General features: G+C 33.3%; 49 protein-coding genes (1 of these 49 running past the window's edge). 28 read left to right on the forward strand and 21 right to left on the reverse strand.

The window, feature by feature from the left end:
* Positions 1 to 337: 337 nt before the first annotated feature.
* Complete coding sequence (locus tag BM319_RS21450; protein ID WP_286143868.1) at positions 338 to 1,315, reverse strand: O-antigen ligase family protein; 978 nt, start codon at positions 1,313 to 1,315, stop codon at positions 338 to 340.
* Positions 1,316 to 2,053: 738 nt separating this feature from the next.
* On the opposite strand from BM319_RS21450, the gene murQ reads away from it, so the two are divergent.
* Positions 2,054 to 2,944 carry an N-acetylmuramic acid 6-phosphate etherase gene (gene murQ, locus BM319_RS21455; protein WP_091024622.1) on the forward strand — a complete coding sequence of 297 codons (891 nt, stop codon included), beginning with the start codon at positions 2,054 to 2,056 and terminating at the stop codon, positions 2,942 to 2,944.
* 21 nt (positions 2,945 to 2,965) lie between these two features.
* Positions 2,966 to 4,378: a PTS transporter subunit EIIC gene (locus BM319_RS21460; RefSeq protein ID WP_091024624.1), complete on the forward strand. Its 1,413-nt coding sequence runs from the start codon at positions 2,966 to 2,968 to the stop codon at positions 4,376 to 4,378.
* Between the two features lie 57 nt (positions 4,379 to 4,435).
* On the opposite strand, the gene BM319_RS21465 is transcribed toward BM319_RS21460, so the two are convergent.
* Entirely contained in the window at positions 4,436 to 5,347 is a 912-nt protein-coding gene (locus tag BM319_RS21465) for a Gfo/Idh/MocA family protein (RefSeq protein WP_025568618.1), read from the reverse strand.
* A gap of 463 nt (positions 5,348 to 5,810) precedes the next feature.
* Between BM319_RS21465 and BM319_RS21470 the strand changes: the two genes are divergently transcribed.
* The 12 genes from BM319_RS21470 to BM319_RS21525 all read left to right on the forward strand — a co-directional run bounded on the left by BM319_RS21470 (position 5,811) and on the right by BM319_RS21525 (position 20,899).
* Positions 5,811 to 7,493: a long-chain fatty acid--CoA ligase gene (locus BM319_RS21470; protein WP_091024626.1), complete on the forward strand. Its 1,683-nt coding sequence runs from the start codon at positions 5,811 to 5,813 to the stop codon at positions 7,491 to 7,493.
* 386 nt (positions 7,494 to 7,879) lie between these two features.
* Complete coding sequence (locus tag BM319_RS21475; RefSeq protein WP_286143869.1) at positions 7,880 to 9,499, forward strand: cache domain-containing sensor histidine kinase; 1,620 nt, start codon at positions 7,880 to 7,882, stop codon at positions 9,497 to 9,499.
* Between the two features lies 1 nt (position 9,500).
* Entirely contained in the window at positions 9,501 to 10,295 is a 795-nt protein-coding gene (locus BM319_RS21480) for a response regulator transcription factor (protein WP_025568614.1), read from the forward strand.
* 93 nt (positions 10,296 to 10,388) lie between these two features.
* Entirely contained in the window at positions 10,389 to 11,696 is a 1,308-nt protein-coding gene (locus BM319_RS21485; RefSeq protein WP_069033669.1) for an extracellular solute-binding protein, read from the forward strand.
* Between the two features lie 85 nt (positions 11,697 to 11,781).
* Positions 11,782 to 12,657, forward strand: a complete 876-nt coding sequence (locus tag BM319_RS21490) for a carbohydrate ABC transporter permease (RefSeq protein ID WP_091024628.1) — start codon at positions 11,782 to 11,784, stop codon at positions 12,655 to 12,657.
* A gap of 51 nt (positions 12,658 to 12,708) precedes the next feature.
* On the forward strand, positions 12,709 to 13,575 hold the full coding sequence (locus BM319_RS21495) for a carbohydrate ABC transporter permease (protein WP_091024682.1): 867 nt from the start codon (positions 12,709 to 12,711) through the stop codon (positions 13,573 to 13,575).
* Between the two features lie 46 nt (positions 13,576 to 13,621).
* Entirely contained in the window at positions 13,622 to 14,257 is a 636-nt protein-coding gene (locus tag BM319_RS21500) for a YesL family protein (protein ID WP_069033671.1), read from the forward strand.
* Positions 14,258 to 14,289: 32 nt separating this feature from the next.
* Entirely contained in the window at positions 14,290 to 15,261 is a 972-nt protein-coding gene (locus BM319_RS21505) for an aldose 1-epimerase (protein WP_069033672.1), read from the forward strand.
* Between the two features lie 33 nt (positions 15,262 to 15,294).
* Positions 15,295 to 16,629, forward strand: coding sequence for a xylose isomerase (gene xylA, locus BM319_RS21510; RefSeq protein ID WP_069033673.1), 1,335 nt, complete (start codon positions 15,295 to 15,297; stop codon positions 16,627 to 16,629).
* Positions 16,630 to 16,725: 96 nt separating this feature from the next.
* Positions 16,726 to 18,225: a xylulokinase gene (xylB, locus tag BM319_RS21515; protein WP_091024630.1), complete on the forward strand. Its 1,500-nt coding sequence runs from the start codon at positions 16,726 to 16,728 to the stop codon at positions 18,223 to 18,225.
* A 40-nt stretch (positions 18,226 to 18,265) separates the two neighbouring features.
* Positions 18,266 to 19,249, forward strand: coding sequence for an aldo/keto reductase (locus BM319_RS21520; protein ID WP_091024633.1), 984 nt, complete (start codon positions 18,266 to 18,268; stop codon positions 19,247 to 19,249).
* 45 nt (positions 19,250 to 19,294) lie between these two features.
* The gene (locus BM319_RS21525; protein WP_091024635.1) at positions 19,295 to 20,899 is read left to right on the forward strand and encodes a glycoside hydrolase family 43 protein; all 1,605 of its coding nucleotides are present in this window, start codon (positions 19,295 to 19,297) and stop codon (positions 20,897 to 20,899) included.
* Between the two features lie 52 nt (positions 20,900 to 20,951).
* Here the strand turns inward: BM319_RS21525 and BM319_RS21530 are convergent, their stop codons facing one another.
* Positions 20,952 to 22,487 carry a DHA2 family efflux MFS transporter permease subunit gene (locus BM319_RS21530; RefSeq protein WP_069033677.1) on the reverse strand — a complete coding sequence of 512 codons (1,536 nt, stop codon included), beginning with the start codon at positions 22,485 to 22,487 and terminating at the stop codon, positions 20,952 to 20,954.
* 211 nt (positions 22,488 to 22,698) lie between these two features.
* Between BM319_RS21530 and BM319_RS21535 the strand changes: the two genes are divergently transcribed.
* From BM319_RS21535 to BM319_RS21545, 3 genes are all read left to right on the forward strand, one after another.
* A complete protein-coding gene (locus BM319_RS21535; protein ID WP_091024637.1) occupies positions 22,699 to 23,589 on the forward strand; it encodes a TetR/AcrR family transcriptional regulator in 891 nt (296 codons plus the stop codon).
* Between the two features lie 282 nt (positions 23,590 to 23,871).
* On the forward strand, positions 23,872 to 25,950 hold the full coding sequence (locus BM319_RS21540; RefSeq protein ID WP_069033679.1) for a carbon starvation CstA family protein: 2,079 nt from the start codon (positions 23,872 to 23,874) through the stop codon (positions 25,948 to 25,950).
* On the forward strand, positions 25,940 to 26,143 hold the full coding sequence (locus BM319_RS21545) for a YbdD/YjiX family protein (RefSeq protein WP_069033680.1): 204 nt from the start codon (positions 25,940 to 25,942) through the stop codon (positions 26,141 to 26,143). The genes BM319_RS21540 and BM319_RS21545 overlap by 11 nt, the downstream gene beginning before the upstream one ends.
* Positions 26,144 to 26,209: 66 nt before the next feature.
* Here BM319_RS21545 and BM319_RS21550 read toward each other — a convergent pair whose 3' ends face one another.
* The 9 genes from BM319_RS21550 to queC form a co-directional block, all read right to left on the reverse strand.
* Positions 26,210 to 26,881 carry a YdeI/OmpD-associated family protein gene (locus tag BM319_RS21550; RefSeq protein ID WP_091024640.1) on the reverse strand — a complete coding sequence of 224 codons (672 nt, stop codon included), beginning with the start codon at positions 26,879 to 26,881 and terminating at the stop codon, positions 26,210 to 26,212.
* Positions 26,882 to 26,992: 111 nt separating this feature from the next.
* Positions 26,993 to 28,936 carry an FtsX-like permease family protein gene (locus BM319_RS21555; RefSeq protein WP_091024641.1) on the reverse strand — a complete coding sequence of 648 codons (1,944 nt, stop codon included), beginning with the start codon at positions 28,934 to 28,936 and terminating at the stop codon, positions 26,993 to 26,995.
* Positions 28,926 to 29,687 carry an ABC transporter ATP-binding protein gene (locus BM319_RS21560; RefSeq protein WP_025568323.1) on the reverse strand — a complete coding sequence of 254 codons (762 nt, stop codon included), beginning with the start codon at positions 29,685 to 29,687 and terminating at the stop codon, positions 28,926 to 28,928. The genes BM319_RS21555 and BM319_RS21560 overlap by 11 nt, the downstream gene beginning before the upstream one ends.
* Before the next feature lie 104 nt (positions 29,688 to 29,791).
* Entirely contained in the window at positions 29,792 to 30,796 is a 1,005-nt protein-coding gene (locus BM319_RS21565) for a sensor histidine kinase (protein ID WP_091024643.1), read from the reverse strand.
* Positions 30,796 to 31,482, reverse strand: coding sequence for a response regulator transcription factor (locus BM319_RS21570; RefSeq protein WP_025568325.1), 687 nt, complete (start codon positions 31,480 to 31,482; stop codon positions 30,796 to 30,798). Before BM319_RS21570 ends, BM319_RS21565 begins: the two co-directional genes overlap by 1 nt.
* Positions 31,483 to 31,613: 131 nt before the next feature.
* Positions 31,614 to 32,111, reverse strand: coding sequence for a preQ(1) synthase (gene queF, locus BM319_RS21575; RefSeq protein WP_025568326.1), 498 nt, complete (start codon positions 32,109 to 32,111; stop codon positions 31,614 to 31,616).
* A 5-nt stretch (positions 32,112 to 32,116) separates the two neighbouring features.
* Positions 32,117 to 32,833, reverse strand: a complete 717-nt coding sequence (queE, locus tag BM319_RS21580) for a 7-carboxy-7-deazaguanine synthase QueE (RefSeq protein ID WP_091024645.1) — start codon at positions 32,831 to 32,833, stop codon at positions 32,117 to 32,119.
* Positions 32,826 to 33,302, reverse strand: coding sequence for a 6-carboxytetrahydropterin synthase QueD (gene queD, locus BM319_RS21585; protein ID WP_025568328.1), 477 nt, complete (start codon positions 33,300 to 33,302; stop codon positions 32,826 to 32,828). The genes queE and queD overlap by 8 nt, the downstream gene beginning before the upstream one ends.
* Complete coding sequence (gene queC / locus BM319_RS21590) at positions 33,295 to 34,032, reverse strand: 7-cyano-7-deazaguanine synthase QueC (RefSeq protein WP_353615549.1); 738 nt, start codon at positions 34,030 to 34,032, stop codon at positions 33,295 to 33,297. The genes queD and queC overlap by 8 nt, the downstream gene beginning before the upstream one ends.
* A 289-nt stretch (positions 34,033 to 34,321) precedes the next feature.
* Here queC and pgaC point away from each other — a divergent pair, with 289 nt between their 5' ends.
* From pgaC to BM319_RS21610, 4 genes are all read left to right on the forward strand, one after another.
* On the forward strand, positions 34,322 to 35,557 hold the full coding sequence (gene pgaC / locus BM319_RS21595; protein WP_091024647.1) for a poly-beta-1,6-N-acetyl-D-glucosamine synthase: 1,236 nt from the start codon (positions 34,322 to 34,324) through the stop codon (positions 35,555 to 35,557).
* Positions 35,518 to 35,982 (forward strand): hypothetical protein, encoded by a 465-nt coding sequence (locus BM319_RS21600; protein ID WP_091024649.1) that lies wholly within the window; start codon positions 35,518 to 35,520, stop codon positions 35,980 to 35,982. The genes pgaC and BM319_RS21600 overlap by 40 nt, the downstream gene beginning before the upstream one ends.
* A gap of 1,121 nt (positions 35,983 to 37,103) precedes the next feature.
* The gene (locus BM319_RS21605; protein ID WP_025568332.1) at positions 37,104 to 38,333 is read left to right on the forward strand and encodes a ParM/StbA family protein; all 1,230 of its coding nucleotides are present in this window, start codon (positions 37,104 to 37,106) and stop codon (positions 38,331 to 38,333) included.
* A 9-nt stretch (positions 38,334 to 38,342) separates the two neighbouring features.
* Positions 38,343 to 38,945 carry a hypothetical protein gene (locus BM319_RS21610; RefSeq protein ID WP_069033686.1) on the forward strand — a complete coding sequence of 201 codons (603 nt, stop codon included), beginning with the start codon at positions 38,343 to 38,345 and terminating at the stop codon, positions 38,943 to 38,945.
* A 49-nt stretch (positions 38,946 to 38,994) separates the two neighbouring features.
* On the opposite strand, the gene BM319_RS21615 is transcribed toward BM319_RS21610, so the two are convergent.
* The 3 genes from BM319_RS21615 to BM319_RS21625 all read right to left on the reverse strand — a co-directional run bounded on the left by BM319_RS21615 (position 38,995) and on the right by BM319_RS21625 (position 41,485).
* A complete protein-coding gene (locus BM319_RS21615) occupies positions 38,995 to 39,408 on the reverse strand; it encodes a CBS domain-containing protein (RefSeq protein ID WP_025568334.1) in 414 nt (137 codons plus the stop codon).
* A gap of 200 nt (positions 39,409 to 39,608) precedes the next feature.
* The gene (locus BM319_RS21620) at positions 39,609 to 40,517 is read right to left on the reverse strand and encodes an EamA family transporter (RefSeq protein ID WP_025568335.1); all 909 of its coding nucleotides are present in this window, start codon (positions 40,515 to 40,517) and stop codon (positions 39,609 to 39,611) included.
* A 149-nt stretch (positions 40,518 to 40,666) separates the two neighbouring features.
* Entirely contained in the window at positions 40,667 to 41,485 is an 819-nt protein-coding gene (locus tag BM319_RS21625) for a purine-nucleoside phosphorylase (protein WP_025568336.1), read from the reverse strand.
* A gap of 242 nt (positions 41,486 to 41,727) precedes the next feature.
* Between BM319_RS21625 and BM319_RS21630 the strand changes: the two genes are divergently transcribed.
* The 4 genes from BM319_RS21630 (at position 41,728) to treR (ending at position 47,147) form a co-directional block, all read left to right on the forward strand.
* Positions 41,728 to 42,942 carry an ROK family transcriptional regulator gene (locus BM319_RS21630; RefSeq protein ID WP_069033687.1) on the forward strand — a complete coding sequence of 405 codons (1,215 nt, stop codon included), beginning with the start codon at positions 41,728 to 41,730 and terminating at the stop codon, positions 42,940 to 42,942.
* A 291-nt stretch (positions 42,943 to 43,233) separates the two neighbouring features.
* A complete protein-coding gene (treP, locus tag BM319_RS21635) occupies positions 43,234 to 44,652 on the forward strand; it encodes a PTS system trehalose-specific EIIBC component (RefSeq protein WP_091024651.1) in 1,419 nt (472 codons plus the stop codon).
* A 69-nt stretch (positions 44,653 to 44,721) separates the two neighbouring features.
* The gene (gene treC / locus BM319_RS21640) at positions 44,722 to 46,398 is read left to right on the forward strand and encodes an alpha,alpha-phosphotrehalase (protein WP_091024652.1); all 1,677 of its coding nucleotides are present in this window, start codon (positions 44,722 to 44,724) and stop codon (positions 46,396 to 46,398) included.
* Between the two features lie 23 nt (positions 46,399 to 46,421).
* Positions 46,422 to 47,147, forward strand: a complete 726-nt coding sequence (treR, locus tag BM319_RS21645; RefSeq protein WP_091024654.1) for a trehalose operon repressor — start codon at positions 46,422 to 46,424, stop codon at positions 47,145 to 47,147.
* A gap of 225 nt (positions 47,148 to 47,372) precedes the next feature.
* Here treR and BM319_RS21650 read toward each other — a convergent pair whose 3' ends face one another.
* Positions 47,373 to 48,242, reverse strand: a complete 870-nt coding sequence (locus BM319_RS21650) for an acyltransferase (protein WP_091024656.1) — start codon at positions 48,240 to 48,242, stop codon at positions 47,373 to 47,375.
* Between the two features lie 407 nt (positions 48,243 to 48,649).
* Between BM319_RS21650 and BM319_RS21655 the strand changes: the two genes are divergently transcribed.
* Positions 48,650 to 49,846, forward strand: a complete 1,197-nt coding sequence (locus BM319_RS21655) for a class I SAM-dependent rRNA methyltransferase (protein WP_091024658.1) — start codon at positions 48,650 to 48,652, stop codon at positions 49,844 to 49,846.
* 36 nt (positions 49,847 to 49,882) lie between these two features.
* On the opposite strand, the gene pepT is transcribed toward BM319_RS21655, so the two are convergent.
* From pepT to BM319_RS25170, 3 genes are all read right to left on the reverse strand, one after another.
* Positions 49,883 to 51,124: a peptidase T gene (gene pepT, locus BM319_RS21660; protein WP_069033690.1), complete on the reverse strand. Its 1,242-nt coding sequence runs from the start codon at positions 51,122 to 51,124 to the stop codon at positions 49,883 to 49,885.
* A 117-nt stretch (positions 51,125 to 51,241) separates the two neighbouring features.
* A complete protein-coding gene (locus BM319_RS21665; RefSeq protein WP_091024660.1) occupies positions 51,242 to 51,877 on the reverse strand; it encodes a lysoplasmalogenase in 636 nt (211 codons plus the stop codon).
* A 131-nt stretch (positions 51,878 to 52,008) separates the two neighbouring features.
* On the reverse strand, positions 52,009 to 53,580 hold the full coding sequence (locus BM319_RS25170; RefSeq protein ID WP_286143873.1) for a L,D-transpeptidase: 1,572 nt from the start codon (positions 53,578 to 53,580) through the stop codon (positions 52,009 to 52,011).
* 346 nt (positions 53,581 to 53,926) lie between these two features.
* Between BM319_RS25170 and BM319_RS21675 the strand changes: the two genes are divergently transcribed.
* Positions 53,927 to 56,107, forward strand: a complete 2,181-nt coding sequence (locus BM319_RS21675; RefSeq protein WP_091024662.1) for a DNA topoisomerase III — start codon at positions 53,927 to 53,929, stop codon at positions 56,105 to 56,107.
* Between the two features lie 37 nt (positions 56,108 to 56,144).
* On the opposite strand, the gene BM319_RS21680 is transcribed toward BM319_RS21675, so the two are convergent.
* Positions 56,145 to 56,642, reverse strand: a complete 498-nt coding sequence (locus tag BM319_RS21680) for a precorrin-2 dehydrogenase/sirohydrochlorin ferrochelatase family protein (RefSeq protein WP_025568347.1) — start codon at positions 56,640 to 56,642, stop codon at positions 56,145 to 56,147.
* Positions 56,643 to 56,911: 269 nt separating this feature from the next.
* Here BM319_RS21680 and BM319_RS21685 point away from each other — a divergent pair, with 269 nt between their 5' ends.
* Complete coding sequence (locus BM319_RS21685) at positions 56,912 to 57,451, forward strand: PTS sugar transporter subunit IIA (RefSeq protein WP_025568348.1); 540 nt, start codon at positions 56,912 to 56,914, stop codon at positions 57,449 to 57,451.
* A gap of 26 nt (positions 57,452 to 57,477) precedes the next feature.
* Here BM319_RS21685 and BM319_RS21690 read toward each other — a convergent pair whose 3' ends face one another.
* Positions 57,478 to 57,671: the 3' end of an acyltransferase family protein gene (locus BM319_RS21690; RefSeq protein WP_025568349.1), read on the reverse strand. It continues 856 nt past the right edge of the window; only the last 194 of its 1,050 coding nucleotides appear in the window; the start codon falls outside the window, past its right edge; it ends in the stop codon at positions 57,478 to 57,480.

A 57,671-nucleotide genomic window follows, 5' to 3' on the forward strand; every position in this document is an offset into this window, starting at 1 on the left:
CAATAAATCCTAATCAAATAGCCTTTACTTAGAGTAATCTAGCAGTTTTTATTAATCAGTTTGTAGTTCATTTAATATCGAACATTAAACTAAATTAGTCAAATGAATTTGTTTTTCTAAGAATAAGCTCATAATTTTTTAACTTCTGAAAAAAATGTCTAGTGTTATTGGAATCATAAAATTGCTCGAACATATTAACATTTAAAACCATTAAAAGATCATCCAGAAAAATGATAATTTCATCATTATTAAATGTTCATTTAATGTCCGTTTTCCCTATTGACCATTTTATATTTCAACACTCTGAAAAAAGACCCCTATCTAGTTGTAGGGGTCTTTAGTATTTGTTACTAATAAACTTGGATTTTAAATAATGCAAAATCATGTATGAGCTTACAACTAACCTTGCCGTGCTCCCATAAACGCTAATAAATTTGCCTTGAATTACTGAAATCTCGATATTGAATTGCATACGTTTCGAATATCGATCCCAACACCCAAGCAGTATGACTGTAAGGAAACCGATTTGTGGAGAAAACACCGGCTCATCAAATACCCCTGTAAACAAAATAATTGGTAGGCCGAGTAAAAAACTGTTAAAAAAACATTTTTTACTGCGCTCAAATAAGAATAGGTGAATGCATTTTACAATATTTATACTAATTAATGTTATAAAAGCCAATCCTCCTAATGTTCCGTATTCCGCAAACATACCTAGCAGTAAATTATGTGCATGGGGGATGAAGTGACCATATTGTATGACATATTCTTGACCGAATCCAATCGGAGTCACACCAAAGAAAGGGTGATTTTTCCATATGGTATATGCGTTTTTCCAAATGTCCAACCTTTTATGCCCTGCTTGAATAACCGAATCGGCCCTTGGCATTATATAGAGCAACCACTTCGAAAAGAATAGTCCGAAGATTGTACAAACAAAGAAAAAGATTCGATTAAGTCGGAAGATAAAAAGTAAATAAATCAGAATCATCGTCGCAAAGCCAGCTCTTGAACCCGTAAGATAAATTCCATAACTAAGTAATAGTTGGATCGGAAGCTGCCACGCTAAGCTAATATAATGTTTCCTTTCTAGACTAGAAAGTAGACTGGCAAAGAGAAAAGAAATAGCGATTAATAAAATAAAAACAGTAAAATTGGGATTATATGCACAACCAATTAGACGGTTAAAATTCTTAGGCTCCACTTCTCCGTAAAGCACTGTCCCCAATAAATAACCTACAATTTTAGGGAATAAGAACCATTTGGATATCCATCCAATCACACAGCTATATACGCCTCCAAAAATGATAATCATGCGAAATCTCTGAAATAATTGACCTTTCTCAGTTACTAAAATCCTACAATATATTCCCCAGTAACCAAGAATCATGATACTGACCAATAAAAATAATATATTTCTAAATAATAGGGCAGCACCAATAGTAGATATAAGTAGGCATAAGAAAAAGTACGAACTAAACGAATAAATAAACCGTTTATTAGTAAACCATTGAGTATAGAGTGTACGAAGCCCGATGATCAATAGCAAAGAAATACCTACTGGAGGTAAGAGAAAGCAGAGAAGTGCGCTTTTCTCCACTAACGAGAAATTTTTATAAAACTGTATAAACTTTTTCATTGTATACCCCTAGTTAAGTGACATAAATATCCTTAATCATATGGAGGATGTTGTCTTTTCATTTGTAAAATCAATTGTATTTTAGTTAAGTTGTCATCAGATTTAACAAACATATTTTAAATACATAGGTTTAAAATACCACAATAGTTTAGTAATTATGTTTTGAAATTGTAAATTGAGCTTAAACTTTTTTGCCAGACAAATTAATGTATAAATTATAGATTTATGCATCTTTTAAAAGAAAAATTGTTAGTAGCCGTTTTAAGAATGTGATATTTATTTGAACAAAAATACGAATTAATAATATGAAATTTTTTCCTTATGAATTTTAATGTTGAAATTTTATTTCAAAAATAGTTATAATATGTATGAAATTAAATTTAGTCATAAAAAATTACTTGAGGTGAAGCAAACATGCTTGAGAATTTAACAACCGAAACAAGAAATGAAAAAACAATGAATCTAGATGAAATGTCTATAGAAGAATTTTTAACCGTAATGAACGAAGAGGATGCTAAAGTTTCCGCTGCCGTTCGAAATGAGATTCCTAATATTTCTAAAGCTGTTGAAAAAATTGTAACTGCTTTCAAAAGTGGGGGTCGCTTGATTTATATTGGTGCAGGTACAAGTGGCCGCATAGGACTTTTAGACGCAGTTGAATGTCCTCCTACATTTGGAACAAGCCCAGAAGAGGTAGTAGGGTTAATAGCAGGTGGAGAAAAAGCTTTTATAAAAGCAGTTGAAGGTGCTGAGGATAGCGAAGAACTTGCAACCCACGATTTAAAGGAAATTAAGTTAAGTAAAAATGATATTGTAGTCGGAATTGCAGCAAGTGGTCGTACTCCTTATGTTATTGGTGGTTTAAAATATGCCAAAGAAATTGGTGCTGCGACTGTAGCGGTTAGTTGTAACAAGGGCTCAAAAATTGGTCAAGAGGCAGAAATAGCAATTGAAGTTGTTAATGGACCTGAAGTATTAACTGGTTCAACTAGATTAAAGGCAGGTACTTCTCAAAAGTTAGTATGCAATATGTTATCTACAGCATCAATGGTTGGTATTGGAAAAGTATACGGTAACCTAATGGTTGATGTTCAATCAACAAATGAAAAACTAGTTGAGCGTTCAAAGCGTATTGTAATGGAAGCAACTTCTTGTACGTATGAAATTGCAGAAGAGTATTTAACAAAGTCGAATCAAAGTCCAAAAGTAGCAATCGTTATGATTCTTACTGGATTTAGTTATGAGCAAGCAATTGAGCAATTGAAAAAATCTGAAGGATTTGTTCGAAAAGCAATACAAAAATAAAAATTGTTGGGGGAGTAGAAGATGGATAAATATCAAAGACTAGCTTCTGAAATCGCTGATGCAATCGGCGGTACTGATAATGTAGTGTCATATACAAACTGTATGACTAGACTTCGTGTTAATGTTGCTGATCGTAATTTAATCAATGAAGATCAGGTTAAAAAAATTAACGGGGTTTTGGGAACTGTTGATGATGAGACTTACCAAATCATTTTAGGTCCTGGTACAGTAACTAAAGTTGCAGAACAATTTGGTCATCTGAAAAACAGCTCATCAGGAAAACAAGGAACTTCTTCAGCTGCTTTAAAAGAAAAGGGCTCAGATCTTAAAGCTGAATTAAAAAAGAAAAATAACACACCTTTTAAAAATTTCTTACGAAAAGTCGGTAATATCTTTATTCCATTAATTCCAGCATTCGTTGGTGCAGGTTTAATTGCTGGTATTGCTTCGATTTTATCAAATAATATTACTGCTCAAAACCTAGATGCAGCAACTTGGTCACAATATGTTACAGTTTTAAATGTAATTAAAAACGCAATTTTTGCTTATTTAGCGATTTATGTTGGTATTAACGCAGCGAAGGAATTCGGGGCGACACCATCCCTTGGTGGAGTAATTGGTGGGGTAACGCTTTTAACAGGTATGCTTCCTGATCAACCAATTAAAAATATCTTTAATGGTGATCCATTAGCTCCAGGTCAAGGTGGTATTATTGGTGTACTACTTGCAGTCTATTTATTATCAGTTTTAGAAAAACAATTACGTAAAGTTATTCCAGATTCTTTAGATATTATAATTACACCAATGATTGCTTTATTAGTAGTAGGTTTGCTTACAATTTTCTTCATCATGCCTTTCGCAGGATTTATTTCTGATAATTTAATTGGCTCAATTAACTGGATTATTGCAAAAGGCGGTATTTTTGCAGGATTTATATTAGGTCTGGGATTCTTACCATTAGTAATGTTAGGTTTACATCAAGTATTAACACCAATTCATATCGAGTTAATTAATACAACTGGTGCTACAGAATTATTACCAATTCTTGCAATGGCAGGTGCTGGACAAGTTGGAGCAGCATTAGCATTATGGTTACGTTGCAAAAAGAATAAATCATTATCAAATATGATTAAAGGTGCTCTTCCAGTAGGTATTTTAGGTATTGGTGAACCATTAATTTATGGTGTTACATTACCTCTTGGTCGTCCGTTTATCACTGCATGTATCGGTGGTGGTATTGGAGGTGCAGTAATTGGAATGTTTGGTAATGTTGGAGCAATTGCAATTGGTCCTTCAGGCTTAGCGTTAGTTCCACTAATTGCACACGGAATGTGGCTAAAATATGTGATCGGATTACTTGCTGGTTATGCTGGTGGTTTCGTTCTAACATATTTATTCGGTACTCCAAAGGATGCAATGGCTGAACAAGAATAAATAATTAATAAAACCCGAATAATTAGACCTCTCGAGTCTACTATTCGGGTTTTTTATTTAATCTACATTAGAATCTATATACTGAACGATTCTTTCGCAAATTTCATGAGTGATTAAGGAATCATTTATTGAAGGGTCTGGCGTTTTATGCTGTTCTATACAGTCAAGAAAGTGATCAACAATTTGGTAAAAACCACGTTTATATAAGGTTGGTTCCCAATCACCAAATTTTGTAATATTAATTTCTTTATTGTGATAATGAGTGGTTTCAACTAAACTACTCACTACATATTTATTTTGTGGTGTCATATATTCAATCATTTCTTCCGTAACACCATTGTTTCTGTTCATTATTCCAATTGCCGTGCATCCCTCACCTATAAGATGAATGACTAGGTGTTCGAGCATATTATCTTTTTTTAAGAAATTGACTTTTAAATCAACTACATTAGTGGACATTAAATACCTCAGTGTATCCACCACATGGATAAAATCCTCTACAACAAATCTTCTAGTATATTCAGGAAAGTTAAATCTATTTTTTTGCATGATTATTAAGCTAGCCTTTCCATGCATAGTAAGCTCTTTTACTCTAGGGATAAATCGTCTATTAAATCCAACCATTGCTATTTTTCCTTGCTCTCTGGCTAGATTTACAATTTGTTCAGTTTCTTTGAAATTCATCGAAATAGGTTTATCAATATAAACGTTTATACCATTTAATAATAACTTCTTCGTTATCATAAAATGAGCCTCAGTAGCTGTACTAACAAATGCTGCATCAATATTCTTTTCTAACAATTCATCTACAGTATTAACAGTTTCACTGATTCGATATTTATTTGATAAATGGTCTAGTGTTTCATTACTTCTTGTACATAGCACCAACTCGATCTTTTCTTTTTCTGAAAGGACTGGTAGGTAGGCCTTCGTAGCTATATCTCCTAAACCGATTATTCCAATTCTCATATGCTAACACCTCACTTGTTATTAATTGAAACATAGAAAAGTGGTAAAGTAAGTAATTGTATGTAATTTTACTTAAAAAATTTTAGATACTCAAATTAAATATCTCGATTAAATCAAATAGTTTTTTTAATTTTCAAAAAACTATTTATTCATTTAAGCTTTTCCATTATAATAAGGTCTAAAGTTGATTATGATAATGACTTCCCATTCCATTTTTCCTTTCCACACTAAACTTAGCAATTGCCTCTTTTTGCAAATTTACTTTCAAAAAATTTCAAAGTTAATATTTATATTGAATGAATTATAAGCGTTTTCTAGTAGAGCGTTATTCATTAAATAGGCATCCTATTTGAGTACATGCCCTAAATTTTTTTGTTAATAACTAAAATATCAAACATACAAGAAAGAGCTGTCAGCATTAAAACTTAATATAAAATAAGATACATAAGCGGAGGGAAAAATTATGAGTACTTCACATTTTGCGTATTGGCCAAAAAGGGTATCTAAATCTTTAACTTTACCTGAGACAACACTTTATGATAATTTAGTCGTTTCGGCAAAAAGATATCCAAATAAAACCGCAATAGAGTATTATGGTGCTTCAAAAACGTATAAGCAGCTTCTTGAAGAGGTTGATTATCTAGCAGGGTATCTTGAGCATAGGTTAGAAATATCCCCTGGTGAACGTGTAATGCTTTATATGCAAAACTCACCTCAATATGTCATCGCCTTTTATGCAATATTAAGAGTAAGAGGAATTGTAGTACCAATTAACCCGATGAACACCACAGATGAACTTGAATTCTACATAAATGATTGTGAAATTAAAACCGCGATCATTGGCCAAGAACTATCCCCTCAAATTGAACCTTTACAAGCTACAACTGGATTAGAGAATTTAGTAGTTGCAGTTTACTCTGAATATTTACCAACCATTCCTTTAGTTTCCGATTTAACGGCTGAAATAACTGAGTCAAAGAAAATCTATCAAAACGAAAATCTATTTTATTGGGAGGATGCAATACAAACACAGCTTACCCCGTCACTATATGAAGGTAATTCAGAAGATGTTGCAGTTCTTCCATATACTTCAGGAACAACAGGTTTACCTAAAGGCTGTATACATACACATAAAACGGTACAAGCAAATGTAGTAGGATCTGCCGTTTGGATGAATATTTCTGCAAATGCCGTTAGTTTTTCAACTTTACCTCTATTCCATGTAACAGGAATGGTTCATGGAATGCATACACCGATTCTTACAGGTTCAAGTATGGTATTGCTAACAAGATGGAATCGATACCATGCGTGTAAACTAATTGAAAACTATCAATGTACCCACTGGGTAAATATTAGTACAATGCTGATCGACTTTTTAGCAAATCCAAATTTAAATACAGAAGATATCAAGTCTCTTGTAAATATTGCAGGTGGTGGAGCTCCACTTCCAGAAGCAGTAGGTGAGCAGCTATTCAAATTAACAGGTTTAAAGTTCGTAGAAGGGTATGGATTATCAGAAACAATTGCTCAGACACATTTTAATCCGCCAGATCGACCAAAACTTCAATGTCTAGGAATTCCATCTTTTGACGTAGACGCCAGAATTATCGAGCCGGTTACAATGAAACAGTTAGGTGTCGGCGAGGTTGGTGAGATTGTTGTTAATGGACCACAAGTTTTTAAAGGCTACTTTAACCGACCAGAAGAAACAAATGAAGCCTTTATTGAAATAGATGGTAAACTATTTTTCCGTACAGGAGATATCGGTCGGTTTGATGATGAAGGGTATTATTTTATCGTTGACCGTGTTAAGAGGATGATTAACGCTTCAGGCTTTAAAGTTTGGCCAACCGAAGTGGAGAACTTGCTATATAAACATCCGGCCATTCAACAAGCTTGTGTTGTTAGTAAGCCTGATGAAAAAAGGGGCGAAACAGTGAAGGCATATGTGATCCTAAATCCTATTTATTCAGGAAAAGTAAGTGAGGATGAAATTATCGATTGGTCTAAAGAGCATATGGCTAACTATAAATACCCAAGATATGTCGAGTTTATTGAAAAATTACCAACTACCGCAAGCGGGAAAATTTTATGGAGGACTCTTCAGGAAGCAGAATGGAGTAAAGTGGAACAAGTTAATGAGTGAGAAAAGTCAAAAGTACAGGGAAGGGATAAATAGTAACTAAATGAAAAGGGGAGCCTCAACATCAAATGTTTAGGTTCCTCTTTTTCGTGTTGATTTTTTGTTTGAACTATTTACCATTTTCCAAATAGTGCCCTTAAACTATCTGGTAGTTATTACTAGATAGGTGTTTTTAATATTCAGACTAATAATAAATATAGTATGATAATTTTTAAAGAAAGCCCTTACACCAACTTACTACTGAAAAGGTGATTACAATCGTCAAAATAAGATTACGGTTAAGAAAATTAAACACTTTACGAAATCAAATATTGGCTGTCTTCTTGATTGTTATGGTGATTGTTTTATCCATTGTATCTATTATGGTATATAACCAAGTTGGAACTTTAATGAAAGATACAACAGAGAAGCAAATCCAACAAACGGCTGTTGAAGCAAATGGAAGAATGGAAACTTTGTATAAACAAATTGACACTTTATCAAATCAATTAATGACCAATGAAACAGTTCAACAAATATTACTCGGATTGAAAAACGGGGAAAGTGTTGATTTTGCAAAAAGACAATCGCTAATTAGAGTCATAAATAACTCTTTAGCTTATTCGAATGGAATCTCTTCTTTTGAACTATATTCTTCGGAAGGTAATCGCATTTTTCCATTCGGTGAAAAAAATTTATCTAGTGTAATCGATGAGAAATGGGTAAAGGAAGCAGAAACCGAGAAAGGAAGATTAGTGTGGGTAGGAAAAGATCCTAATAATAGTAACTATTCTTATGCAATAAGAAGGGTAAGTTTAATGGATCGATGGTTTTCAAATGGAGGATATTTAGTCGTAAGAATTCTTAATAGTTACTTTCAGGTTGAAGAAAGTAATTTATCTCCTGGAGAGAAGGATTATATGATGCTTCTGGATAGGGATTTAGCTCCGATAACGGATAATTACGGTATTGATATCCAAAAGTTTTTATTAGAAGGATATGAATCGATAAAAGTAAATAAAAAGCAATATATGATTGTTACGCAACCATCTGCAAAAACAGGTTGGACCCTTGTTATTTTAAAACCTACAAGCTTTTTAAATGAACGGGTAACACCGGTAAGAAAAGCAACCCTTTTATCTGGTGCGATTGGACTTATCATTTTTGTCATTTCATCAATTATTCTAGCAACAATGATCACAAGACCGATAAAGAAACTTACAAATACAATGAAGAATGCGAAAATGGACGAGTTGAAAATTAACAAGGAAAGCGCAGCTTCATTAGAAATTATTGAATTAAATAGAACGTATAACCAGATGGTAGAAAATACGAATCATTTAATACAGGTCGTTTATGAAAAGGAATTACTTCGTAGTCAAACTGAGTTGAAGGCACTACAAGCCCAAATTGATCCGCACTTCCTTTATAATACGCTAAATGCACTTTACTGGTCTTTAGATGATAGAGGTGAGGAGGATTTAGCAGAAATAGTGATTGCAATGTCGGGATTATTTCGTTATACAATTGGCAATGCAAACAGTAGTGAATGGGTAACTATACAAGCTGCTCTCGACCAAATTGAACGTTATTTACAAATTATGAAAATGAGATTAGGAGAACGGTTGTTATGGGAGATATCCGTTGAGCCAAATCTATTATCTATTAAAATACCTAAACTGCTAATCCAACCCTTAGTTGAGAACGCTATTATGCATGGTATTGAAAGTAGTCGAGAACAAGGGTGTGTTTTAGTGAAGATTAAACGGATTAATGACTCATCTAATTTATTAGTGACTGTTAAGGACAATGGACCGGGGATTAATAGAGAAGCTCTTAATGCCCTTAATTTAGCAATTAAAAATGATAATTTATCGTCCTTTAAGGGGATGGGTATGGCGCTAACTAATGTAAATAAAAGAATCAAATTATATTACGAAGGATATGACTTAAGTGGCCTTCGTTTAGAAAGTGAGATCGGTAAAGGCACAACTGTATTATTCGAAGTTCCAGACAAAGGAGGAGAATAATTTGGATACAAAAGTGATTCTAATTGTTGATGATGAACAAGCGACTAGACAAGGATTAAAAAAAACATTAGAGAAATGGTCAAATGGTAAATTTGAAATTCTTAGTGCTGCAAATGGCCAAGAAACATTTGAGCAGTTGAGCAGAACAAAAATCCATCTATTAGTAACTGATATTTGTATGCCTGAAATGAATGGTTTAGAGCTTTTAAAAAAACTAAAGGATAAAGGACATAAATTTGTTTCAATTATTATCTCTGGACACCCTGATTTTGAATATGCCCAAGAGGCTATTCGCCTAGGAGTTGTAAATTACTTATTAAAACCAGTAAGTAAGCAAAAATTAATAGAGGCTATTGAGCAAGCACTAGAAAAGGAAGCAAATATTGAACGGATTGAGTATATGGAAAAAGTAACTGATCAGAAATTATTAAAGCTAGATCAAGTTAATAACCGCTCTAATTCAATTAAGGCAGCTAAGACATTTATTAATGAAAATATAAGCAATCAAATTTCATTAAAGGATGTAGCAGATGCGGTTCATCTAAATGCGAGCTATTTTAGTGTGTTATTTAAAGAGCAAGTGGGATTAACATTTAGTGAGTATTTAACTAGAAAGAGAATACAAATTGCAAAAAATCGTTTACTGACAACAGATTTACAAATTGAAGAAATTGCCCTAGAAGTAGGCTATCAGACAGCTAAATATTTCATTAAGATCTTTAAGGATTACGAGGGTATTACCCCTAGTAAATTTAGAAAAGTGTCGGAACTTGATGATTCACTAATCCAAAAATAGTGGAATTTTATCCAATCGTGGTTACCTTACCGCGTTTTTTTTTTAGTGCTAGAATTTACTTGTAACGAAAAATTCAAAAAATGGGGGTTAGACATGTTTAAGAAAGCGTCTTCATTAATGTTAGCACTAGTTCTTATTCTAATGGTTGCTTTAACTGGCTGTGGTAAATCTAATAACGCGTCAACTGAAAGCGGTTCCAAAAAAGTGATCAAGTTTATGCATCTTTGGCCAGCTGGTAGTTCTAAGCAACAAAACTTAATTGTATCTGACATTATTAAGCAATATGAGGCTGAACATAAGGATGTAAAAATCGAAGTAGAAGTTCTTGAAAATGAGCAATATAAGAATAAGATTAAAGTTCTTTCTTCTTCTAATGAACTTCCTGATGTTGGGTTTACATGGGCAGCAGGATATATGAAACCATTTGTAAAAGGTGGCCTTTTCGCTGATTTAGATGATGTGTTAAATAACGGATTAAAAGATTCTTTTGTAAGTGGAACAACAGAAGCATATGCAATCGATGGAAAAACATATGGATTACCTCTAGAACTAAACATCGCTCCAATTTATTACAATAAAGCAATTTTTGAAAAATATAACCTTCAAGTACCACAAACTTACAGCGAATTCCAAAACGTTGTTAAAACACTTGCTAAAAATGGAGTTGCTCCAATCGCTTTAGGTAATAAAGATCGTTGGACAGGTTCACTTTGGTATATGTATTTAGCGGACAGAATTGGTGGAGCTGATGTACTTAATAAAGCAATTAACCGTACAGGAACATTCGAAGATCCTGCACTTGTATCAGCGGCAACAGAGGTTCAAAACCTAGTTAAAGAAAATGCATTTAATAAAGGTTTTAATGGGTTATCAAATGATGAAGGTAAATCTGAATTCTTAAATGGAAATGCAGCTATGTACTTAATGGGAACATGGGAGCTTCCAAACTTTACGACAAATGAAGAAATTCCAAAAGATTTCCGTGACAATGTAGGCTTCTTTAAATTCCCTACTTATGAAGGCGGAAAAGGAAATATTAACAGCTGGGTTGGTGGCCCTGGAGTAGGTTTATTCGTAGCAGAGCATTCAAAAGTTAAAGCTGAAGCTAAAGACTTTGTTAAATTCTTTGTAGAGAAGTGGGGAGAGCAATCTGTAGAAAAAGCGGGTGTAATCCCAGCAACTAAGGTTGATACTTCAAAAGTAAATTTACCACCATTATATATTGATGTGTTAAATGAGTTAAATAAAGCTAGTAACTTAACACTATTTGCTGACGTTCAAATGAGTGCTTCTGTAGCAGAAACTCACTTAAACTTAATCCAATCTTTATTTGGAAATGAAGTAAAACCAAAAGACTTTGCTAAACAACATGAAGAAGCATTAAAGGCAGAAGATAAATAATTTCTGATGTACTAAAGAAAAGGGCATATGGATTCATTGAAGTATGCCCTTGATTTTTAAATATAGGGGAAGGAGTTGAATCGAAGTGAATAAAGCTATGTCAAATAAAAAAATAATCGCCTTGTATATTACACCAGCTCTTTTTCTGATCCTTGCTTTGATTTACGTTCCAATCGTACAAACTGGATACTTTGGCTTAATGAAATGGAATGGAATTGGGGAAAAGGAGTTCATAGGTTTAAAGAATTACTCCCACTTATTACATGATCCTCTATTTTGGAAAAGTGCTTTCCACTCCTTTTTATTGGCAGTATTTTCAGCCGTTAGTTTAATTGGCTACTTGTTCATCTCATTTATACTTGCTGGAAAAATTAAAGGTGCAGACCTTCTAAGAAAAATATATCTTATTCCGATGCTGCTTGCATCTGTTGCAATTGCTCAGCTTTGGCTTAAAATTTATCATCCTACTAACGGTATTTTAAATAGCTTACTTGTTTCTCTAGGCGTTCATAATCCACCTGCCTGGTTAGCAGAAACAAACTTAGCATTGTATGCGATTATTATTCCAATTATTTGGCAGTACGCAGGTTTTTATATTCTGATTTACTATGCAGCTCTTAAAAATATTCCGGACTCTCTAATCGAGGCCGCAAGAATTGACGGGGCAACACCACTTCAAATCGCATTAAAAATAAAATTACCATTAATCATGAATGTTGTGAAAGTGACGATTGTTCTTGCCGTCGTTGGATCACTTAAATATTTTGATTTAATTTATGTTATGACAGGTGGAGGCCCTAATGGTGCAAGTGAAGTAATGGCTTCCTATATGTATCAAAAAGCATTCAAAGGCTTTGACTTTGGATATGCAAGTGCAATTGGATTTTTCTTATTAGTTATTTGTTTAGTAGTTACTTGGGTTATTCGTAAGTTTACTGAATCAAATAATGACATTTACTAAAAGAAAGGGGGATTTTAAGTGGATACGGTAAGAGCTACAGGATCTCAAGCCATTGTAACTGAAAAGAAAACTGACCGTAGCAAAAATAGTGTTTTTAGTAAAGTTGCTTACGGTTTTATGTATCTTTTCCTTATAATCGTAGCGATTTTTCAAATATTTCCGATCATATGGCTATTTCTTTTTTCATTAAAAAATAACCAAGAAGTTTTCAATATGTCACCTTTTTCTTTACCTGAAAGCCCAAAGTGGGAGAATTATACGAAAGTTTGGACTGAGGGAAATATTAGTCAGTATTTCTTTAACAGTGTGACTTACACAATCGCTGCCGTTATTTTAACGGTTGTATTAGCAAGTATGGTAACCTTCGCGATTACAAGAATGAATTGGAAAGCAAGTAAATGGGTTTTGGGATTATTTATGGTAGGTTTAATGATTCCAGTCCATTCTACACTGATTCCTTTATTTAATACTTTTACAAAAATAAATTTAATTGATAATCCACTCTCGGTAATCCTTACGTACACAGCCTTTAACTTACCAATTACGATTATGATTTTAATTGGTTTTTACGAAGCTCTCCCTAGAGAGGTAGAAGAAGCAGCGATTATGGATGGGGCATCAATTAACCATATATTTTTTAAGATTACTTTACCAATGACTTCACCAGTTATTGCTACAGCAGCAATTATTAATATGATTTACAACTGGAATGAGTTTGTCTTTGTTAATACATTTATAAGTTCAGATCAATTTAAAACACTCACGGTTGGTATTCAAAACTTTATTGGGCAGTATACGACTGATTGGGGAGCAATTGGAGCTACGTTAGTTATTAGTATACTACCAATCCTAATTGCCTTCCTTATATTAAGTAATCGAATTGTAGAAGGAATTGCTTCTGGATCAGTAAAAGGTTAACTGCATTAGATAAAGCTAAGATGAATTTGTAAAGGAGGGTGATTAAATGATACTCGGAAAAACAATGGGGAAATTGTTTACGCTATGTGAGTGGGTTATGAAATTAGCATATGTCAATCTGCTATGGTTCCTCTTTACAATTGCAGGACTAGTCATATTTGGTTTTTTCCCTGCTACAGTAGCCCTATTTACAATTGTTCGTAAATGGATCATAAAAGAAACGGATCTTCCGATTTGGAGAACTTTCTTAACTGTCTTCCTAAATGAATTTAAAAGTTCCAATAAACTTGGTTTGGTATTCATTTGTAGTGGCATCTTCCTAGCGTTTGATGTATTTTACATTCGAACGATTGAAGGGATGCTCCAGTTTATCTTAATCATCCCTTTATTAATCATAGTGGCAGTTTATTTAATGGTTTTCCTTTATATTTTCCCACTATATGTACATTACGAATTTAAACTTAAAGACTATTTAAAAAATGCATTCTTTTTAAGTGTTTTTCATTTTCACATTACTTTACTAATGCTAGTTAGTCTAATCGCTATACTATTTTTGTTGCTGTACCAACCAGGGCTAATTCCATTCTTTAGTGTCATATCAATTGCTTGGATTTTCATGTTCTGTGGTATGTATAGCTTTAATCGAATAGACCAAAGACAAGGTAAGATTAGTAAAGTCTAAGTGTAGAAATTATCTTAGAACGGGGAATCTAGATGAATACTTATGTTGAGGAAATCTCTTTTTTAAATGAACCAGCGATTAAAGCAGGTAATAGTGAATTGGAGATCATCATTATTCCCGGATGGGGATCAAACTTAATTTCCATGGTTCATAAAAAATCAAATACTGAGCTTTTAAGGGTCCCTAACTCAACCGAGGAGTATTTGAATAACCCAGTTCTTTACGGTACTCCAATCCTGTTTCCTCCAAATCGAATCGATCAAGGAAAGTTTCGATTTGGCAAAAGAACATATCAATTTGAAATCAATGAAATGGACAAGCAAAATCACATTCATGGTTTCGTTCACACAAGGGAGTGGAATATCTCGAGTGTAGAGGTTAATGAGCAAACAGTAAAAATTATTACTGAGTTTGATTCAAGTAAGCATGAAGATGTAATGGCTCAATTCCCGCATCATTTTGTGATAAGGATGAGCTTTATTTTAAATGATAATTTATTCGCTAAAAAAGCAGAAATTATTAATAAAAGTAGTGAAGTTTTACCGTTTGGCTTTGGATATCATACTAGCTTTGTATTCCCTGAAGAAACTTCAATCTTCAAGCTTCCAGTGGATAAACGTTGGAAACTAAATGATCGATTTTTACCAACGGGGGAATTAGAAGATATTGAGTACAAATATGAGTTGAATGAAGGAATGAGCCTGTACGGGCTAGAGTTAGATGATGTTTTTCTATCTAACCCTAATAACAGTGGCCTACAAACGGCACAAATAACAAACAAATCAACAGGAATTGAGATTAATTATACCGTTGACCAAAGTTTTAAACATTGGGTTGTTTATAACAAAGATGCGAGAAGCGGCTTTTTATGCCCTGAGCCCTACACATGGGTAACTAACGCTCCTAATCTTGAAGTAAATGGAGAATTGACGGGATTACAAGGAATTGAGCCAAAAGACATGAAAGTATTGCGCGCATGGATTGTCGTTTCACATAAGTCATAAAATACAAAACTACTATTTTAGGAGGAATTAAACATGAGTTACTTTACTAATATTAACAAAATTAAATTCGAAGGTCCTAAATCAAAAAATCCATTTTCATTTAAATATTATGATCCTCAAAGAATAATTAACGGTCAAAAAATGGAGGATTTACTTCGTTTTTCAGTTGCCTACTGGCATACATTTACTGCAGATGGTTCAGATCCATTTGGAGCAGGTACAATGCAACGTCCTTGGAATCATTTAACGGGAATGGATCTAGCTAAGGCACGTGTAGAAGCATCATTTGAGTTCTATGAAAAGTTAGATGTTCCTTTCTTCTGCTTTCATGATTCAGATGTTGCGCCTGAAGGAAATACATTAGGTGAAACTTATAAAAACTTAGATGTCATTGTAGAAATGATAAAAGAATATATGAAAACAAGTAAAACAAAATTGCTTTGGAATACGGCAAATATGTTTACTCATCCTCGCTATGTAAATGGAGCCGCTACATCTAATAACGCGGACGTATTTGCATATTCAGCTGCAAAAGTGAAAAAAGGATTAGAAATTGCAAAAGAGCTTGGTGCAATTAACTATGTATTCTGGGGTGGGCGTGAAGGTTATGACACGCTTATGAATACTGATATGAAGCTTGAGCAAGACAACCTTGCGCGTTTCTTCCATATGGCTGTAGATTATGCAAAAGAAATTGGATTCGATGGTCAGTTCTTAATTGAACCAAAACCAAAAGAACCAACAAAGCATCAATATGACTTTGATGTGGCAACTGGACTAGCGTTTTTACAAGCTAATGGTTTAGAGAAACAGTTTAAATTCAATATTGAAGCAAATCATGCAACACTTGCTGGTCATACATTTGAGCATGAATTACGTGTTGCTCGAATTAACGGAATGCTTGGTTCAGTTGATGCAAACCAAGGTGATAAGTTAATTGGTTGGGATACAGATGAGTTCCCTACAGATCTATACTCTACTACATTAGCAATGTATGAAATCTTAAAAAATGGTGGCTTAGGAAAAGGCGGCCTGAACTTTGATGCAAAAGTAAGAAGAGGATCATTTGATGTAGAAGATTTATTCCATGCACATATAGCTGGAATGGATAGCTTTGCAATTGGCACATTAGTAGCTAATAAACTAATTGAAGATAAAGTATTTGAAAGCTTTATTGAAGATCGTTATAGCAGCTTCACTTATGGTATTGGTAAAGAAATCGTAGAAAATAAAGCAAGTTTCCATACACTTGAAGCATATGCATTAAATTTAGGTGATATCCAAAATAAATCTGGTCGTGAAGAACGTCTTAAATCAGTGCTAAACCAATATTTATTAGAAGCGATTTCTGAATTCGCAACAGTTTAAAAACCTTTTGATCATAAAATGTGCTGGGAAACTCATTATTTCCAGCACATTTTTCTCATACGATACGCTAAAGAAAACAATAAAAGGATGATTGTTATGAAATATGTAGTAGGTATTGATTTAGGTACAAGTGCCGTAAAAATTTTACTTGTTAATCAGTCCGGAGAAGTATGCCAAGAAGTATCTCGTGCCTATCCATTAATACAAGAAAAATCCGGATATAGTGAACAAAGACCAGAAGAATGGGTTGAAAAAACAATCGATGGACTTGCCGAACTAGTTAGAGACTTTAAAGGTCATCCGAATGATATACAAGGGATTAGCTTCTCAGGTCAAATGCATGGTCTAGTGTTATTGAATAAAGAAAATGAAATCCTTCGTAATGCAATTTTATGGAATGACACAAGAACGACTAAGCAATGTGAAAAGATCAATGAAATAGTTGGCAAAGAACGTTTACTTGAAATAACGAAAAATCCAGCACTTGAAGGATTTACTTTACCAAAACTTTTATGGGTAAAGGAATTTGAACCAGAGATCTATAATCAGGCAGCAGTATTTTTATTGCCTAAAGACTATCTTCGTTATCGTCTGACTGGAGAAATTCATACTGAATACTCAGATGCTGCCGGAACATTACTTTTAAACGTGAAAGAAAAGCAGTGGAGTGAAGAATTATGTACTAAATTCGATATTCCTTTACATCTTTGCCCACCAATTGTCGAGTCTCATGATTGTGTTGGAACAATTACAGAAGAAGTTTCTATTTTGACAGGACTTAGCCGTGAAGTGAAAGTATTTGCAGGCGGAGCCGATAATGCTTGTGGCGCAATTGGCTCAGGTATTTTAAAAGAAGGCAATACGCTATGTAGTATTGGTACTTCAGGAGTTGTTCTTTCTTATGAAGAGCATGGAGAACAAGACTTCAAAGGAAAGGTTCATTATTTTAACCATAGTAAAGAAGATGCTTTCTATTCAATGGGTGTAACGCTTGCCGCAGGATATTCGTTAAGTTGGTTTAAAGATACTTTTGCTGAGGGTGTGAATTTCGAACAACTATTAGAAGATGTTGACCTTGTTTCAATTGGCTCAAATGGTTTAATGTTTACTCCGTATTTGGTTGGTGAAAGAACACCGCATGCGGATTCAATTATTAGAGGGTGTTTTATCGGTATGGATGCAGCACATAAGAGAAGTGACTTTGCGAGGGCCGTCATGGAAGGTATTACTTTTTCATTGAACGAGTCAATTGAAATTTTCCGAAATAACGGTAAAAGAATTGATTCAATTATTTCAATTGGTGGCGGTGCAAAAAATCCTATTTGGCTTCAAATGCAAGCAGATATTTTTAATGCGACAATTATTAAGCTTTCAAGCGAGCAAGGTCCTGGGATGGGTGCGGCGATGCTTGCTGCTTATGGATGTAATTGGTTTGAATCATTAGAGGCTTGTGCAGAAGAGTTCATAAAGCCAATCACTTCATATAAACCAGTTAGTGAAAATGTTAAACAATATGAGAAGCTTTATTCTATTTATAAGCAAATTTATTCCAGCACAAAGGAACTAAATAGAATGTTATCTGAATTTAGAAACTAGTATAAGACGCTAAAAATTAGCACTAGAGGGGGAGTTTTACTTGAATTATCGAGAGCTTGGTAATACAGGTTTAATGATTAGTGAGGTAAGTTTTGGAACTTGGGCAATTGGTGGAGCATGGGGCAAAACAGATGATACTGAAGCTTTAAAATCATTACGACACGCAATCGACCAAGGTGTAAATTTTTTTGATACTGCAGATGTATATGGTGATGGTCATAGCGAAGAACTATTGGCTAAAGCCACAAAAGGACTTGAAGATAAAATTTATATAGGAACAAAATTTTGTCGAAAAGGTGATATCTTTTCACCGGAAAATTACTCATATGAAGCGGTTAAGTCTTATTGCGAGGATAGTCTAAAACGATTAAATCGAGATGTGATTGATTTATATCAAGTGCATTGTCCAGCAACTGAAATTTTAAAGGATGGACAAGTATTTGATGTACTTGACCGTTTAAAAAGCGAAGGGAAAATCCGCCATTACGGGGTTAGCGTTGAAACGGTTGAAGAAGGAATGATTTGCTTAGAAAACCCAAATGTGAAAAGCTTACAGGTTATCTTTAATATTTTTAGACAAAAGCCATTAGAAGAATTACTTCCCGAGGCTTATAAGCGTGGAGTTGGTGTTCTTGTAAGATTACCACTAGCCAGTGGACTCTTATCTGGAAAGTATAAGGCTGATCATATTTTTGAGGAAGATGATCACCGAAACTTTAATGAAAATGGAGCGGCCTTTAATATCGGAGAAACATTTGCAGGCTTGGGCTTTAAAAAAGGAGTAGAATTGGCAAATCGAATTAACTGGATTGCTGAAGGAAGGTCTTCGATGGCAGGTGCAGCAATTAGATGGATTTTAGATCAAAAGGAAATTACATGTGTAATTCCTGGATTTAGAAACCAACGCCAAGTGGATGGCAACTTAGAAGCAATGAATATACAATCTTTTTCGAAAGCGGAATTAGATCAATTAGAGCTTTTCTATCAAAAAAATGTTTCTGACTTTATCAAAGGTGCTTACTAAAAAGTAATGTATTGAACTATATAGATGCATATGGAGGAGTATAAAATGGCTAAAATCAGTAATCCAATTTTACCGGGATTTAATCCCGATCCAAGTATTTGCCGAGTTGGGGAAGATTATTATATTGCAGTTTCAACTTTTGAATGGTTTCCAGGAGTTGGAATTTATCATTCAAAAGATTTAAAGAACTGGCGATTAGCATCAAGACCTTTGAAACGTTTAAGTCAATTAAATATGACAGGTAATCCAGATTCGGGTGGAATTTGGGCTCCTGCATTATCTTATCGTGATGGACAATTCTGGTTAATTTACACTGATGTAAAGGTAGTTGAAGGTCAATGGAAAGATTGTCACAACTATCTCGCAACATGTGAAACGATTGACGGAGAATGGTCAGACCCAGTTTACTTAAATAGTACTGGATTTGATCCTTCATTATTTCACGATGAGGATGGAAAAAAATATTTAGTTAATATGGTTTGGGATCATCGTGTAGGAAATCATCATTTTTATGGCATTTCATTACAAGAATACAGTGTAGAAGAAAAGAAACTAATCGGAAAAGCAGAGGTTATCTTTAAAGGAACCGATATTAAACTAACGGAAGCACCACATTTATATAAAATAAATGATTACTATTACTTATTAACGGCAGAAGGTGGTACGAAATATGATCACCAAGCTACAATTGCTAGGTCAAAACAGTTAATGGGGCCATATGAAGTACACCCGGAAAACCCGTTAATTTCGTCATTCCATGCGCCAAGAATTCCCCTTCAAAAAGCAGGACATGCATCAATTGTTCAAACACATACAGATGAATGGTTCCTTGTGCATTTAACAGGAAGACCATTACCAAGAGAAGGTCAACCGTTGTTAGACCCAAGAGGTTTCTGTCCATTAGGAAGAGAAACTGCTATTCAAAGGCTTGAGTGGAAAAATGATTGGCCGTATGTCGTAGGAGGGAATAGTCCATCACTTGAAATAGAAGGGCCAAAAATAGATGAAGTAAAATGGGAAAGTGATTACCCTGAGATGGATGACTTTAACTCAGATGTCTTAAATCCTCACTTTCAAAACTTAAGAATTCCATTAGGAGAGAATATCGTATCCTTAAAAGACAATCCAGGGCATCTACGTCTTTACGGAAGAGAATCCCTAACATCTAAATTTACTCAGTCATTTATAGCAAGACGCTGGCAACATTTTAACTTTACTGCAGAAACAAAAGTAGCATTTAATCCAAATACATTCCATCAATCAGCTGGTTTAGTAAATTATTACAACACTCAAAACTGGACTTCATGTCAAATCACTTGGAATGAAGGAAAGGGTCGAATTCTTGAATTAGTAACATGTGATAATTTTAAGTTCGATCAGCCTCTTCAAGGAAACGAAATTATTATTCCAGAACATGTTGAATATGTATATCTTCGAGTAAATGTGAAAACGAATGTTTACGAATACTCCTATTCATTTGATGGAGAGGATTGGATAGCAATACCTGTAAAACTTTATTCACTTAAACTGTCTGATGATTATATTCAGGGTGGTGGATTCTTTACAGGTGCATTCGTTGGAATGCAATGTCAGGATACGACTGGGCAAGGGCTACACGCGGATTTTGATTATTTTATTTATAAGAACTAATAAAAAAGTTCAACCAATTTGGTTGAACTTTTTTAGTCTAAAACTTACTGTATTAATTCTCTGCTAACTTTTTCTTAAAGTTAGTACTAGTATTAGTATTTTCTTTCACTACAGGTTCCTCTGCAGCTGTTGAACGTTTAATAAAGAATGCAAGAACTAGTGCAACTGCGGCAACGAATACCGTCACATAAAATGAGAAGTTAATTCCCTCTAACATTGCCTTCATTGTGATCTCTTGCTTAATTTGAGCAAGCATTTCAGGTGTAGGTTTACTAGTCACATGCTTCATCGCTTCAGCAGCAAGCTCTTTCGCTTTAGATTCTGTACGATTCGACATTACTGTTACGAGTAAAGCAGTACCAATTGCCCCAGATACTTGCTGTAAAGTATTATTCATGGCAGTACCATGTGGATAGAATCGTTTTGGTAATTGATTTAAACCATTTGTTGATACTGGCATCATTACCATCGACATACCGAACATACGTAATGAGTATAAAATAATAATATGTGTATATGTTGTATCCATTGTTAATTTACTTAAGAAATAAGTAGTAACAGTCATAATTGCTAAACCAGTTACTGCAAGTATTCTTCCGCCGATTTTATCAAATAATTTACCCGTAATTGGGGACATAATTGCCATTAATAATGCACCTGGTAACAGCATTAAGCCTGCATCAAATGGTTTAATGCCGCGAAGCGTTTGAGTGTAAATCGGTAAAAGCATCATTGCTGAGAACATAGCCATTGTCACTACAATTGAAATCGCTGATGATAAAGCAAACATAGGGTAGCGATAAATTCTGAAGTTTAACATTGGCGTATCAAGTTTTAATTGACGTAAGATAAATAGTATTAATGAAATAACCCCTACAATTAAAGTAACGTAAGCTTCTGGACTATCCCATCCTTTTGTTCCTGCAGTACTAAAACCGTACAATAATCCACCAAAACCTATACTTGATAAAAGAACAGAGAAAAGGTCGATCGTACTATTTGATTTCTCTTTTTTATCTTTAAGTAAGAAAAAGCCAATAATTAAAATCGTTAATGCAATCGGTGAAACAACATGGAAAAGCATTCTCCAGTCATAATGTTCAATAATCCAACCAGATAATGTCGGGCCAATTGCTGGTGCACCCATCATAACTAAACCAAAGAAGCCCATTGCAGTTCCTCGTTTTTCAACAGGGAAGCTAGTTAGCATAACATTCATTAATAATGGCATTAAAATAGCCGAACCAGAAGCTTGAATCATACGACCCGCTAATAATAAAGGAAATACATGTGCAAATCCTGCAGTTAAAGTACCGATATTAAATAAAAGTAGTGCAGTTAAAAATAAATGTCTAACAGAATATTTTTGGATCAAAAAAGCAGTAGTCGGAATTAAAATACCATTAACTAACATATACCCTGTAGAAAGCCATTGAACAGTCGAAGGCTCAACGTCCAAATCCTTCATAATAGAAGGTAAAGCAATATTAAGTAAAGTATTGTTTAAGAACGCAATAAAAGCCCCAATCATTAGGATTGTAATAATCCCATATGGTGGGCGAACCGATTTATTCATGGAATGATCCATGATTTCCCCTCCTTTGTACATCTAGTTCAATTTTTTGAACTGTGTTTCCATCTTCTATATAAGATAATATGATATACCATTCATTCATTAGATGCAATTATAATACCCATTAGAAATCTTTAATAATCTAATCAGATATTTACTAGTTAAAAATGTTAAAATAATGTACTATGTTTTTTAAGCAGTAATTAACTAGAACCAAGGTGATTATATGAATGATCGTAAACAGCATGTTGTAAAAATAGCTCATGAATTGTTTATTGAAAAAGGATTTCAAGCAACATCTATTCAAGACATATTAGACTATAGCGGTATTTCTAAAGGTACATTTTATAATTATTTTTCGTCTAAAAGTGATTTAGTAGTCGCATTATTTAATATGATTTATAAAAAACTTGAACATGAAAGAAATGAGTTGTTGATCGGACAGAGCCCTTCAAATATTGAAATTTTTATTAAACAAATAACATTATTAATGGAGGCAAATAGAGATAATAAATTGATTTCTCTATTTGAAGAAGTAATTTATATAAATGACTTAGATATTAAACAGTTCATAAGAGAAGGTAATTTTAAGACATTAAATTGGGTGTATACTCGATTCTTAGACATTTTTGGTAGTGAGAAAAAAGATTTTTTATTAGATAGTGCCATTATGTTTTTAGGAATTATACATCATAATGTTAGATACTATGACCTTGCCAAAGATATGAATATTAGTATGGATCAAGTCGTCCGATATAGTGTAAAACGTATGATTAAAATTGTTGAGGATGTCGAGGAATCTGGTGAGCAATTATTCAATTTGGAACTATTAGATAGATGGTTACCAGTAAGAAAGACCGAAGAAAATCTTCAACAAAAGCTTTGTAGTATAATTTGTACAATGAAAAAATCAGCATTAAATAGTAATGAACAACAGAAGTACAATGAGTTACTAGATTTTTTACAAAACGAATTGTTGCAGTCAAAAACACCTAGAAAATATTTAATTGAGAGTGCTTTAGTATCCTTAAACGAAGGGAAAACGTTACTAGGAGATAAAGAACTACAAAGGCTTAATGAGTTGATCGATATTAATTTTATTCAACATGTAAAATAACTTTATTTAATAGAAGAAAACCATCCTTTCGCTTTAATGCTTAGGATGGTTTTCTTTTGTTTAAAAATGATTAGTTTAACTGTTACGATAGTAAAGTTGTATTTTCCCTTGAAATTCTTTAATTAGATAAGTTCAATGCAACTTTTGTCTACTTTTATGAAGAAAAATCAGCTTAAAATCAGTAAAAATGTCGTTATTATACTTTTTTTACCATTAATTGACAAAAAATTCTGAATTGGTGATATACTTTCTTTTATAAATGAAAAAGGAGGTATCTTTGTTGTGAAATCTTTAAAGTCAATAGTAGTTTGGGGATTAATTTCAATACTTGGAGCTTTCTGTTTTTCTGTACTAGCTTTAAAAAGAGGGGAAACAATAAATGCAATTTGGCTCCTCACAGCGGCAGTTTGTACATATGCAGTGGCTTATCGTTTTTACAGTAAGTTTATTGCAGAAAAAGTATTTAAACTTGACGAAGATCGTAAAACACCTGCCGAAATTAATAATGATGGTAAAGACTTTGTACCAACGAATAAGTGGGTACTATTTGGTCATCATTTTGCAGCGATAGCAGGGGCTGGACCACTGGTTGGACCAATTTTAGCTGCGCAAATGGGTTATTTACCCGGAACGATTTGGATTATCGTAGGAGTTGTATTTGCAGGGGCAGTACAGGATTTTGTCATATTAGCTGCTTCGACACGTAGAAATGGTAAATCGCTTGGAGAAATGATTAAAGAAGAGATTGGTCCTATAACTGGGGTCATTGCGTTAATAGGTATATTAGGAATTATGGTTATTTTATTAGCTGTATTAGCACTTGTTGTAGTTAAAGCGCTCGCAGGAAGTCCTTGGGGAATGTTTACGATTGCAGCAACTATTCCAATCGCAATTTTCATGGGTATTTATATGCGATACATACGTCCTGGCCGAGTAGGAGAAGGGTCTTTTATTGGTGTTATTTTATTACTACTTTCATTATTTGCAGGACAATATGTAGCAGAAAGTCCAACATTAGCAGCAATGTTTACGTTTAAAGGAGAAACGATTGCGCTTATGTTAATTGGTTATGGGTTTATAGCATCAGTACTTCCAGTTTGGCTATTATTAGCTCCACGTGATTATTTAAGCACATTTTTAAAGGTTGGAACGATTTTAGCTTTAGCAATTGGCATTATTATTGTAGCACCAGACTTACAAATGCCGGCCGTTACAAAATTTATTGACGGAACAGGACCAGTATTTGCTGGAAATCTATTTCCGTTTTTATTTATAACAATTGCTTGTGGATCTGTATCTGGATTCCACTCATTAGTTGCTTCAGGAACTACACCAAAAATGATTGAACGTGAAACGCATGCACGTGCCATTGGTTATGGTGCTATGTTAACGGAGTCTTTTGTAGCAGTGATGGCTATGATTGCGGCATGTTTATTAACTCCAGGAGCATATTTTGCTATAAATAGCCCACCTGCCATAATTGGAACTGACGTAAATCAGGTGGCTCAAGTAGTTTCAAGCTGGGGCTTTACAATAGCTCCAAATGATTTGACTACACTAGCAAAGGATGTAGGGGAACAAACGATTCTTTCTCGTACTGGTGGGGCACCAACTTTAGCAATCGGCATGGCGGCACTCTTCTCTAAAGTAATCGGTGGTAAAACACTAATGGCTTTTTGGTATCATTTTGCTATTTTATTTGAAGCATTATTTATTTTAACAACAATTGATGCTGGAACTAGGATTGGACGTTATATGACGCAGGATATACTAGGCAATGTGTATAAGCCATTTGGAAAGACGGATTCACTTCCTGCAAATTTAATTGCGACAGCTATTTGCGTTTTCGGCTGGGGTTATTTCCTTTATCAAGGTGTTATTGATCCACTTGGAGGCATTAATACTTTATGGCCGTTATTCGGTATTGCAAATCAAATGCTTGCAGCGATTGCATTATTGCTAGGCACAACGATCTTGCTGAAAATGGGGAAAAAGGCATATGCATGGATTACATTAGTGCCAACAATTTGGATATTAATCGTCACAATGACAGCTGGTTGGCAAAAGCTGTTTCATGCATTACCAAAAATAGGGTTTTTAGCGCATGCTAAAGTATTTAAAGATGGTTTAGATGCTGGCAAAATCCTTGCACCAGCAGCTAGTAAAGCACAAATGAATCAAATAATTTTAAATGACTATATTGACGCAACAATTTGCGGATTATTTATGGTGATTGTGCTTTTAGTTCTAATTGCTTCGATTCGAAATTGGATAAATATATTGTCTAATAAACCGATAAAATTACATGAAACTCCATACATTAAACGCGAAGAAAGTGAACCGAAAAATTATGCACTATAAAGTGGAGGAGTTCAAAAAATATTATAAACAGTTTATTAGTTTATTAGTAGGAGTACCAAGCTATGAGAAATATGTTGAACATATGAAAACACAACACCCTGATCAACCAATTCAATCTAGAAAAGAGTTCTTTATCGAAGCGCAAGAGTCACGTTTTAATTCTAAAGGTGGTAAAGTTACTCGTTGTTGTTAAAGCAGATATATATAATCTAATAAGTAAACAAAATCCACAAGAAATAATCTTGTGGATTTTTTGCTTCTACTTTTTATCTCTACGATATAGATCCAGCGTTTTATATCCAGCACTTAAGACCATTTTCATTTCTTCACGTCTTTTTGCTTTCGTGGCTTCTTGCTTAGCGCTATAGACGTGTCTTGCCCAATCTTTACGATACCCAGGAGTTAGAGACTTATAGATCGTAAGTAATTCAGGAGAATCTTCTAAATCCTTTTCAACATTTGGAATCATATCAATATAATCATCTACACATTGACTTGCTTTCGATGAATTCGCAGCTTTTGTTTTTGATTCATCTTTTAATCCAACAACTGTAAAGACGTCATCTAATCCAACCATACGAGCAAATTTAATTGTACTTGAACCAATATAGCCGCTTTCATCCGCACCTAATCCTTCGAATAAATCATCACGATGAATATAAGTCGAATATACTTTGTTTCCTTTTTTAGGATAGGCAATAAAAAGATACCCATTTTTATCTAAATAATGATTCTGGATAATCTTTGTGACTAGTTCTTTTAGCGAATCCATATCAAGTACAAAAGCAAATATCAGATCGTAAGGATGGTTTTGTAGATCCGTATCAAAATGTGGTAAATCCTCAAAATAATTTGCATCACTTGGTTGATTTAAAACTGTAGCTTTTTTATATTTTTTTAAGTTTAGCTTTTCAACAATGGTTTTAGTCATCCCGATCCACCTTTAAAGTAGTAAGTATAAGGCTATTATAAATCAAAATAAGTAAAAAAATAATAGAAGCCCAGTTTCGAGCTTCTATTATTTATTAGGTAGATTGTTAGTCTAAAGAGCTTCTTTAATTACTTTTTTATAATAAAGAACAGATAAAAGACCAAAGACCGAGTATAAAACAGCATATAAAACCATGACGATGATCATTGGTGTCCAGACTTCAGTACCGAATAAGAACCACCCAGATTGGACAGCAAAATAGCTATGAACTAGTCCGACTACTAATGGGATACCGAAATTAAACAATTGCTTAGAACGTATACCTCTTAATAGGTCTCTACGGGAGAAACCTAGTTTACGTAAAATAGTATAATTTGGCTTTTCATCAACACTTTCATCCATTTGTTTAAAGTATAAAATACATCCAGATGTCATTAAGAACGTTAATCCTAAAAATCCGACGATGAACATAATAAGTCCCATATTTGCTTTCTGACTTTTAACGATTTCAAGTCGAGAAGCATTAGGATAATTCTTATCAAATTGATGATCCATATAAATCGTATTTGCTTTTTCAATTTGTTTTTCATCACTTATATTAATTCCATTGTAAACAGTGGATTCTTTTTGAATGGATGAATCAAGATTCTGTTTTAATGTTTTATATACTTGATCATCTACAATGACAGTAGGAAATCCTCCATTTGTGAAGTAGGAAGGTATAATCTTTTCACGTTTTAAACCTAAATAGTTTAGATTAAATTTTTTCTTGCTGTTAGTTAATTCAATATGCCCTGAATCCTTTAAGGTCATAAATTTTTGAAGCATATCATCGTATCCAGTAAATAAGGCGTCATTTGAAGAAAGGTTTACTTTAACTGATTTTTCGCTTACTACCGCTAGTGGGAATTTGTTAGCATCCTTCATCATGCCTTTTAATTCTGTATCTAGTATATTGTTTATATTTGCATTAACTTGAATAACCTCAATCTGTTTTTCGTTATATTTAATACCATTTTCATTTAGAGCAGATGTGAAAGTTTGTAAATCCTTATTATTATTTAAGAAAAAGTTAGCAGGGACATGGCTCTCTGCAGTTTTTTCTGCAGAATAATAAGATATATAGCTTAAAGATAATAAGCCAATCGCTAGTGCTGAAACAGTTGTAATAATAGTTAATAATAAAGCATTAGACTTCATTCTAAACATAATTGAAGATAAAGAGAGAACATCATTAATATTTAAGTAGCCATTTTTCTTTTTACGAACGATATTTAAAATAAAACGAACCGAACTTTTATACACTAAATAAGTTCCAATAATGACTGACGCTAAAATATAGATCATGACCGAAAATAGTTCAGTCATAGTAGTAAAATCGCCATCAAATAATTTTGATGATAGAAAATAACCTGAGATTATTAATAAAATACCTAAAATTCCAATAGAAATCTCGAATATAGACATTTTTTTAAGCTTTCCTTCAGTCGATGAGACGACTCGGAATAAAGATAAAATAGTTTGTCGTTTAATAAAAGCATAATTCATTAACATAATGAACGCGTAAATTACGACAAAAACAATTAATGTCTGCACTAATGCTTGTGAAGAAAAATGTAAAGTAGCAATCGCTTTTACTCCGACGATTTTATATAAAATCATAATGATTAGCCTTGAAATCGAAAAACCTACTAAAATCCCAAGAACCAATGAACTAAAATATAGAATACAATTTTCAACTGTTAAAATACCGAAAATCCTGTTTTTAGTCATTCCAATTAATTGAAACAAACCAATTTCTTTACTTCTTCTTTTTATAAAAATCATGTTTGCATATAAAAGGAAAATCGAAACGATTGCGACAAGTAAAATCGACGCTGAGCGAATTGCTGCTGCTCCTTTGATCGAACCCTTTGTTGCTTCCATTGATGGGTCATACTGCAATGTAACAAATGAGAAGTATAAGGCAGCACTAAAAATTAATGCAAAAACATATAGATAATAGTTTTTTAAATTCTTTTTTAAATTTCGGAATATCAAATGATTAATGCTCATGGTGAACACCACCTAATACACCTTGGGTTTTCATAATATCTTTAAAGAAATTCTGTCTCGTTTCATCGCCTTTGTGTAGTTGTGAATAGATTTGTCCATCTTTAATAAAGACAACGCGATTGCAGAAGCTTGCCGCTACTGGATCATGTGTAACCATTACAATTGTCGCGTTTCTTTTCTCATTTAGTTCACTTAGTTTATTTAATAAATCTGAAGCAGATTTTGAATCCAAAGCGCCTGTAGGTTCATCTGCGAAAATAATACTAGGTTCATGAATAAATGCTCTAGCGGCTGAAGTACGCTGTTTTTGTCCTCCAGAGATTTCGTTAGGATACTTATCTTTTAATTCATAAATACCAAGCTCTTTAGCAATAACATCAAACTTTTGATTGGCTTCACTTGGTGACGTTTTTGTAATTGATAAAGGTAGAAGTATATTTTCCTTTACTGTTAATGTGTCTAGTAAGTTGTATTCCTGGAAAATAAATCCCAAATAGTATTTACGAAATTCTGCTAATTGTTTTTCTTTCATATCCGTTATATCTTTACCCTCAATTGCAATCGTTCCACTATTAATTTTATCGATCGAGGAAAGAACGTTTAGTAAAGTTGTTTTACCAGATCCAGACGGACCCATAATACTAACAAATTCACCTTTTTCGATGTTTATATTAATGCCACTTAACACTTCTTGTTTATTAAATTTATTTCCGTAACTTTTATGAATTTTATTTGCCTCTAAAATATTCAATTTGTACACTCCTTTATTTTCATTCGATAAGGTTAGTATAAATGGTTACCAAGACCGTTTCCTTTGATTAACCGAACAATAAACAAAAGCATGTGACAATTTTGTCACATGCCTGTTATTTTTACAAATTCATTTCGTTTAGGGAAGGTTAGCGTGAAAATTGAACCTTTATCTAACTCAGACTTTACTTGGAAAGTAATATGTAGTGACTGGGCAGCTTTCTTTGCTAAATATAACCCCATCCCTGTAGAGGCATTGTCTTGATGCTGAATCGTAGAAGTAAATCCTTTTTCGAAAATCCGTGGCAAATCTTTTGAATGAATACCACGACCAAAGTCTTCGATTTCAAGAATTACTTGTTCATTTTTTTGCTTACTTATAATCCGAATGTCTGAAGATGGACTATATTTCACGGCATTTGTTAATAGCTGTCGTATTATATAAGATAGCCATTTAGCATCACTGAATACTTCTAGCTCCTCTAATTCAATATCAAATCCAATCCCTTTATGTATACACCATGATTGCAAAGTTTTAATCTCTGGATAAATGACATCTTCAAGCTGAATTTTTTCGATATAAAGATCATTTTCAATAAAAGGTATTCTTTTTTGGTGTAGCTGTTGATCTAGTAATAGGTGAATACGTAGCCATTCATATGTTAAATTTGATTTCAACTTTTCATCATTCATACGATCAATCATTAAGTGCATTGCTGTTAAAGGTGTTTTTACTTCATGGATCCATGATAGGAGTTCATCTTTTTCTTGTTCTAAATAAGTTTGATTTTGAATAGCTATTTTTTTTAATAAGCTTGTTTGATTTGTTAAACTGTTTTCAACAATTTCTTCAAATGGACTATTAGATTCTTCAATTCCCGTCAAATCAAGGTTATCCTCACGTTCAACAAGACTTCTATAAAATTTTATTTCTTTAGGATATCGAATGACTAAAAAAATGATAAACAATAATAGTGATAGAAATACAATATAAAGTAATGATTTTAAAGGAATTGACGAATCAATAAATGAAACAAATACAATGAGTACTTGTGTTAGTAGGAAAAAAAGAATCCAACTTAATCGCTCAATTAGAAATGTTTTTATCATTAAACGACCTCTTCTAATGCAATATAACCTTGGCCAACCTTTGTTTCAATAAATTGTCCTAATCCTATTTCATCTAGTCTTTTACGCAATCGATTCACGTTTACTGTTAAAGTGTTATCACTAATAAATCGTTTATCGTCCCAAAGTGCATTTATTAATTCCTCACGACTTACGATTTTATTTTTTTGTTCAATTAGCAGTTTTAAAATATAGATCTCATTCTTTGTAAGTTCAATTGCACCAGTTTTATTCGATACGGTATTTTTTTCATAGTCGACGGTTGCACCACACCACGTTTTAAGAGCAATTTTTTCGGTATTGTAATTATATACGCGTCTAAGAGTAGCCTGGATTTTCGCAATTAGTACATCAAAATGGAATGGCTTTTGTATAAAATCATCTGCTCCAAGTTGCATCGACATGACCATATCCGAGGGGTGATCTCTTGAAGAGAGAAAGATAATAGGGACATTTGAATGGGAACGAATCATACGACACCAATGGAAACCATCGTATTTTGGTAGTTGTATATCAATGATGACTAAATCTGGTTTTATCTCTGTAAACTCTTGAATTACCTTACTAAAATCTGTTATTCCAAATACCTCGTAAGACCATCCAGATAAGCGATCTTTAATCTCAGTGAATAAAGAAGAATCATCTTCAATGAGTAATAGTTTAAACAAATGGTTTCACCACACTTTTTATTTACTTTCCATTAATTGTAAAATAAAAACAAATTAAGTGCTATAAACGAATATAGTATTTACCTGAATAAAAAAAGTACACTGTATTTTATACAGTGCACCTTTAGTTCTTATCGATTATCTATTTTCTCAGGGTATAAATCATGGTTCATCATACGGTGTTCAGCCATTTTTTCGTATTTTGTGCCTGGTCGACCATAGTTACAATATGGGTCAATTGAAATTCCGCCACGTGGAGTGAATTTCCCCCAGACCTCAATATAACGAGGATCCATTAATTTGATTAGATCATCCATAATAATATTCATGCAATCCTCATGGAAGTCACCATGATTACGGAAGCTAAAGAAGTATAATTTTAATGATTTACTTTCAACCATTTTTTGTTCAGGTATATAGCTGATATAAATTGTCGCAAAATCAGGTTGACCAGTTTTTGGACAAAGTGAAGTAAATTCTGGGAAATTAAATTTTACGAAATAATCACGATCTGGATGAGTATTATCAAATGTTTCTAATATTCCTGGATCATATTCAAATAAATATTTTGTGTTGTTGCTGCCAAGTAATGATACTTCTTCTAGTGAACCTTTTGATCTTCCTACCATTTTGGTTAAACTCCTCTCTTATTTCCCCAAACAAATGCATGTAATTGAGGTAAAACTTTTACATTTTTAAATACGTTTGATTTCATTGCTTCATCTATAAGCCATTCGTAACGTTTTAACATGTATTGTAATAAGGTGCTATCATCTGCATTTAGCCAACTATTTCCGACTTGTAAAAAGAACGGAACATGTGGGAATTTTTGATGAACAGTTTCTGCATAAGCTAAATCTTTTTCATCAAAAATAACAACTTTTAAGCAAAACTTTGGATGATTTTCTAAATTTTGAATAATGCTTTCTAGCATATCAAAATCAGTATTCATGCCACTGCTAGGCGGTTTAGGCGATAAAGTAACTTCATCAATAGAAGGTAACCATGGTTGCCACTTACTACCTTGAGTTTCAAGAGCTAAAGTCATATTCTTTTCCTTTAAAAACTCAACTACAGGGCCTAAAGATGGAAGTAAGGCAGGGTTTCCACCAGAAATTGTAATATGAGAGAATGTATCGCCGCCTATGTTGGTTAAATTCTTCCAAACTTCTTCCGCGGTCATCCATTTTATATTTTCTTTTTCACTACCATCCCAAGTGAACGAAGAATCGCACCAACTACAGGAGTAATCACAACCCGCAGTACGAATAAACATCGTTTTTTGACCGATTGCCATCCCTTCACCTTGTACAGTAGGTCCGAATATTTCAAGTACCGGAATTTTACTCATTGATCATCCACTCCCTACGAGCTTCTGCGTAGCAAGTAGGCGTTTCAAATAAACGAACAAACTCTACTCGAATATCTTGTGCAGGATTTGTATGATCCTTAAGTGCATTTTCCATTTGCTCATAAATCCAAACAACCATATTTTCGGCTGTGGTATTCATCGGAGGTAGCATCTCATTTAAATAACGGTGATCTAAATAGATTTCAATTTTTTCCTTCCAAATCTGTTTAATATCACCAAAATCGATCACTAAGCCAATTTCATCAACAAAACCACTAATTCCAAAAATAACTTTATATGTGTGTCCGTGTAAATTCTTACATTTACCTTCGTAGCAATGTAAGTGATGTGCAGCATCAAAGGTAAACTCTTTATTAACGAGAACTCGTCTATTGTGATATTTTAAGTCTTCTTTTTTTATATGTTCATCAATTTTATGAAGTCTTTCTACGATACGAAAATCAAACATTCTTTGCTGCTCCCTTCGATTGTAGGTAACGATCTAAACCAGCCTGACGAAGCTCACATGCCGGACATTCTCCACAACCATCAGAAATAATGCCGTTATAGCAAGTTAATGTTTTATTTTTTACATATTCAAATGCACCTAAATCATCAGCTAGTTTCCATGTGTCAGCCTTATCGATCCACATAAGTGGAGTATGAATAACAAATGGATAATCCATTGATAGATTAAGAGTTACGTTTAATGATTTAACAAAGATATCTCGGCAGTCAGGGTATCCGCTAAAGTCAGTCTCACAAACACCTGTAATAATGTGCTTTGCTCCTTTTTGTTTAGCAAGTACTGCTGCAAAAGAAAGGAATAATAAGTTACGTCCATCGACGAATGTAGAAGGAAGCTCTCCTTCTTCGTGAGTTATATCAATATCTGATCTTGTTAAAGCATTTGGTGCAAGCTGATTTAACAAGGACATATCAAGGATATGGTGAGGAATATTTAATTCCTTACAAATATCTGCAGCTACATCTAATTCTAGTTTATGGCGCTGATTGTAGTTAAACGTAACCGCCTCAACTTCGCCAAAGTTTTGCATAGCCCAGAATAAACAAGTAGTACTGTCTTGGCCACCGCTAAATACAACGATTGCTTTTTCATTTTTCATATTTCTTCTCTCCTTTGCATGATTAAAAAGAAGAGGGCATCCCGAATAACAAAAATAAAAACAATACGACAAATATTGTTTTTCGCCTTATTTTTTTGTAGAGGGGAGTTTGCGACCTCTACCATAAGCAATAAAACTTATGGATTTTTCTATTAAATTTTCTATCTATTAAATTGTACTAGAGAAGTACAATCATAATTCCCATTATAATCGTTTCATGTTAAAAGAACAAAAACTTTTGTAAGAAAGTAAAAAATTACATATAGGGGTTAGAAATATACTGTTAATTTATGTGTAATTGCTGATACTAGTCTTTATATATGAGTTGCATGATTGAATTTAGTAAATTAGGTGATTAAAATTGAACAAATTCATAAGCCTTTTGTCGGAGTTTGTATTTTGGTATCCATTGGTTATGTCTTTATTTTGGGTGGCTGGATCCAGTCTATTTTTCCGATACCGAGAAAAAGGAAAAGATGTAAATTTTGAAGGGATTGATTGGCCGTTAATTAGCATCTTAATACCTTGTTATAACGAAGAGGAAACAATTGAGGAGACGATTCAATATTTAGTGGAACTCGATTATCCATTAAAAGAAATCATTGCTGTAAACGATGGCAGTAAGGATTCAACCTTTAAAATTTTAGAAAAAATGGCAAATAAACATCGAGAGGTCAAAGCAATTGATTGTAGAGAAAATAGGGGGAAAGCAAATGCGCTACATATTGCTTGCCATGCATCAAAAGGGGAGTTTTTAGTTTGTATAGATTCGGATGCCATTTTAGCGCCTAAAGCTGCACAGTATCTTATTTATCATTTTCTACATAGTGGGGAAAGATTAGGTGCCGTAACAGGAAGTCCAAGAATTCGAAATCGCGATACCCTACTGAGTAGATTACAAATAGTAGAATATTCTTCAATTATTGGGGCCATAAAAAGAACCCAAAGAATGCTCGGTAAAATTATGACTGTATCAGGTGTAGTCGTTGCATTTCGAAAAAAAGCACTTGTAGATGTAGGATTATGGGACCGCGACATGATTACAGAAGATATCGCAGTATCCTGGAAGCTACAAGAAAGATTTTGGGATATTCGCTATGAACCTCGTGCACTTTGCTGGATGTTAGTTCCAGAAACTTTAAAAGGAATTTGGAACCAAAGAATTCGTTGGGCACAGGGTGGACAAGAGGTAATTATGCGGTATTGGCATTTATTATTGGACTTTCGGCATAGAAGGATCTGGCCGATCTACCTTGAACAATGGGTTAGTTTAATCTGGTCATTTTCTTGGGTATTCGTGACAATTTACTATTTAATAACTGCTAACAGTGTACAAGAACTAATCATATGGATGACTTTTTCTTCTTTCTCACTTGTTTTCATGAGTCTTATACAGCTTTGGATGTCGATAAGAGTGGATTCCACATACGATAACATAAAAAAATACTACTTGTGGGCTGCATGGTATCCAGTTATTTATTGGGTTTTAAATGCAATGATTGTAATGTTTGCATTACCTAAAGCAATTAAATCAAGAATAAAAGGTGGTTATGCAACATGGACAAGCCCAGACAGGGGAAACAGGAAACTGGAGTAATCGTTCATTCAAAGAAAAATTGGCTGAGTGAAGTAATGATTATAATTACAACATTGGTAGTTTGGATCTATTGCATAATTGTAATTGCTTTTTTCATTAGTTCGCTAACAAATTACAATAATCGATATATAAATATAATAAAGTCCTATTTTAAAATGACAAATCATGACATACGTTTTTTTATTTTATTTACAATCCTTTTGTGGATCGTTTTTTATTTTGGTCTTTTAAGTTGGAAATTTTATAATCTAAAAAGATTTGGATCATTACGAAGAAGGTCATATCCAAAATTTACAACAAAGGAGGACTTATTAAATTTAAAGCTTATGTCCGAAGAGGATTACAATAAATTACAGAATTCAAAAATTATCATCTTTGAGAAAAATCCTATTCAAGGGTTAGTTAATCAGAATAAAAATAAGTAATCCACATGTGGATATTTTTAATCAAGGGACTTATCCACAAACTGACAGGTAGAAGTAATCTGCCTGTTTTTTAATTTTTAGAGGAAAACCGTTTATAGAGAGTTGTACACAAGTTTGTACACAAGAATACATTTTGTAAACAATTGTATACGATTAAGTATACTTGTCCACAAAGTTGTACACTTTTATTTCTTAAAAAATCTCAGAAGTAGGAAACACGCATTTTAAAAATAATTCTAGAGAAAACGAAATGTAGACATAACTGTACTCATGTACACATTTATGTAAACAGTTGTACACAAAAAAGTAAACTTTACATTCTGTCGAAAAAAGGATACCTATCTAATATTTCTTCATTATTTTTTATATAAAGGATGAGTGTCTTCTGTGGGGGGAGACTTGAGCCTTACCGTCACATTAACCAGAGACTGAAATGGATCTCAACTTTACCGCATTCCCTAAAGGATTCGAGTACTCTTGGCTGAGCATGAACTTCTTCATAAAAAAATTTAATTTAAAAAAACATCTAAAATAATTATAACTATGAAGAATTGCCTTTTAATAAACGAAGCACACTTAATATTCGATCTCGAGTTACACATCACACATCTATACAAGCATAGTAAACAAGTTAATATTTTGAGGCTCTGGAAAATGCGCTGGCAGTTATGTTTGCATTTAGTTTGAGAATTTAATTTCAGTATGTTGTTCAAAAAAATATTACCAACAAAAATCACTACTTTATCAAAGAAGTTCTCTTAGTGTTCTTACCTTCAATATTTGCTCTAATATAGCTCATCTTATTGGTTTAAAATATCTAATTTTTATAGTTCTCAGAGGTAGAAAACAATCGTCCTAAAATAAGTTTAGAAAAGAGAGAGTTGTATACATTTTTGTATACAAGTACACGTTTTTGTACACAAATGTATACAGATTTGTAAACATGTATACATTTGTGTAAACGAATAATGTGTTTACGATTTTGTATACAAGATGACAATTCGTTTACATTTATATAATACTTACAAATGATGATTGACCGGTTATCTAAAGTTAGATACGATTTTAGTAGAACTACAAGTAAGACTATAAATCTATTAATAATGAAAGGGATGATTTATATGGTAAACGCTCGTATAGCTGCTATTGATGTTGGAAACGATTCACTCAAAGGAATTTTTGGGAAGATGGAAGCTGAGATTAATATTCCTAATATTATTGCTAGGGATACAGAAGATCGTCCAATCATTGGTATAGAGGAACTAGACAACCAAGATCCAGTTGATGGAATACATATTCGCGTTCACTCTCCTACGTTAAAAGAGAATAATACTGTTTACCGAGTAGGTAACTTAGCAACAAAAAGTAGTAATGCAACTGAATTAGATCCTGGAAGTAATAAGTCTGAAGAAGATCAAACACTTATTATGTTATTTGCAGCGTTAGCATTAGATGCAGCAAGAGAAGAAAATAAACAAGTAGTAAAGAACTCTAACAATGTAATTGAGGTAACATACGTACTAGGAACTGGCCTTCCACTTAGAGAAGTAAAGGAAGGGAAGGATGTCGGTTATCGATCGCGTTTACTAGGTTCAGTTCACCAAGTAGAGTTTTTAGTAACGCCTAGATATCAAGGATTAAAAGTTAATATTAAATTTGAAGATGTTAAAGTTTACCCTGAAGGATTTGCCGCTTTTATCAATCTAGTTATGGATAATCATTTAAACATAATTAACAAAGATCTTATTGATAAAAAAATCCTTATTCAAGACATCGGTGGATTATCAACTGATATCGCTGTCATTAGAAATAGGAAGGTAGATGACGATAAAGCTCAAGGCTTTAATCTTGGAGTAGCAGAATCACTAGAAGCAATTCGTGAAGAGATTCGTTCTAGACATGGCGTTGAACTCGATAGCCGTAGAGATGTAGTAGAAATTATTACTAAGAAAAGTGACCGAAATCATATTTATGTTAAAGGTAGTCGGACAAGCGTTCATGATATTGTAGACCGAATTTTATTGGAATTAGCAAAAAAACAGTATCGTCATTTAAGAAATATTTGGCAGAAAAACTCTCAAACTGAAATATGCTATTTCATCGGTGGAGGTTCCCTAATCTTAAAGGATTATCTTAAGACACTAAATAACAACTTAGATGGTTATAATATTGATTTCTTTGAAGATGAGAAGGAAAGTATCTGGATGATGGCGAATGCTTATTATAAACTAATTGCCGATTTTGAAATAAAAAGAATAAGAGAATCCCGTAGAGAAGCAAATCAAAATCAAAATCAAAGGGAAGCACAACAAACTCAAAAAGAAGAACAAAAAATGTCTAAAGTAAAATAAGGTGATTCCATGAAGGAAAAAGAATTGACGAGGGGACAACCTATTACATTTCGTATCCCTTCCGATACGCCTGATCAGATCATAAAACATTTGCAACAGCTTAAGCAAAGCGAAAGGCGAAACTTTTCAAGTAAGATTGCTGAGTACGTAATAAGCGGAATTAATGACTCGTTATCAAAGCAAAGGCAAACAATAACGATTCCACTTCCTAAAAGCCTAGATAAAGCTCAAAGAGATTGGTTAAAACATGAACATTCTGAGGCATTATTAGGAAGTATTGTGTACCAACTATTATCCAATCCAATTCGAACTGCTTCTCTTATTACATCGCTAAATAGTAATAGTCTAGCGATTGAAGAAGCTCTATATCTTCAAGAAGAAATAAATGAGCTAGAGCCAGAATTGGAACCCGTTCAGACAGAAATACGTACAAGCGAACGGAATGCAACAAAATTAGGTAATATTGGAAGAAAAGCCGATCGTGATGATGATTTAGATAACTTTAATTGGGAAGTTGCAAGCAAAAATGAAATCTCTGCAGCTGAAGAAGAAATAGAAGAGGAAGATATGGATAGTCTCCTCGGAGATTTTCTTTCACAAATGAATAAATAAGAAATCATAAAAGGGACCGAGTAGATACGGTCCCTTTGTTCATTTTTAATTATTTAATATCGTTCTGAGAGATTTGTGATAATGCTTCGCCAGCACTTTCGTCTGATTGTTCTTGTACAGCTAAATCTCCAAGTGAAAGCATTCCAACAAGGTTGCCGTTTTCTACGACTGGCAATCTTCTAATTTGATGCTGTGCCATTAAACTCGACGCTTCTTGAAGACTGGCATTACAATCAATCGTCACAATGTCATTGGACATTACTTGAGAAGCATTTGCGTTGCCATTTTGACCAATTCCACGTAAAGCTAAGTCACGATCTGTAATCATTCCAACTACTTGTCCATTTTCAACAACTGGAATTGCTCCAACATTTAAGCTTTCCATTTTACTTGCTACTGATTGTAAAGAATCTTGATTTGAACAACATTCAACATTACTTGACATTACGTCTCTTACTTTCATAAAAACACCTCCATAAAAATAACAAAGATATTACTGTGAATATCTTTGTTTGTAGACAAATCCAAAAAATCGATTTTCAATTGCAAGCGATTTGCGAGCCATCTGAAATATTATTTGAAATATCCATTTAATTATTCGGAGCATTAGCAGATATATGTTGCATAATGTATTTTTACGAGTTTAATGTAAGAATAATTTTTTTATGCTGATTGAAGTGACTTTCTTTTAAGGAATTCAGGTAAAACGATACCGATTAAAATTAAAATGATGCCAAAATATTGTGGAGCTCCAACCGTTTCCTTTAATACAATCGCTGACATTAATGTAGCTGTCGGTAACTCTGCTGCCCCTAAGATAGAGGCAAGACCAGAACCAGTTAAAGGAACGCCTTTTGAAAACATTAAAGTAGAGAAAAATGGACCTAGAAAGCCAAGGATCAGTCCGTACTTTAATGAAAGTTCTGCAAATAAGTGCCAATTTGTGAAAAATGTAGGTGGGAGGAAGATAGCACAAATTATAAACCCGCCAGTAATCATTAATGCTGTTTTTGTTATTGGGTTTGCTTTTAAAGCGATTCTACCGCTAAGTAATATAAAAGTACTGTACGAAACCGCGGACAACGCCCCAAATAAAACTCCTAACCAATTCAATGAACCAATACCATCGGTTAAAACATTTGTCGCAAAGATCGTGCCGATAACGAGAGGAATCAATGAGAGCAATTTACTTTTTTCAGGAAGTTTTCGATTGACTACTGATTCTAATAAAACGCCAATCCAAGTGAATTGGAACAACAGCACGATTGCTAATGATGCAGTAATATATTGTAAAGCCAAATAATAAAACATCCCTGTTAAACCAGTAGTAGACCCTAATACAACAAGTAATAAAACATCCTTCTTTGTAGGCTTTAAATATTGTTCATTGTTTGATTTAGCGGATCTACTTTTATTAAAAAGTACGATGGACCATAACAATATAGCTCCAACAAACATTTGCATACCAACTACATCATTTACAATAAAACCATCACCATAAGCCAATTTTACAAAGGTAGACAAAACGCCATAACAAACAGAACCGATAATAATATAGAGTATGCCTTTCAAAATAACACCTCTTCCTAATAAAAAGAAGTAAAGAGGAAAGACCTCTTTACTCATATCTAATTTCATATTTTGCACGGACTAGTTTGGTGAGATATTTCTCCGGTAATAACTCCCCCCAGAGCTACTCACACGTTACTCCGTATTTCAAATTACATTTCTTCTAAAATGCCCTTAACTAAGTTAACGAATTTCGTTCTAACCATGCTTGCTACTTCGATTACTTCTTCGTGGTTTAATGGTTGGTCTAGGATGCCACAAGCCATGTTTGTTAGGCAAGAGATTCCTAAAACTTTCATACTTCCGTGAACAGCTACGATTGCTTCTGGAACTGTTGACATCCCAACAGAATCAGCACCAAGTGTACGGATCATACGGATTTCAGCAGGTGTTTCGTATGAAGGGCCACTCCACCAAGCATATACACCTTGTTGTAATTTTAGATCTTGTTTCGCAGCAACATTTAATGCAAGGCTACGTAATTCTTTGTTATATACTTCAGAAACATCAGGGAAGCGAGTTCCTAATTCTGGGTTATTTGGTCCAATTAAAGGATTTGTTCCAACTAAATTAATATGATCTGTAATTAACATTAAATCGCCTGGATTAAAGCTAGTGTTAACAGCGCCACAAGCGTTTGTTACGATTAATTTTTCTACTCCAAGTGCTTTCATTACACGGACAGGGAACGTTACCTCATCTAAAGTAAAGCCTTCATAATAATGGAAACGGCCTTTCATTGCTACCACAGCTTGGCCTTTTAATTCACCGATTACTAATTCATTTGCGTGTCCAACTGCTTCAGACTTTGCAAAATGAGGAATTTCACTGTAAGGAATTACAACAGAGTTTTCGATTTCATCTGCAAGAGTACCTAAGCCAGAACCTAATATTAAACCAACCGTTGGACGGTAGTTTGTTTTACTTAATATAAAATCTCTTGTTTCTAAAATATGTTCAGTTTTATGCATTTATTTTTCCTCCTAAAATGAGCGATAGGGATTGTGATAAGAATTCTAATTAATAATAGTGCTTTCACCATAAGTCTAAAGGATAAATCCTTACTTGTAAACAGACTAAAAATCATTTTGGTAAAAAGTTTGTTCTTTTTTATAAAAAAGCTATAAATATAGTGTATAAATCGCTATACTTAATTCATAAAATATAAAAAGTTAAGTGGAAGTAAAATATGATTAGGGTTTTGGAGGAGTCAATGATCAGGCAATTTATAGGCTATCAGTCGCCTAAAATCAAAAGTTTAAAGCTTTTATATAGCTTAGTACGAAAATTAGGACCAATTAAAGTTAGTACATTAACTGAAATGACAGGGTATAAGCATACTACTTGTGTTCGGTTATTAGATGAATTAGTACAGGAAGGACTTATATACGACAGTGGATTAGGGGTCTCTAGCGGTGGAAGGAGACCAGCAATGTATGTAATTAACCCAACTGCATTCTATTTAATCGGTGTCGAAATCACGAATTTATTTACAACAGTTCTACTGCTTGATTTAAAACTAACAATTGTCGAATCAAAAAAATTAAAAATGAGCAACGTAAGTACTGGAGAATATACTTTAAATTTTGTAACCAAAAGTGTAAGAGAATTATTAGATCAAAATAAGATTAATAAAGACCAATTATTAGGCATAGGAATTGGAGTGTTAGACCCAATTGATCAAGAAAAGGGCGTAATGATTAAATCGGGATCATTTTTAGCAGATGGATGGGACGATTTAAATATTGTTAGGCACTTAGAAAAGGCCAATCATTGCCCAGTATTCCTAAATAACGGCACAAATTTAGCCGCCCTAGCAGAGTACAGACTAAATTTCAGTAAAGAAAACGAAAATATTGTTTTTGTTTCGAGTGATATGGGAATACGTTGTGGAATTATTCAACAAGGTAAATTAATAAGTAACAAGAACGAAATGGACGATGCATTTGGACATATGATCATTGATATTCATGGAAAACTTTGTTCATGTGGTTCATATGGTTGTCTACAAGCGTACAGTAGTTTACCTGCGATTCGAGAAGAGGTGATCAAACGTGTTAAGCGCGGCGAGATTACTTCTTTGATGGGTGAATTAAACGATGTCGAAAATATTAGCTATCATCAAATTCTTGAAGCTTTAGAGAAGGAAGATCCACTTTGTTTAGAGGTCATAAAAGAGGCGGCTAATTACTTTGGAATGGGACTGACAAATCTAATTTATATCGTACGCCCTGATATTGTAATTTGTGGAGGTACATTAGTTCCAAAGCCATTATTCTTTGATGTAGCATGCGAAACTGCACAAGGAAGATTGAAAAATTACCCAAACAGTCCTGTTCAAATCATTAAATCATCAACAGCGTATAATATCGTTGCACAAGGAGCTGGATGTATTGTATTTGATCACTTTACAGAGGAAACTATGTAATAAAAGCTAAAAACCGTTAATGCTCTACCTGGGAACAGATAGAGGTTAACGGTTTTTTTATCAACTTTTATATTTTTATATAAATGAAATTTTAATCCGTATGTGTTAGCAATCATACCGTTTTCATTAAACTAGTAAACTGATTTGCGATTTCCATGGAAATTATTAAGATTTGAGAACGTTTACAAAAAACGCTTGCAATCCTGTACGTACAAGAATATACTAATCTTGTACGTACAGGATGAATTTAAAATTTATAAATAAATAATAGATGCTCGAGGAGGGGATAGCATGAGCCGATTTAGTGATGAAGCAAAACAATTACTTCAGTACATTGGTGGTAAAGAAAATATCGCTACAGTAACTCATTGTGCAACACGAATGCGTTTTGTGCTGAAAGACGTTAAAAAAGCTGATGAAAAAATGATTCAAGAAATTAAAATAGTTAAAGGTACTTTTACGCAAGCCGGGCAATTTCAAGTAATTATCGGTAATGAAGTATCTATTTTTTATAATGAATTTGTAAAATTAGCTGGGGTAGAGGAAACTTCAAAAGATGAAGCTAAAATAGCTGCTAGGCAAAATATGACATGGATTCAAAGACTACTTGCTCACTTAGCGGAAATCTTTTCACCATTAATTCCAGCCATTGTTGTAGGGGGTCTAATCTTAGGATTCCGTAACATAATTGGCGATATTAAACTACTAGATCATGGTACAAAAACACTTGTTGAAACCTCTCAATTTTGGGCAGGTACACATTCTTTTTTATGGTTGATCGGTGAAGCCATTTTTCATTTCTTACCAGTTGGTATTACATGGTCAATTACAAAGAAAATGGGTACTACTCAAATTCTGGGGATTGTTTTAGGTATTACACTTGTTTCACCACAGCTACTAAATGCATACGCAGTAGCAGGTGGTGCTGTACCACCAGTTTGGGACTTTGGTTTTGCTAAAATCGATATGATTGGTTATCAAGCGCAAGTTATTCCAGCTATTTTAGCCGGTTTCACTTTAGCGATTTTAGAGACAAACATTCGAAAAATCGTTCCAAGTGCAATTTCAATGATTGTAGTACCGTTCTTTGCGCTAGTACCAACAGTGTTAATTGCACATGTAGTATTAGGTCCAATTGGTTGGAAAATCGGTTCAGCTATCTCACATGTAGTTTATTCAGGATTAACTTCTTCATTTGGATGGTTATTTGCCTTAGTTTTTGGATTCTTCTATGCACCACTAGTTATAACTGGATTGCATCATATGACTAACGCAATCGATCTTCAACTAATGAGTCAGCTTCACGGGACGAATCTTTGGCCGATGATTGCTTTATCAAATATCGCACAAGGCTCAGCTGTTTTAGCAATCCTTTACTTAAATAGAAAGAATGAAGAAGAAAAGCAAGTATCAATTCCTGCTGCTATCTCTTGTTTCTTAGGGGTAACAGAACCAGCAATGTTTGGTATTAACTTAAAGTATGCTTATCCATTCTTAGCTGCCATGATTGGCTCGGGTATTGCTGCTATTGTTTCAGTTGGTACAGGTGTAATGGCGAATTCAATTGGTGTTGGAGGTCTTCCAGCAATTTTATCTATTCAGCCTAAACATATTGGAATGTTTTCAATCGCTATGCTAGTTGCAGTCGTTGTCCCATTCATTTTAACGATTATCTTTAACAAGAAAAAACTGCTAGTGAAAAACTCATAATTATTTAAGGGGAAGGAAATTTATTTTCCTTCCTTTCGAATTTATTTATAAATCAAGGAGATTATCAAAATGAAGGATTTTAAGAACAGTGTCGTATACCAAATTTATCCTAAGTCTTTTTATGATTCGAATGGAGATGGTTTTGGAGACTTAAGAGGAGTTACAAAAAAGCTTGATTATTTAAAAGAATTAGGTGTTGACTACATTTGGCTTACTCCATTTTATGTATCTCCTCAAAATGATAATGGTTATGATGTCGCGGATTATCGAAATATTGATCCAGCATACGGAACAATGGAAGATTTTGATGAATTGGTGAAAGCTGCGAAACGTTGTGATATAGAAATAATGCTGGATATGGTATTTAATCATACTTCATCAAAACATGAGTGGTTTGAGAGAGCCCTTGATGGAGATGAAAAATATAAAAATTATTATATTTTTAGAGAAGAAAAGGACGGGAAAGAGCCGACGAATTGGATTTCCAAATTTGGTGGTTCAACTTGGGAAAAAGTTGAGAATTCAAATGAATATTATCTGCATCTTTTTGATAAAACCCAACCAGATTTAAACTGGGAAAATGATGAGGTACAAAACGAAATATTCGATGTCGTTAATTTCTGGATTGATAAAGGAGTAAAAGGATTTCGTTTAGATGTCATTAATCTGATTTCTAAGCCAGAAGTTATGGTTGATGACGAAACAGGTGATGGCAGAAAATACTATACAGACGGACCTCGAATTCATGAGTTTTTAAAGAAGTTAAATAATGAGACTTTCGGTAAGAGGGAAGAAATCATTACTGTTGGTGAAATGTCTTCAACTTCAATCGAACATTGTATTCAATACTCAAATCCGTCAGAGAATGAGTTATCGATGGTTTTTAGCTTTCATCATTTAAAAATTGACTATAAAGATGGGCAAAAATGGTCATTAATGGATTTTGATTTTATGTCACTTAAGTCAATTCTAGATCAGTGGCAAAAAGGTATGCAATCAGGAAATGGATGGAACGCCTTATTTTGGTGTAACCATGACCAACCGCGTATTGTTTCACGAATTGGAAACGATCAAAAGTATCATAAAGAATCAGCCAAGATGCTTGCTACTTCAATGCATTTATTAAGGGGAACTCCATATATTTACCAAGGTGAAGAAATTGGTATGCCTAATCCTAAATTTGACGCAATTGAAGACTATCGAGATGTAGAAAGCTTAAATTATTATAAAATATTAAAAGAAAATGGGGTTCCAGAAAGAGAAATATTAGCCATTTTAAAGAGCAAATCAAGGGATAATTCTCGCACGCCTATGCAATGGAATGATTCAATACATGCAGGATTCACAACTGGAACACCTTGGATCTCAACAGGAAAAGATTACGAACAAATAAATGTCGAAAAGTCTCTAGTTGATGAAGATTCAGTGTTTCATCATTATAAAAAACTAATTAATTTAAGAAAAAAATTCGACATTATTTCGACAGGTACGTATGATTCTTTATTACTAAATCATGAACAAATCTATGCATACACTCGTAAGCTGGATGATCAAATGTTGTTAGTCGTTAATAATTTTTATGGCGAAGATACTCTTTTTAAATTACCAGAAGATATTGCTATTGGGGAGTATAACAAGCAGATATTAATTTCAAATTATAATGATTCTAGTCAAGATTTAACCGAATTTACGTTGCGCCCATATGAGTCTATTTGTTACCTTCTTGAGAAAAATGTGAGAATATAATAAAATTTTTCTAGGTGATGAAAATGAACGCAAAGTATATTTCGATCTATCATAAGTTAATTGAACAGATTGAAAAGGGGGCTTTTACTGTTGGTAGTAAAATACCTTCTGAAAAGTCATTAATGGAGCAATTTGATGTTTCTAGAGATACAATTAGAAAATCATTACAAATGCTTGAGCAAAACGGATATATAAATAAAGTCAAAGGTAAAGGTTCGTTTATTTTAGACACTGCAAAATTAAATTTCCCGGTAACAGGTTTAATTAGCTTTAAAGAATTATCAAACCAAATTGGTAGAGAAGCAGAAACGATTGTAGAAATTCTTGAAAAGAAGTGGCCTAGTAAATTTATAAGAGAACAACTAGAAATAGACGACCAAACAGCGATTTGGAAAGTAGTTAGAGCTCGAAAAATCGACGGGAAAAAAATAATTTTAGACAAAGAGTATTACAATAGTTCATATGTCGAAAAACTTTCAAGGTCAACCTGCGAAGGGTCAATTTTTGACTATATAGAAAATACTCTACACTTAAATATTGGCTTTGCGAAAAAAGAAATTGTAGTCCAAGCTTGCACAGAAGATGACCAAAAATATTTAGATTTAGATGGATATGATATGGTAGTAGTTGTAAATACTTTCGTCTATTTAGACGATGGTTCTCTATTACAATATGGGCAATCTAGACATCGCCCGGATAAGTTTAAATTTGTTGATTTTGCTAGAAGAATTCAACAGGTTAATGAATGATATAAAACCTTACTTAATTAGTCTGCACCCCTTAAAACCTCTGTCGGGTAACATTGGTTTTAAGGGGTATTTTATGTTGTGTAAAAAGAAGTACAGTAAAACTAGTTAATAGCTCAAATGAATAAAACCAGAACTATTTCCAAAAGAAAATAACTCTGGTATTTACATTTCTAGAGATCTTGCCTATTACTGAACTAAAGCGGCATTCATTTACTCTTTTTAACATTAAATACTTTTGAACATTTTTTTAATTCTTTCTATAAAACTCTGCTTAACAATAGGTTTTTCAATGTAAAAACGGTTCTTCTTTCGGTTCATCTGCAAATTTTCTATTATAAAATCTAGTTTTTCTGAAACCAACTTACATTCTGTTAATGATTTTTCAATTGAAGGAAATGGGAGCGACTCATTCTGAATATATGAATAAATAAATTCGTCACTCTCAAAAATATCATGACTTCCTGTTTCTAATTCTGTAAACGCATGTACACTGTCACTAGTATAAAAAATCGAGTCGCCAACTTTTCTTGCTGGATTGCCGGCATATGAAGAATTAGATTCAATTTTTTTCCCACTAACTAATGACATGCCTCCGATAATACTGCCTGAACCAATTTGAGTTCCTTTTAAAATAAATGCATGTTGACCAATCCAAACATGATCACCAATATAAATACTTTTACTTGGATTAACTCTTTTCTTTGTGAAAGAATCATAAATGAGATGAGGGTCCGCTGTTCTAAACCAACAGTCGAATGAAAATAAACAACCTTCACCTACAATTATATTTTTTTGTTCTGAAATAATTAAATTTAATTTGTTGTTAAAATAATTATCCTTTCCAAAAAATAATACAGAATTATTGTAAACAATTGCATTAAGTATATAGTTAAACCTGTTATTACAAAGAAAAATAATTGTGTCATTTCCATTAAATTCTATATTACTATTTACTAAATGAACATTTTCATTATCACAATATAGAAGATTTCCTTTTCCTCTAAAAATGATTTTTGAATTTGTTAGTTTAGGTTTCCCAATTATCTTATTCTCTTTTAAGTCCTCTATGTGTATTGTTTCATTAATAATTTCCATATTATATTCCCTTTCACTTTGAACAAGAATGTTCTGGTCTAGATAATTTGGCGCTTATTTTAGTATTGCCACTTTTACCATTACATCAAAAGGTATTTTTTGATATTAATATTACAATGACTAGTAGGAGAAAATCCATGGTCTTTTATGTGAAAGAATTTATTTTTAGTTTCTAAAAAAAAGACTACTATTATTCTTGCTTAGAAAAAAGCGAGATCGATTAATTTGTTTGTTCATCATGTTATAATAAAAGACTTGATAGCGCGTTGTACGCAAAATGGATTTTAGCGGTTAGTTCATAGAAAAAGATTATATATTAGCAAAATCTGCAGTTTTGTCTAACAGATCACACTATATTAATTGATTATGGAAATAATGAGTAAAAAAGACAATGAATGGATGGGCTTATGGATAAAGAAATGAATTTAAAAATTAAACAAAAATTTGTAAAAGATTATAAAAACGGGTATCCACTAATTTCAAAAGAATCAATCGTGAATAGTAAAGATTTCATTAATGAAGGAACAATTATTAATCTAGTAGATGAACGTAATGGTTTTATTGGAAAGGGCTACTACGGAAAGCAAAATAAAGGTTTAGGCTGGATTCTAAGCCTGAAGGAGCATGAAAAGCTAGATCCTAAGTTCTTTGAAGATAAAATTAAACAAGCGATCGAAAACCGCCAACAATATTATAATAGCTCTGATACGACAGCATTTAGAGTATTTAATGGAGAAGGCGATGGAGTTGGTGGATTAACAATTGATTTTTTCGATGGATTTTATTTGATTAGTTGGTATAGCGAAGGAATCTATCAATTCAAAGATTGGGTTATTCAAGCAATAAAGAATATTGTCGAATTCAAAGGGATTTATCAGAAAAAGCGCTTTGATACAAAAGGTCAGTATATTGAAGAAGATGATTTTGTAATGGGAGAAAGAGGTCAATTTCCTATTATCGTAAAGGAAAATGGAGTTAATTTCGCCATTTATTTAAATGATGGCGCAATGGTAGGCGTATTTTTGGATCAACGTGAAGTTAGAAAACTAATTAGAGATAAATATGCTTACGATAAAACAGTATTAAATACTTTCTCTTATACAGGGGCATTCTCGGTTTTTGCAGCAGTTGGAGGGGCGAGTAAGACTACTAGTGTTGACTTAGCAAATCGGAGCCTAGATAAAACAAAAGAACAATTTAAAATTAATGGAATTGACCCTGCTACCGAGAGCATCGTCGTTGAGGATGTATTTCATTACTTTAAATATGCAGTTAAAAAAAACCTTACATTTGATATGGTTATTCTAGATCCACCAAGCTTTGCAAGATCTAAAAAACATACCTTTAGCGCCGAAAAGGACTATAAGAACCTGTTGAAAGAAGCGATTACGATTACAGAAAATGATGGTGTAATTGTTGCTTCAACGAATTGTAGTACTTTTGGAATGAATAAATTTAAAGGGTTTATTGACACAGCCTTTAAAGAATTAGGCGGGCAATATAAATTAATGGAAGAATTCAGCCTACCTAATGATTTTAAAACAACTAAACAGTTTAAAGAAGGTAACTATTTAAAAGTCGTATTTATTCGTAAAATTAAGTAAAAAAATGGACTGACAGATACATGTCAGTCCTACTTTTTACTTTGAAGTTGCTTTTTGTTCATATAATTTGATCACTTCAATCATAACATTCGTTGCTTTAACCATATTGTCGATTGAAATGTATTCAAATTTGCCGTGATAGTTTTCTCCTCCAGTAAAAATATTTGGAGTAGGTAGTCCCATATATGAAAGTTGTGAACCATCTGTACCACCACGAATTGGTTCTACAATTGGTGTAATTTCTAGATTTGTCATTGCCTCATGAGCAATATCAACAACCTCTTTAACAGGTAAGATTTTCTCACCCATATTATAGTACTGGTCTTTTAACTCTAAAATAATGCTGTTTTCACCATGTTTTTCTTTTAATTGATTTACAATATTCGACAATGTCTCTTTTCGATTAGCAAATTTTGTTTTATCATGATCTCTAATAATGTAGTGCATTTTTGTTAACTCTACATCACCTTCAATTGATACTAGATGATAAAAGCCTTCGTAACCTTCAGTTGATTCAGGCGCTTCTTCTACAGGTAATAAATTATTTATTTCCATGGCAATTTTCATAGAATTTATCATTTTACCTTTGGCCGTACCTGGGTGCACATTTTTACCTTTTACTGTAATCATTGCACCTGCAGCATTAAAGCTCTCGTATTGAAGCTCTCCTAGTGGACCACCGTCCATTGTGTAAGCATATTTAGCATCAAATGCTTTTACATCAAATTTATGTGGGCCTCTACCGATTTCTTCATCTGGTGTAAATGCGACTCTTATTTTGCCGTGTTTGATTTCAGGATGTTGAACTAAATACTCCATCGCAGTCATAATTTCAGCGATACCAGCCTTATTATCCGCGCCAAGTAATGTTGTCCCATCAGTAGTCATTAATGTGTGACCTATATACTTACTTAACTCTGGTGAATGACTCGGAGATAATACAACATTTAAACTTTCATTTAAAACAATGTCATTTCCATCATAGTTTTCAACTAGCTGAGGGTTAACATTTTTTCCCGTAAAGTCTGTCGCTGTGTCTAAATGTGCTAAAAATCCAATTGTCGGAATATGTTTGTCGGAATTTGAAGGAAGTGTAGCCATTACATAGCCATTGTCATCCATTGTTACGTCAACTAATCCAATTTTGTTTAATTCTTCTACTAGCATGCGGCCCAAAGTTAATTGGCCAGGTGTAGAAGGGCATGTTTCACTACTTGCATTTGATTGTGTATCAACTTTTGCATAACTAATTAAACGATTAATTAACTCATTTTTCATATGAAAATCTCCTTTTTTACAATTCATAATTCGTATGTAATACGCTTTCATTTCTTGTTTTTAGTGAAAAGAGGCTACAGTTATATTGTAGTTCTTTCTTTATTTGAAAGTAAAATATTACGCAACGCTCTTTCTATTTAAAATGCTTTTAGCAATTAAAAACTGTGCTGTGTAGTAGGTGATCATAATTAATTCATTTCCATATTTAACGCTTTCTACAAATAGGTCCCACGATAATATAGAATCTGAAATGATAAATAAGAGACTCCCCAAAATGGCCCATTTGTTTCCAGTCATTATAGCTGTAAATACCATCATTGAAATTGCTACTGAATAGGCAATTACCGGAATAACTAAATTCTCCTGTCCACTTTCGTTTAAAGAGCCTACTAAATTAGAGCATAGAAAAAATGCATAAATTGCAATTGGGATAATCGATAATACGCGATAAATAGAAAATTTCCATCCTGATATAAAACCGGCAGCGTAAAACAAATGCCCAATTAGAAAAGCACTTAAACCGACAACAAACCATATTAACGTTCCGTCCCCAATCATACAAAAAATAAGACCTAAAAGTATAAGAGCGCGATATTTAGTTGATTGACTTGGAATTTGTGAAAAGGGATAACTGATAATCAACACCATTGGAATTACCTTAAATAGTATTTTTATGCTAACAGGCTCTGGAGGAATAAAAAAGATATAGAGAATACCAAAAAATAAAATAAGTATAGGTAGATACCTCTTCAAAATAAAATTACCCCTTTCTAACTATTTCCTTTTTACTAAATATTATCAGTGAAAAGTGAAAAGAATGCTATTAGAAATAAAGATAGCAGTCTATTAAACTATAAAAAAAGCAAACCGGAAAGGTTTGCTTTTTACGCGATTGCTATTCCATATGAGTGAGCAATCTGCTCATTAGTACTAGAAGATTTTGCAATAATAACTGTTGTTCCAACATTTATTTGATCGAATAACCATTCGATCTCACTGTTATGCATTCGGATACAACCGTGACTAACTGATTTACCGATTGAGCTCTCATTAGCATTTCCGTGTATTCCGTATGCGCTACCGACACTTAAGCCCATCCATCTTTTACCTAGAGGATTATTTGGAGCTCCTCCAGGAATATTTTCTTTATACCAAGGTCTATTTTTAATTTTATTTACGATTTTAAACTTTCCAGTAGGTGTAGGACTCGAAGCTTTTCCTGTTGCTACTCTAAATGTTTTAACTAGTTTTCCCTTGTTATAATAAGAAAGTTTATTTGTATTTGTATTAATAATAATTAGCTGCCCATTCGAAAGTGGGTAAGAGCTCTTTGCCTCTGTATATGAAAACTTACTTTGATTTCCAGCAGCGTCAATTGACTGTACTTTTATAGGAGTAAATACTTTTAATTTACTGACCTTAAAACTATAACTACCATTCTTTGTTGCAGCCGTTTTAGCTGTATATTTACCGTTTAGAAACAGTTTAACAGAAGCATTTGGTTCTGTTTTCCCACTAATGACAGTGGCATTTTCTTTAACGGTTTGAATTGTAGGTACTGAAGGAGCAGTACGATCTAATACACGAATTGAAACGGGTTTACTTTGATTTTTACTCTTATCAACTGCAACGACTTGAAGAACTGTGTTTGCCTTTTGCTTCGCCATTTTAATAGTAAACTTACCTGCCGAGTTTACTTTACCTTTTGCTAATACTTTCTTGTTTAAGTAAATAAGAACATCAGCATTTGGTTCTGATTTTCCTGATATACTTTGAGATTGATCTGAAATTGATGGTATGGAAGTGATAGAAGGTGCGATTACATCTGAAACATATGATGTAGCAGTTTTACTTTTTAATCCAATTGAAACACCAACTGCATTTATTTTAGTAAATTCTTTTAGAGGTTTAGTATTGAATAGAAAATTGCCTTTTGCATCTGTTTGTACAGTGCTGACCAGCTTATTGTTGATGAGAATTTGGACAATGCTTTTTTCTAAAAATGCTCCTGACACGGAAGTAGATTTATTAGTAATTGGATTGATTTTTGGGGTTGGTAAATCTTTAACCATAAATTTAATATTCTGGTCTGAAACAGTTAGAGTTTGATCATCAAGTGTAATTGAACTTAGTTGATAAGTTCCTTTTATAAAAGAAGCTGTAATCCCAATTTTCCCAGCATAGTAAAGATCTGAAGACGAAGGGTTTTTTAATAAAACTTCTGTCAAATTAGTTCCATTTTTAAATGTTAAAGATACATTGTCGAAATGTTCTTTAGTTGTTAAACCAACTTCAATCGATTGTCCAAAAGTGGCTTCAGTAGTGTTTAAATTTAGATTATCTATATATTTCGATAACTCACCATCACTAAAACCTTGAGAAAAAGAAGTTGCATTAGCAGTAGGTAAAAGGAATAAAAATACCCCCAAAAGTACAGATACAATCTTATTTATCATTTTCTCTCTCCTTATATATGGAATTTAATTACTAAATTTGCCATATAGAGAGTGAATTCCTTTGTTTTTCTAATAAAATAAAACGTCATTTTTCAGCAAAAAAAGAACATTTGTTGAAAAAACAGGAAGAACAGGGAATATAGTAAAATTAGGTGGAATAAAAGAGAAAATAGAAATTTTGTAGAATTAATGTATTTTTAAAATCTTATATTGTCATAACTTCCACGCTTTCTTTAATCATATAATTCAGCTTTTCTTTGATTATATTCCGTTCACTTCCCTTTCCCCTGTACTAAGTGTTAAAGTTAGTTAATAAGAAAATTGTAAATAAACTAAGGAGCATGTTATGAGCAAAACAGTAGTATTAGCGGAAAAGCCTTCAGTTGCTAGAGATATAGCTAAAGTGCTTGGATGTAATCAAAAAGGTAATGGTTTTTTAGAAGGGAAAAAGTATATTGTTACCTGGGCATTGGGGCATCTTGTGACTTTGGCTGATCCTGAAGGGTATGATAATAAATATAAGTCATGGAATTTAGAAGATTTACCAATGATTCCAGATAAATTAAAGCTTGTTGTTATTAAAAAGACAGGCAAGCAGTTTCAAGCTGTGAAAACCCAATTATTAAGAAAAGATGTTTCAGATATCGTTATCGCAACGGATGCGGGGCGAGAAGGTGAGCTTGTTGCAAGATGGATTCTTCAATTGGCAAAGGTTAATAAACCAATTAAAAGACTGTGGATATCATCTGCAACAGATCAGGCGGTAAAAAAGGGCTTTGAAAATTTACGTAGTGGCAAGGAATATGAAAATTTATATCTTTCTGCTGTAGCAAGAGCCGAGGCAGATTGGATCGTAGGGATTAATGCAACAAGAGCCCTTACTTGTAAGCATAATGCTCAACTTTCATGTGGTAGGGTTCAAACTCCGACACTTTCGATGATTTTAGAGCGTGAAAAGGAAATAAAAGAATTTAAGCAACAAACTTATTATGGGTTACAAGTATTAGCAAATAATGTAACCTTTACGTGGCAAAATCGTAAGTCGAATGACCAGAAAATTAAAACGACCGATGAATTACAAAAAATTATTGGAGCGATAAAAGGAAAACAGCTAAAGATTAAGGAAGTTTCGACTGCTGAAAAAAAATCTTTTGCTCCTCAGCTTTATGATTTAACTGAGCTCCAAAGAGAAGCGAATAAAAGATTTAACTTTTCACCTAAAGAAACATTGTCAATCATGCAAAAGCTATATGAACACCATAAAGTTGTTACGTATCCACGAACTGATTCTAGATACTTATCATCAGATTTAGTTGATACATTAAAGGAACGTTTATTAGCATGTAACATAAAACCTTATGGAAAAATCATTATGAAGTTAACGAATCTACCGATTAAGGTAAATAAGTCATTTGTAGATGACAATAAGGTTTCAGATCACCATGCGATTATACCAACAGAGCAGGCACCTATATTAAGTGAACTTTCTTCAAAAGAATTTAAGATATATGATTTAATCGTAAGAAGATTTTTAGCAGTCTTACTACCTCCATATGTATATGAACAAGAAAAAGTTATCGCAGAAATTGATAATGAGCTATTTGTTACGAAAGGTAAAAGGGTTATTTCACTGGGATGGAAAGAAGTCTTTAAAGACGAAGATGATCTTGATAGTACAGAGGATCAACGATTACCAATAATGAATGAAAATGAGCGTATAGAAGTAGCTAAAGTTATTGAAACTAAAGGGCATACGAAACCACCGGCATACTTTAATGAAGCCACACTTTTGAGTGCAATGGAAAATCCGGTCCATTTTATGTCAGGTAATAGTACTGATTTAAAGAAAACAATAGGCGAAACAGGCGGATTGGGAACAGTTGCAACTAGAGCGGATATTATTGAAAAGCTTTTTAGTAGCTTTTTAATTGAAAAAAAGGGAAAAGATATTTTCATCACTAATAAAGGCAAACAATTATTAAACCTTGTTCCAGAAGCCTTGAAGTCACCAGCCCTAACTGCCGAGTGGGAGCAGAAGCTTCAAGCCATCTCCAAAGGTAAATTAGCTAAATCAAAATTTATGAGTGAAATGATCCGTTTTTCTTCAGATGCTGTGAAAGAAATAAAACAAACTGAACAAAAATTTAAGCATGATAACATGACTAGCACTAAATGTCCCGACTGTGGAAAGCTTATGTTAGAAGTAAACGGTAAACGTGGAAAAATGTTAGTTTGCCAGGATAGGGAATGTGGTCACCGTAAAACAATTTCTCAGTCTACTAACGCGAGATGCCCTAATTGCTTCAAACGTTTAGAGCTAAGAGGTGAAGGTGAGGGTCAAATTTTTGTATGTGCATGTGGACATAGAGAAAAGCTTTCTACTTTTAAAGATCGACGTTCGAAAGAAAAAAATAGTAAAGTTTCTAAACGAGATGTTCAAAAATATTTAAAGCAACAGAACAAACAAGAGGACGAACCATTTAATAACCCATTTGCAGAAGCCTTAGCAAAGCTGAAAAAAAAATAAAAGCATAGTCCCTGCACTTCTAACCAGTCATATGAGTTTACTCTATGACTGGTTTTTTTCGTTCAATTGCATATTCATCCACGACTTCACTATAATGATCGTCAAAATAAGTGTCCAGTTCCTTTTTTATCTTTTTAGATAAGACTGGACTTTTACCTGAAGTTGAGACTGATACAATAAGGTCTCCTCTACGAACCACTGCTGGTGTGTGGAAATCACTATTATTTTGATCACTTACATCATTAAACCATTGGAAGTCTGATGTACAATCTTTAACGAATTTATTTATATTTTTATCGTCTGTTGCTGCAATAACAATATGAGCTCCAATTAGATCGGCTTTTTCAAAATACTTATTTAGCCATTTTATTGTAGGTAACTGTTTAAATTCATCACATAGTTGAGGGCTAATAATCGTAATTGAAGCACCACTTTTTATAAATGCTTTTGCTTTTCGAAATGCAATTTTACCTCCACCGATGATCGCTATCTTTTTATTTTGAAGTGAAAAAACTAATGGAACCATTTCAGTCATCTAATCGCTCCTATCTATTAATTATGGACAAATATTTATTTAGCTAATTTTATCATATGTGTAACCAATTTTTAGAACTAGCTAATTTATATTAAAGAGAGGATTTTTATGTCTTTTATTGTAAAAATGATACAGTTTGGTTAATAATTCAATAAAAGTTCATCTTTTCTTTAGCATAAAAGTATTTTTTCTGTTAGGATAATTAGTATTATTTTTTCTGAAAAGATAATGATAAGACTGGAATCTAAATTAAAGAAAAGGTGAGTATTATGTTTAACAAATTAAAAAAAATGTTCGGTTTAGAGGAAGAACAACAACAAGGATCTGCTCCTGTAACAAAAGAAGCTACTAAGGAAGTTGTCATTAAAGCGCCATTAACTGGAGAAATACATCCACTATCTGAAGTACCAGATCCTGTATTTGCAGAAAAAATGATGGGTGATGGATTTGCTATTACACCTTCAGAAGGTGTTGTTGTAGCTCCTTTTGATGGAGAAATCGTACAAGTATTCCATACGAAACACGCTATTGGAATTCGTTCAAATGAAGGTGTTGAAATCTTAATTCATGTTGGACTAGAAACAGTTAAACTAAATGGTGAAGGTTTCGATGCTCATATAACAGAAGGACAAAAAGTTAATGCCGGAGATCATTTATTAACATTCAATATGGACTATATAAAAGAAAATGCAAAAAGCACAATTACTCCAGTTATTTTTACAAATGGAGATGTGCTAGAAAATATTAAAGTTACAGCAACTGGCTCAATTCAAAGAGGATCAGATGCAGCTGTTGCTACATTAAAATAAAAAAATAGCCCTGGGGCTATTTTTTTTTATGCTGTTCTAACTTTTAAATGTTGTTTTCGTTTTACATTTAAACCAATGAACAACGGTTTTATAGTAGGTTGTGACTCAATAATAAATTTCTTTGCAATCATAGGCACAGCTAAACCAATCAATGTATACAATAACGGTCCATAATCGAAAAACTGTGAAAAAACAGCATTTGCAAAAATATGGATGTACA

The sequence above is a fragment of the Bacillus sp. UNCCL81 genome, assembly GCF_900112535.1.
Lineage (GTDB): Bacteria > Bacillota > Bacilli > Bacillales > Bacillaceae_G > Gottfriedia > Gottfriedia luciferensis_B.

Coding starts and splice junctions, on each gene's coding strand:
- BM319_RS21465 (WP_025568618.1), bottom strand. CDS start 5,347: ATGAGAATTGGAATAATCGGTTTAGGAGATATAGCTACGAAGGCCTAC.
- treR (WP_091024654.1), top strand. CDS start 46,422: ATGAACGCAAAGTATATTTCGATCTATCATAAGTTAATTGAACAGATT.
- treP (WP_091024651.1), top strand. CDS start 43,234: ATGAGCCGATTTAGTGATGAAGCAAAACAATTACTTCAGTACATTGGT.
- BM319_RS21615 (WP_025568334.1), bottom strand. CDS start 39,408: ATGAAAGTAAGAGACGTAATGTCAAGTAATGTTGAATGTTGTTCAAAT.
- BM319_RS21685 (WP_025568348.1), top strand. CDS start 56,912: ATGTTTAACAAATTAAAAAAAATGTTCGGTTTAGAGGAAGAACAACAA.
- BM319_RS21460 (WP_091024624.1), top strand. CDS start 2,966: ATGGATAAATATCAAAGACTAGCTTCTGAAATCGCTGATGCAATCGGC.
- BM319_RS21680 (WP_025568347.1), bottom strand. CDS start 56,642: ATGACTGAAATGGTTCCATTAGTTTTTTCACTTCAAAATAAAAAGATA.
- queE (WP_091024645.1), bottom strand. CDS start 32,833: ATGAGTAAAATTCCGGTACTTGAAATATTCGGACCTACTGTACAAGGT.
- BM319_RS21565 (WP_091024643.1), bottom strand. CDS start 30,796: ATGATAAAAACATTTCTAATTGAGCGATTAAGTTGGATTCTTTTTTTC.
- BM319_RS21485 (WP_069033669.1), top strand. CDS start 10,389: ATGTTTAAGAAAGCGTCTTCATTAATGTTAGCACTAGTTCTTATTCTA.
- BM319_RS21650 (WP_091024656.1), bottom strand. CDS start 48,242: ATGGAAATTATTAATGAAACAATACACATAGAGGACTTAAAAGAGAAT.
- BM319_RS21550 (WP_091024640.1), bottom strand. CDS start 26,881: ATGACTAAAACCATTGTTGAAAAGCTAAACTTAAAAAAATATAAAAAA.
- BM319_RS21605 (WP_025568332.1), top strand. CDS start 37,104: ATGGTAAACGCTCGTATAGCTGCTATTGATGTTGGAAACGATTCACTC.
- BM319_RS21655 (WP_091024658.1), top strand. CDS start 48,650: ATGGATAAAGAAATGAATTTAAAAATTAAACAAAAATTTGTAAAAGAT.
- BM319_RS21625 (WP_025568336.1), bottom strand. CDS start 41,485: ATGCATAAAACTGAACATATTTTAGAAACAAGAGATTTTATATTAAGT.
- pepT (WP_069033690.1), bottom strand. CDS start 51,124: ATGAAAAATGAGTTAATTAATCGTTTAATTAGTTATGCAAAAGTTGAT.
- queD (WP_025568328.1), bottom strand. CDS start 33,302: ATGTTTGATTTTCGTATCGTAGAAAGACTTCATAAAATTGATGAACAT.
- BM319_RS21525 (WP_091024635.1), top strand. CDS start 19,295: ATGGCTAAAATCAGTAATCCAATTTTACCGGGATTTAATCCCGATCCA.
- queF (WP_025568326.1), bottom strand. CDS start 32,111: ATGGTAGGAAGATCAAAAGGTTCACTAGAAGAAGTATCATTACTTGGC.
- BM319_RS21470 (WP_091024626.1), top strand. CDS start 5,811: ATGAGTACTTCACATTTTGCGTATTGGCCAAAAAGGGTATCTAAATCT.
- BM319_RS21610 (WP_069033686.1), top strand. CDS start 38,343: ATGAAGGAAAAAGAATTGACGAGGGGACAACCTATTACATTTCGTATC.
- BM319_RS21475 (WP_286143869.1), top strand. CDS start 7,880: ATGAAAGATACAACAGAGAAGCAAATCCAACAAACGGCTGTTGAAGCA.
- BM319_RS21600 (WP_091024649.1), top strand. CDS start 35,518: ATGGACAAGCCCAGACAGGGGAAACAGGAAACTGGAGTAATCGTTCAT.
- xylA (WP_069033673.1), top strand. CDS start 15,295: ATGAGTTACTTTACTAATATTAACAAAATTAAATTCGAAGGTCCTAAA.
- BM319_RS21450 (WP_286143868.1), bottom strand. CDS start 1,315: ATGATTATCATTTTTGGAGGCGTATATAGCTGTGTGATTGGATGGATA.
- BM319_RS21500 (WP_069033671.1), top strand. CDS start 13,622: ATGATACTCGGAAAAACAATGGGGAAATTGTTTACGCTATGTGAGTGG.
- BM319_RS21630 (WP_069033687.1), top strand. CDS start 41,728: ATGATCAGGCAATTTATAGGCTATCAGTCGCCTAAAATCAAAAGTTTA.
- BM319_RS21555 (WP_091024641.1), bottom strand. CDS start 28,936: ATGAGCATTAATCATTTGATATTCCGAAATTTAAAAAAGAATTTAAAA.
- BM319_RS21530 (WP_069033677.1), bottom strand. CDS start 22,487: ATGGATCATTCCATGAATAAATCGGTTCGCCCACCATATGGGATTATT.
- murQ (WP_091024622.1), top strand. CDS start 2,054: ATGCTTGAGAATTTAACAACCGAAACAAGAAATGAAAAAACAATGAAT.
- BM319_RS21505 (WP_069033672.1), top strand. CDS start 14,290: ATGAATACTTATGTTGAGGAAATCTCTTTTTTAAATGAACCAGCGATT.
- BM319_RS21535 (WP_091024637.1), top strand. CDS start 22,699: ATGAATGATCGTAAACAGCATGTTGTAAAAATAGCTCATGAATTGTTT.
- xylB (WP_091024630.1), top strand. CDS start 16,726: ATGAAATATGTAGTAGGTATTGATTTAGGTACAAGTGCCGTAAAAATT.
- BM319_RS25170 (WP_286143873.1), bottom strand. CDS start 53,580: ATGATAAATAAGATTGTATCTGTACTTTTGGGGGTATTTTTATTCCTT.
- BM319_RS21675 (WP_091024662.1), top strand. CDS start 53,927: ATGAGCAAAACAGTAGTATTAGCGGAAAAGCCTTCAGTTGCTAGAGAT.
- treC (WP_091024652.1), top strand. CDS start 44,722: ATGAAGGATTTTAAGAACAGTGTCGTATACCAAATTTATCCTAAGTCT.
- BM319_RS21545 (WP_069033680.1), top strand. CDS start 25,940: ATGCACTATAAAGTGGAGGAGTTCAAAAAATATTATAAACAGTTTATT.